This window comes from Bacillus coahuilensis m4-4, from assembly GCF_000171615.1.
Classification (GTDB): domain Bacteria; phylum Bacillota; class Bacilli; order Bacillales; family Bacillaceae_K; genus Bacillus_T; species Bacillus_T coahuilensis.
This window is the reverse complement of record NZ_ABFU01000009.1, coordinates 1-44,625: the sequence shown is the minus strand read 5'-3', so window position 1 is coordinate 44,625 and position 44,625 is coordinate 1. Positions and strand designations below refer to the sequence as shown.

43 protein-coding genes and 2 pseudogenes are annotated in these 44,625 nt (G+C 39.7%); 18 read left to right on the top strand and 27 right to left on the bottom strand.

The genetic code is table 11. The annotated features are described in order from the left end of the window. Positions 1–201 precede the first annotated feature (201 nt). The 3 genes from bshB2 (at position 202) to M44_RS19660 (ending at position 3,014) form a co-directional block, all read left to right on the top strand. Positions 202–894, top strand: a complete 693-nt coding sequence (bshB2, locus tag M44_RS01725; RefSeq protein WP_010170333.1) for a bacillithiol biosynthesis deacetylase BshB2 — start codon at positions 202–204, stop codon at positions 892–894. A gap of 308 nt (positions 895–1,202) precedes the next feature. Further along, positions 1,203–1,778 (top strand): transglycosylase SLT domain-containing protein, encoded by a 576-nt coding sequence (locus tag M44_RS24550; protein WP_010170331.1) that lies wholly within the window; start codon positions 1,203–1,205, stop codon positions 1,776–1,778. Between the two features lie 69 nt (positions 1,779–1,847). After that, positions 1,848–3,014 carry a cell wall-binding repeat-containing protein gene (locus tag M44_RS19660; protein ID WP_010170330.1) on the top strand — a complete coding sequence of 389 codons (1,167 nt, stop codon included), beginning with the start codon at positions 1,848–1,850 and terminating at the stop codon, positions 3,012–3,014. A gap of 74 nt (positions 3,015–3,088) precedes the next feature. Here M44_RS19660 and M44_RS01710 read toward each other — a convergent pair whose 3' ends face one another. Genes M44_RS01710 through M44_RS01700 form a run of 3 tightly spaced genes read right to left on the bottom strand, consistent with a single transcriptional unit; the run spans position 3,089 to position 5,736 of the window. Further along, positions 3,089–3,271, bottom strand: a complete 183-nt coding sequence (locus M44_RS01710) for a hypothetical protein (RefSeq protein ID WP_010170328.1) — start codon at positions 3,269–3,271, stop codon at positions 3,089–3,091. 57 nt (positions 3,272–3,328) lie between these two features. After that, complete coding sequence (locus M44_RS01705; RefSeq protein ID WP_010170326.1) at positions 3,329–4,771, bottom strand: glycoside hydrolase family 32 protein; 1,443 nt, start codon at positions 4,769–4,771, stop codon at positions 3,329–3,331. Positions 4,772–4,782: 11 nt separating this feature from the next. Then, positions 4,783–5,736 carry an aminoimidazole riboside kinase gene (locus M44_RS01700; RefSeq protein WP_029326675.1) on the bottom strand — a complete coding sequence of 318 codons (954 nt, stop codon included), beginning with the start codon at positions 5,734–5,736 and terminating at the stop codon, positions 4,783–4,785. A gap of 331 nt (positions 5,737–6,067) precedes the next feature. Here M44_RS01700 and M44_RS01695 point away from each other — a divergent pair, with 331 nt between their 5' ends. The 3 genes from M44_RS01695 to M44_RS19655 are packed head-to-tail and all read left to right on the top strand — an operon-like array spanning position 6,068 to position 7,794. After that, on the top strand, positions 6,068–6,775 hold the full coding sequence (locus tag M44_RS01695; protein ID WP_010170321.1) for an ABC transporter ATP-binding protein: 708 nt from the start codon (positions 6,068–6,070) through the stop codon (positions 6,773–6,775). A 1-nt stretch (position 6,776) separates the two neighbouring features. Continuing rightward, entirely contained in the window at positions 6,777–6,896 is a 120-nt protein-coding gene (locus tag M44_RS29730) for a hypothetical protein (RefSeq protein WP_010170319.1), read from the top strand. Between the two features lie 55 nt (positions 6,897–6,951). Further along, entirely contained in the window at positions 6,952–7,794 is an 843-nt protein-coding gene (locus M44_RS19655; RefSeq protein WP_010170318.1) for an ABC transporter permease, read from the top strand. 91 nt (positions 7,795–7,885) lie between these two features. On the opposite strand, the gene tnpB is transcribed toward M44_RS19655, so the two are convergent. Continuing rightward, complete coding sequence (tnpB, locus tag M44_RS01685) at positions 7,886–9,058, bottom strand: IS200/IS605 family element RNA-guided endonuclease TnpB (RefSeq protein ID WP_010170316.1); 1,173 nt, start codon at positions 9,056–9,058, stop codon at positions 7,886–7,888. A gap of 63 nt (positions 9,059–9,121) precedes the next feature. On the opposite strand from tnpB, the gene M44_RS27460 reads away from it, so the two are divergent. Both M44_RS27460 and M44_RS01675 read left to right on the top strand, forming a co-directional pair. Further along, a complete protein-coding gene (locus M44_RS27460) occupies positions 9,122–9,274 on the top strand; it encodes a ribbon-helix-helix domain-containing protein (RefSeq protein WP_010170315.1) in 153 nt (50 codons plus the stop codon). 114 nt (positions 9,275–9,388) lie between these two features. Continuing rightward, positions 9,389–10,042 (top strand): TetR/AcrR family transcriptional regulator, encoded by a 654-nt coding sequence (locus M44_RS01675; RefSeq protein WP_010170313.1) that lies wholly within the window; start codon positions 9,389–9,391, stop codon positions 10,040–10,042. 307 nt (positions 10,043–10,349) lie between these two features. Here M44_RS01675 and M44_RS01665 read toward each other — a convergent pair whose 3' ends face one another. The 7 genes from M44_RS01665 to M44_RS01635 all read right to left on the bottom strand — a co-directional run bounded on the left by M44_RS01665 (position 10,350) and on the right by M44_RS01635 (position 14,458). Beyond that, entirely contained in the window at positions 10,350–11,219 is an 870-nt protein-coding gene (locus tag M44_RS01665; protein ID WP_010170311.1) for a Cof-type HAD-IIB family hydrolase, read from the bottom strand. Between the two features lie 74 nt (positions 11,220–11,293). Next, a complete protein-coding gene (locus M44_RS19650) occupies positions 11,294–11,959 on the bottom strand; it encodes an ABC transporter permease subunit (protein WP_010170309.1) in 666 nt (221 codons plus the stop codon). Continuing rightward, entirely contained in the window at positions 11,952–12,311 is a 360-nt protein-coding gene (locus M44_RS24545; protein ID WP_010170307.1) for a hypothetical protein, read from the bottom strand. The genes M44_RS19650 and M44_RS24545 overlap by 8 nt, the downstream gene beginning before the upstream one ends. Then, the gene (locus tag M44_RS01655; RefSeq protein WP_081447364.1) at positions 12,308–12,733 is read right to left on the bottom strand and encodes an ABC transporter permease subunit; all 426 of its coding nucleotides are present in this window, start codon (positions 12,731–12,733) and stop codon (positions 12,308–12,310) included. Before M44_RS01655 ends, M44_RS24545 begins: the two co-directional genes overlap by 4 nt. A 226-nt stretch (positions 12,734–12,959) precedes the next feature. Next, a complete protein-coding gene (locus tag M44_RS01645; RefSeq protein ID WP_010170301.1) occupies positions 12,960–13,193 on the bottom strand; it encodes a hypothetical protein in 234 nt (77 codons plus the stop codon). A 189-nt stretch (positions 13,194–13,382) separates the two neighbouring features. Further along, positions 13,383–13,997, bottom strand: coding sequence for a GGDEF domain-containing protein (locus tag M44_RS19645; RefSeq protein WP_272941166.1), 615 nt, complete (start codon positions 13,995–13,997; stop codon positions 13,383–13,385). Positions 13,998–14,092: 95 nt separating this feature from the next. Continuing rightward, positions 14,093–14,458: a hypothetical protein gene (locus M44_RS01635; RefSeq protein ID WP_010170297.1), complete on the bottom strand. Its 366-nt coding sequence runs from the start codon at positions 14,456–14,458 to the stop codon at positions 14,093–14,095. Between the two features lie 216 nt (positions 14,459–14,674). On the opposite strand from M44_RS01635, the gene M44_RS01630 reads away from it, so the two are divergent. Continuing rightward, positions 14,675–16,036, top strand: coding sequence for a YjiH family protein (locus M44_RS01630; protein WP_010170295.1), 1,362 nt, complete (start codon positions 14,675–14,677; stop codon positions 16,034–16,036). Positions 16,037–16,201: 165 nt separating this feature from the next. Here the strand turns inward: M44_RS01630 and M44_RS19640 are convergent, their stop codons facing one another. From M44_RS19640 to M44_RS01615, 4 genes are all read right to left on the bottom strand, one after another. Continuing rightward, positions 16,202–18,232: a sensor domain-containing protein gene (locus M44_RS19640; RefSeq protein ID WP_010170293.1), complete on the bottom strand. Its 2,031-nt coding sequence runs from the start codon at positions 18,230–18,232 to the stop codon at positions 16,202–16,204. 208 nt (positions 18,233–18,440) lie between these two features. Next, the gene (locus tag M44_RS26665; RefSeq protein WP_155814868.1) at positions 18,441–18,614 is read right to left on the bottom strand and encodes a hypothetical protein; all 174 of its coding nucleotides are present in this window, start codon (positions 18,612–18,614) and stop codon (positions 18,441–18,443) included. Between the two features lie 129 nt (positions 18,615–18,743). Then, positions 18,744–19,691 (bottom strand): L-threonine 3-dehydrogenase, encoded by a 948-nt coding sequence (locus M44_RS01620; RefSeq protein ID WP_010170292.1) that lies wholly within the window; start codon positions 19,689–19,691, stop codon positions 18,744–18,746. 28 nt (positions 19,692–19,719) lie between these two features. Further along, the gene (locus M44_RS01615) at positions 19,720–20,910 is read right to left on the bottom strand and encodes a glycine C-acetyltransferase (RefSeq protein ID WP_010170291.1); all 1,191 of its coding nucleotides are present in this window, start codon (positions 20,908–20,910) and stop codon (positions 19,720–19,722) included. Positions 20,911–21,156: 246 nt separating this feature from the next. Between M44_RS01615 and M44_RS19635 the strand changes: the two genes are divergently transcribed. Continuing rightward, positions 21,157–22,797 carry an L-lactate permease gene (locus M44_RS19635; protein ID WP_010170290.1) on the top strand — a complete coding sequence of 547 codons (1,641 nt, stop codon included), beginning with the start codon at positions 21,157–21,159 and terminating at the stop codon, positions 22,795–22,797. An 82-nt stretch (positions 22,798–22,879) separates the two neighbouring features. Here the strand turns inward: M44_RS19635 and M44_RS01605 are convergent, their stop codons facing one another. The 7 genes from M44_RS01605 to M44_RS01580 form a co-directional block, all read right to left on the bottom strand. Beyond that, positions 22,880–23,560: a DNA alkylation repair protein gene (locus M44_RS01605; protein ID WP_040365291.1), complete on the bottom strand. Its 681-nt coding sequence runs from the start codon at positions 23,558–23,560 to the stop codon at positions 22,880–22,882. A gap of 9 nt (positions 23,561–23,569) precedes the next feature. Continuing rightward, on the bottom strand, positions 23,570–24,868 hold the full coding sequence (locus tag M44_RS19630; protein WP_337444003.1) for a cation:proton antiporter: 1,299 nt from the start codon (positions 24,866–24,868) through the stop codon (positions 23,570–23,572). After that, complete coding sequence (locus M44_RS29225) at positions 24,783–25,418, bottom strand: cation:proton antiporter (protein ID WP_337444002.1); 636 nt, start codon at positions 25,416–25,418, stop codon at positions 24,783–24,785. Before M44_RS29225 ends, M44_RS19630 begins: the two co-directional genes overlap by 86 nt. Positions 25,419–25,741: 323 nt before the next feature. Then, a complete protein-coding gene (locus tag M44_RS01595; RefSeq protein WP_010170286.1) occupies positions 25,742–27,895 on the bottom strand; it encodes a DNA topoisomerase III in 2,154 nt (717 codons plus the stop codon). Between the two features lie 159 nt (positions 27,896–28,054). Continuing rightward, positions 28,055–28,999, bottom strand: coding sequence for an HD-GYP domain-containing protein (locus M44_RS01590; RefSeq protein WP_010170284.1), 945 nt, complete (start codon positions 28,997–28,999; stop codon positions 28,055–28,057). Between the two features lie 94 nt (positions 29,000–29,093). After that, positions 29,094–29,519 carry a hypothetical protein gene (locus M44_RS01585; protein WP_010170283.1) on the bottom strand — a complete coding sequence of 142 codons (426 nt, stop codon included), beginning with the start codon at positions 29,517–29,519 and terminating at the stop codon, positions 29,094–29,096. Positions 29,520–29,724: 205 nt separating this feature from the next. After that, positions 29,725–31,386, bottom strand: a complete 1,662-nt coding sequence (locus M44_RS01580; RefSeq protein ID WP_010170281.1) for a glycoside hydrolase family 13 protein — start codon at positions 31,384–31,386, stop codon at positions 29,725–29,727. A gap of 284 nt (positions 31,387–31,670) precedes the next feature. Between M44_RS01580 and M44_RS01575 the strand changes: the two genes are divergently transcribed. Beyond that, positions 31,671–32,264, top strand: coding sequence for a biotin transporter BioY (locus M44_RS01575; RefSeq protein WP_010170280.1), 594 nt, complete (start codon positions 31,671–31,673; stop codon positions 32,262–32,264). Between the two features lie 180 nt (positions 32,265–32,444). Here M44_RS01575 and pgmB read toward each other — a convergent pair whose 3' ends face one another. Continuing rightward, positions 32,445–33,107 carry a beta-phosphoglucomutase gene (gene pgmB, locus M44_RS01570; protein WP_010170278.1) on the bottom strand — a complete coding sequence of 221 codons (663 nt, stop codon included), beginning with the start codon at positions 33,105–33,107 and terminating at the stop codon, positions 32,445–32,447. An 85-nt stretch (positions 33,108–33,192) separates the two neighbouring features. On the opposite strand from pgmB, the pseudogene M44_RS19625 reads away from it, so the two are divergent. After that, positions 33,193–34,735 (top strand): annotated as a pseudogene (locus M44_RS19625) (FAD-dependent oxidoreductase). A 44-nt stretch (positions 34,736–34,779) separates the two neighbouring features. On the opposite strand, the gene M44_RS01560 reads toward M44_RS19625, so the two are convergent. Next, positions 34,780–35,451: a GDSL-type esterase/lipase family protein gene (locus tag M44_RS01560; protein ID WP_029326674.1), complete on the bottom strand. Its 672-nt coding sequence runs from the start codon at positions 35,449–35,451 to the stop codon at positions 34,780–34,782. A 120-nt stretch (positions 35,452–35,571) separates the two neighbouring features. Between M44_RS01560 and M44_RS01555 the strand changes: the two genes are divergently transcribed. The 3 genes from M44_RS01555 (at position 35,572) to M44_RS19620 (ending at position 37,326) form a co-directional block, all read left to right on the top strand. Next, complete coding sequence (locus tag M44_RS01555) at positions 35,572–36,216, top strand: glycoside hydrolase domain-containing protein (protein WP_010170274.1); 645 nt, start codon at positions 35,572–35,574, stop codon at positions 36,214–36,216. 132 nt (positions 36,217–36,348) lie between these two features. Next, the gene (locus M44_RS01550) at positions 36,349–36,843 is read left to right on the top strand and encodes a hypothetical protein (RefSeq protein ID WP_010170272.1); all 495 of its coding nucleotides are present in this window, start codon (positions 36,349–36,351) and stop codon (positions 36,841–36,843) included. A gap of 9 nt (positions 36,844–36,852) precedes the next feature. Then, positions 36,853–37,326, top strand: a complete 474-nt coding sequence (locus M44_RS19620; protein WP_010170270.1) for a hypothetical protein — start codon at positions 36,853–36,855, stop codon at positions 37,324–37,326. Positions 37,327–37,339: 13 nt separating this feature from the next. Here the strand turns inward: M44_RS19620 and M44_RS01540 are convergent, their stop codons facing one another. Further along, positions 37,340–37,789, bottom strand: coding sequence for a hypothetical protein (locus M44_RS01540; RefSeq protein WP_010170268.1), 450 nt, complete (start codon positions 37,787–37,789; stop codon positions 37,340–37,342). Between the two features lie 403 nt (positions 37,790–38,192). Here M44_RS01540 and M44_RS01530 point away from each other — a divergent pair, with 403 nt between their 5' ends. The 3 genes and pseudogenes from M44_RS01530 to M44_RS01520 all read left to right on the top strand — a co-directional run bounded on the left by M44_RS01530 (position 38,193) and on the right by M44_RS01520 (position 41,504). After that, entirely contained in the window at positions 38,193–38,573 is a 381-nt protein-coding gene (locus M44_RS01530; RefSeq protein WP_010170266.1) for a GntR family transcriptional regulator, read from the top strand. Next, a pseudogene (locus M44_RS19615) lies at positions 38,574–39,475 on the top strand (ABC transporter ATP-binding protein). Next, entirely contained in the window at positions 39,450–41,504 is a 2,055-nt protein-coding gene (locus M44_RS01520) for a hypothetical protein (RefSeq protein WP_010170260.1), read from the top strand. Before M44_RS19615 ends, M44_RS01520 begins: the two are co-directional and overlap by 26 nt. Before the next feature lie 48 nt (positions 41,505–41,552). On the opposite strand, the gene M44_RS01515 is transcribed toward M44_RS01520, so the two are convergent. Both M44_RS01515 and M44_RS01510 read right to left on the bottom strand, forming a co-directional pair. Beyond that, a complete protein-coding gene (locus M44_RS01515; protein ID WP_040365293.1) occupies positions 41,553–42,863 on the bottom strand; it encodes a TrkH family potassium uptake protein in 1,311 nt (436 codons plus the stop codon). A 100-nt stretch (positions 42,864–42,963) separates the two neighbouring features. After that, positions 42,964–43,938: an NAD-dependent epimerase/dehydratase family protein gene (locus tag M44_RS01510; RefSeq protein ID WP_029326672.1), complete on the bottom strand. Its 975-nt coding sequence runs from the start codon at positions 43,936–43,938 to the stop codon at positions 42,964–42,966. Positions 43,939–44,625 lie beyond the last annotated feature (687 nt).

Genomic DNA, 44,625 nt, shown 5'->3' with positions numbered 1-44,625 from the left:
TGATTATTAGAAAACCGCGGCCGACTGGTTAGGGACGGAGCTGGACATAGAGAAAACCGCAGCCGACTGGTTAGGGACGGAGCTGGACATAGAGAAAACCGCAGCCGACTGGTTAAGGTGTTCAATGTTGACTGGCATAAATTTCAACTTAAAAATTAAGAAAATATAGATTCATTTTATACAGAAAAGGAGCTTTACACTATGGAAAAAGAACGACAGGTATTGGTCATTTTCCCCCATCCTGATGATGAAGCGTTTGGGGTGTCTGGAACCATTGCAACGCATGTACAGAACGGGACCCCTGTAACGTATGCTTGCTTGACACTCGGACAAATGGGGAGAAATCTAGGGAATCCTCCGTTTGCTACACGTGAGTCACTTCCAGAAATCAGAAAAAAGGAATTAGTTGAAGCGGCGAAAGTAATGGGGATTCAAGATCTTCGTATGATGGGACTTCGAGATAAAACGATTGAGTTTGAAGATGATCGGGAAATGATGAAAATGATGCTGCATCTTATAGATGAACTTAATCCATCTCTTGTTATTACGTTCTATCCCGGCTATTCTGTTCACCCCGACCACGAAGCGACTGCTCGCGCGGTCGTTCGTGCTGTGCGTAGTTTGCCTAAAAATGAACGTCCTACGCTTCATTGTGTGGCTTTTGCTAATAACACGGAGGCTGAATTAGGAAAGGCTGATGTTCTTGTGGATATTCGTCCTGTGCAAAAGACAAAGCTTGCTGCCATGAGAGCACATATTTCTCAAACGGCATGGATGTTAAAAGATATTGAGGAGCAAATTGAAAAAGGCTCTCCTGAAGCATTAAAATGGGTAACATACGAACGTTTTTACACGTATGATTGGAATAAAGATCAAGTGAGTCCTCTAGCATAATGAGAAATGGGAGACCTTCCGTTAACGGAGGGTCTCTTTTGTGATGTTTTCAAAGGAGTAAAGGTGTCAATTTGATAGGCTAAAAAATTTACGGGCAAAGTTTGTTGGGTTATGGGCAATTTAGGATAAATACGGGCAGATTTTTTAAAATATGGGCAATTACCACATACTTACGGGCAAAATTTCCAATTTACGGGCAATTCATTATATTTTCCCAAAAAAGTCTATTCAACTCTTTTTATCATTTAACCTAGTTTACTATTTTTGGTATAGTGGTAGGTAGATAGATTTTATGAGGGAGTGAAAGGATGAATCAATTAGGGAAAATTGTTGTATCTGGGATTGCTGCATTGATGTTAGTTGTTTGGAGTGTGCCATTTAGTGCGGCTGCAAAAACAGATCAGAAGCAGATATCGTGTAAGGTTTCTACTGAAGCGGGTAAAAATCCTGAATATCAGGAGATCTCTTGTCTTTTGAGTGCAGCTGCTTTTAAATATGGAGTGCCTCCAGAAATTGTGAAAGCGGTCGCTACTACTGAAAATGGCGGTTGGGAACAATTTAATTCAAATGGGGATGCGGTGATTAGTCCAGATGGTGGTATTGGACTTATGCAAATCACGAACTATGACTCGAAGGATGAAAAGCGTTTAAAGGAAGATATTCTGTTTAACATTGAGACTGGGGTTAAAATGTTAGCCTATAACTTTTATAACAGAACCGATCTACCAACGATTAATGATGGAAAAAATAGTCCTATGATTCTAGAACATTGGTATTTTGCCGTGATGGCGTACAATGGAACAAAACCAGTCAATAGTCCAACCGTACAGGCAACAGGAAAAGAAACGAGGATGCCTATCAAGAAAAGGTATTCGACAAGATAGAAAGCGAGGCTTTCCAAGGTATTGATACACTCGTGGAGTCTCTTCCATTTGCTGCGAAGGATTTTGACTATGATCCAAATAAAAACCGAAAACATTAAGTTTAAAACCATGAATTTTAAAGTGAATACCTCATTAACTGAGTCTACGTATGTATGGGAAACCAATGATTATGTTGTGAGCAATGATGAGACGAGATTGCGTTCAACAAATTCAACGAGCGGTGCATATACAACCATCTATAACAATCAATTAATGAGGATTACAGAAAATTTTAAGCAAGATGCCGTTGAGTCTAGTACAAACCAATTTGTATGGTACCCTATGACTTCACTAGATGGACAAAGTGGTTATGCAACAAACAAGTATTTTGAATACGTCGGTACCCGCCTTGAAGGGGCAGGCCGATACAAAACAGCGGTCGAGGTTTCAAAAGAAGGATGGAATAAGGCAGAAACGGTTGTCATAGCGACAGGTGAAAATTTTGCGGATGCCTTAGCTGGGGTTCCTCTAGCCGTAAAACAGAACGCCCCCCTTCTTTTAACGAAAACGAACGAACTTCCTTCTGAAACGAAAAATGAAATTAAGCGACTAGGAGCTAAGAACGTGATTATTTTAGGTTCTGGTGCGGCTGTTTCTACTGAAGTGGAGAAGGAATTAAAAAGCGTTGTAGCGAGTGTGAAAAGAATTGGCGGGAAGGATCGGTACGACACTGCCGCCAAAATTATGACGGCGTTAGGTGGCTCTCCTACACAAGCAGTTATCGCCTATGGTGGGAACTTCCCTGATGCACTTTCTATCGCTTCGTACGCAGGAAGCAAAGGAATTCCAATTCTTTTAACGGATACAAAAAAACTTCCGTCCTCTACTAAAAACGCGTTAAAAGGATTGAAATCTAGTATCGTTGTGGGAAGTACGGCGGTAATCGATACGAGTGTAGTCAAAGAACTTCCTACTCCTACACGTTACGGGGGAAGCGATCGGTATAAAACGAATTCTATGATTATTGACGAACTAAATCTTCCAACAGAGCATGTGTATGTTGCAACGGGTACGAATTTCCCTGATGCTTTAGCTGGAGCCGTTCTTGCTGGTAAAGAAGGTGCGCCTATTGTGTTAGTAGACACTAATGTAAAGTCTAGTACATCCACCCTTTTAAAAGGAAATCTAGAAGAATTCACTCTTTTAGGTGGTAAAACGGTTGTTTCTGAACATATCGCTGAGCAACTTATGGAATAGTATGGAAAGAGGTTTTCATGCGGGCATGAAGACCTCTTTTTCTATTCAACCTAGCGTGTCGCATAGTCACGTACTTAAAAATTTGGATGACCGAGTGAAAGTTTGGTTCGATCTAGCTTAAATTTAGGTGTACCGAGCGCAAAGCCGCCTCGACCGAGCGGAAATTCATGCGCACCGATCGCAATGCCTCCTCGACCGAGCGGAAATTCATGCGCACCGATCGCTAAGCCGCTTCGACCGAGCGGATATTCAAGCATACTGAGCACTACGCCTCCTAAAAAGGCGAACTTACCATAAGTTCGCCCTCTTTTATCCTACTCTAACCCGTACTTCTCAAGCTTCCCTTTCACTTCACCGCGTGCCATAAAACGTACACTTTCATCTTCGGGGGACGGGAAGAAGCGGCAGGTGAATACCTCAGCTCCATCATTGATAAAAGCCTCCACAGAAGAATGATCCACGTACACTTGGAGTTTGGTTAACTGGTGTAACTCACATTGACGCTTCTCACGTGAGCCGTCGACGTAGCTTGTTCTTTCCATGGTGAATACGCCCTGTTTACGATTGAAGGAGAGGAGCACATCTCCGCCAATCCTTACCTGAAACTCTTCTTCAATGGCTAATTCTTCTACAATAAGCTCCATCGATTTTCCAGCGACTCCTTCCAATACGCGTTCTTCATCTAGTAGCGTCACATCATAGTACACGGCACTGCCTTTACGAAGCTGCTTTAACTCCTCCACTGGTTGCTGATAAATATGGCCGTTCATTAGCTTTAATTCTCGTGGAATCGTCATATTATGAATCCACTTATAGGGAATCGTTGGATGATCTTGCTCATTTTGATCTGGCACACTCATCCAGGCAACTAAAAGTCGTCGTCCCTTTTCATCTTCTGTTGTTTGCGGAGCATAAAAATCAAATCCGCGATCGAGCTCTACGAACTCACCGTGGGAGAGACTCCCTGTGCTATAATCCAACTCACCCATAAAATAGCCTGCTTGATACACGTTTTGATAGTTCATCCCCTTTGCCTCTAGACCTTGCGGAGATACGATTAACACATCATTTCCATCTAGTTCAAAAAGGTCAGGGCATTCCCACATATAACCGAAATCTTGAAGTCCACCTTGATAGGACCCAGCTGCATTGCCCATAAGCTCCCAGTCCTCTAAATCAGAAGATCGAAATAATGCTACTTTACCGGTTAACTCTTTGCTCTGAGCTCCCACCACCATATAGTACAGACCATCCTTCTTCCATACTTTCGGATCGCGGAAGTGAGCTGTATAGCCCTCTGGTAAGTACACCACAGGTCCTTTTTTATCAAAGTCTATCCCGTCTTCTGAAATCGCCACACATTGATAGGTTTCACGATTACCCGCTTCGTCTTTTACATTCCCTGTGTAAAAGAGATACAGTTTGTCATCATGATCAATGGCGCTTCCTGAATAACAACCATTCTTCTCAAACCACTCAGAAGGTGTTAAGGCAATGGGTTCATGCGTCCAGTCTACAAGGTCTGTAGAGGAATAGTGCCCCCAGAATTTAGCACCATGGTCCGTTTTAAATGGAAGCCACTGATAGAATAAATGATAGGTCCCCTTCCACTGGATGAAGCCATTTGGATCATTCAGTAATCCAACAGGTGGCATCAAGTGATAGCTTAGACGATACGGGTCTTGACTGACTAGCTCTTCGTTTTCTTCTACCATTTGAAGAGCATCATCACGTAATTGTTCATCTCGAGTTGTCATTGCATCCCCTCCTACTTCTCTAATCTCATCTTAACTTCTTCAAGCGTTGGTAACGCCGTCATAGCACCCTTCGTTGAAGCTGCAAGCGCACCCAATACGGACGCAAAACGTGCCATTTCCTTTGCTTCTTTTAACGTAAGCTCTTCTAATGAACCATTCCATTCATTTAGACGGTATAAAATACCTGAAACAAACGCATCTCCTGCGCCAGTTGTATCCAATGCCTCTACCTTCATGGCCGGCACATGAGTGCTTCCTTCTTTGGTAAACACATAGCTTCCCTCTCCGCCTAGTGTTATAAGGACAAGCTTGATATTGTAGGAAGAAAGGATGCTAGCACCTTTATCTATATCTTTTTCACCTGTAATGAACTCTAGCTCCTCTTCAGAAATCTTAAGCACATCGGCCATGCCTAGCATAGAGATGATTTCCTCTTTTGCCTTCGCTTCGCTATCCCATAGTACTAAGCGAAGATTAGGATCATACGAAACAATCATTCCGTTTTCTTTAGCTAATTGAACCGCTTTCTTTGTAGCACTTTTTGATGGTTCGCTAATTAGAGAAATACTTCCGAAGTGTAAAATTCGATGTTCCTGGAACCACACTTCTTCTAAGTCCCCAACTTCAAGGAACCGATCGGCGCTTGGGTTAATGTAAAAATCAAAGCTGCGCTCTCCGTTCTCAGCTAGCGTCACAAATACCACGCCTGTGCGAACATCCTTTGTAAAGGCTAGACCTTTAGTGCTTACACCATAATTCAATAATGTTCTCTCTAAAAATCTTCCTAAAACATCATCTCCGACCTTCCCTAAAAACATGCTTTTACTTCCTAAGCGAGCAAGTCCCACCGCTACATTAGCCGGCGCACCGCCGGGGCTTTTTTGGTACGATATATTTTCTTTATCTAATGGTATAAAGTCGATTAATACTTCCCCGAGAGAAATAATGCCTTTTTTCATCATCATCGTCCTCCTTATACGTTCATGTTCCCCAATTGTATCTATACATAAGCTATCTTATCAGATTAAGGAATCGATTCCATATCAGAAACATAAATATTTCATGACTTTTTATTCTTTTTTAGTACGACGCTAGACTTGAATAGTTCACATGCCGTTCTTCCCCAGAATTCGCCTATCCTATGTCAAAATGAGCATCATACCCCACTTTTTTGTTTCATCTCAACAAAAGTGAGTAATCACTCACATAACACTTGCATCCCACTCTTGGTTGGATTATTATATAAGTGAGTAATCACTCACTTACTTTTGTGCAAAGAAAGGAGATCGTATCATCATGCTAACCATTAATTCTGTATCAAAATCTTTTGGAGAACAGAAAGTATTAAATGATATCTCTATCACCTTGAAGAAAGGTGAAATATTTGCCTTACTTGGACCTTCTGGTTCGGGTAAAACAACGTTAATCAAAATGATGATTGGGTTAGAATTACCTACTGCTGGGACGGTATTATTTCAAGAAGAGCCTCTAAAAAGTAGAACACTTTATAAAAACATTGGGTACATGGCTCAGGGGGATGCTCTTTATAATGAACTTACAGCCAAGGAAAACCTCCACTTTTTTGCTGACCTGTACTCTCTGTCAAAAGAGGTGAGGAAGGTACGAATTCAGTCATTAATGGACATGGTTGATTTAACAGAGCACTTAAATAAGCCGGTTCACCAATATTCTGGGGGGATGAGACGTCGATTATCTCTCGTCATTGCCATGCTACACGATCCAGATATTTTAATCCTAGATGAGCCAACCGTTGGAATTGACCCTGTACTTCGTAAAAACATTTGGGAAGCGTTTCAGCAACTAAAACTAGATGGAAAAACGCTATTTGTGACCACCCATGTAATGGATGAAGCCGAACGATGTGATCGATTAGGTCTCATTCGAGGCGGAAAGTTAATTGCGTGCGACGCACCACAATTCATTAAACAAAGCTATGATGTTTCTAGTATTGAAGACGTATTCTTATCCATGGAGGGGATGTAACATGAGAGTATTGGGACTTGCAAAACGAATCATGCTTCAGCTTGCTCGAGATAAGCGAACACTTGCCCTTATATTTATTGCGCCATTATTTATTTTAACTTTACTTTCATTGATTTTTTGATGCAGACCCTTATGAACCAGTAACAGCCATTGTTGCTGAGGAAGAAATGCTGGGGATGCTCGAAGTCCCAGATGACATAGATTATCTGCTCATAGAGGAAGAAGCATTTTCCATGCTTGAAGATGGAGAGCTTGATGGCTTTTTAATTCTAGGTTCAACACCAGAATTTGTAGTAGAAGGTAGTGATCCTACTGTAAACGGTGCGGCAATGAAGGAGTTGCAAGGATTTATGAGCACTCTCAACCAAAGTGATGTTCCTGCCCCTACCACTCAGTACCTTTACGGGGACAGTGAAATGGCCATGTTCGACTCCTTTGGACCTGTGTTACTAGGCTTTTTCGTCTTTTTCTTTGTGTTTTTAATCAGCGGGATCTCCTTTTTACGAGAACGAACAAGCGGGACATTAGAAAGACTTCTTGCTAGTCCTATGAAGATATGGGAGTTGGTTGTTGGGTATGTGATAGGTTTTGGTGTGGTCACCATTTTACAAGCTACGTTTATCGCTTGGTTTGGTATATACGTTCTAGATTTGTATATGACTGGTGACTTTTTCAACGTATTGCTGATCATATTATTGCTTTCGTTCTCTGCCTTAACACTCGGGATTTTGTTATCAGCCTTTGCTCAAACGGAGCTACAGATGATGCAATTTATCCCACTCATTGTTATTCCGCAAATCTTTTTCTCAGGATTATTTAATCTTGAAACTGTTTCAGAATGGTTGCAAGGAATCGGACTTGTGACTCCTTTATATTATGCAGCAGATGCTCTTCGTGGTGTGATGATCAAAGGGTTAAGTATCACAGATATTGGACTAGAGCTATTCCTTTTATTCTGTTTCTCTTTCGTTTTTATCCTTCTAAACATTGCAGCTTTGAGAAAATATCGTAGAATATAGGTAGGTTTTGAACTACCCACCACTTATCGACCTTACGGTCTGATTGAAGTGGGGGATTCCTAAGAACACCAACCTATCGGTTAGTTATGGATTAGGCTATCCCCGCGGTTCCTGCGGTTAATCGTAGTGCTTCGTTACGAAGATTCAAACTTGCGTTAATATCTCTTTGGTGATGCGTTTTGCATGTAGGACACTCCCACTCACGCAAAGCAAGATTTTTAACGTCTTTATTTTTGTGACCACACGTTGAACAAAGCTGACTGGAAGGGAAGTTTTTTGCTACGGTTACAACCTGTTTTCCGTACCAATTTGCTTTATATTCCAACATTGTGCGAAATTGTGACCATGAGACTTCACTAATCGCTTTAGCAAGGTTATGATTTTTTAACATATTCGTAATAGACAAATCTTCGATACCAATGATGTCGTGGTTTTTGACAATAGCGGTAGAGATTTTATCTAACATATCTTTTCTTGCGTTCGCAATCGTTTCGTGAAGCCGAGCCACTTTTACTTTTTGTTTATTCCAATTAGAAGAACCTATTTGTCGTCTTGAAAGGATACGTTGTTCTTTTGCTAATTTTTCTTCTAATGTACGAAAGAATGTTGGGTTAGCATACACCGTTCCATCTGAAAGAGTGGCGAAGTCTTTCAATCCTACATCAATACCAACTGCTGAACCTGTCTTTTTAAAGTGTTCAATTTCTGTTTCGACTAAGATTGAAATGAAATATTTGCCCGAAGGATTACGTCTAATCGTTGCGTTCATGATTCTGCCTTCTACTTCACGACTTTTCGCAAAACGAACAAGACCTAATTTCGGTAGTTTAACATGTTTATCCAAAACAGAAATATTCCCGTTTACACATTTGGTTGTGTACGATTGAACAGGATTCTTTTTTGATTTAAAACGAGGTTCACCATTTTGTTTCTTGTAATAGCGAGTGTAAGAATCATTTACAATTTCAACGGATTTTTGAAGGGCGATACTATCGACTTCTTTCAAGAATGGATAGTGTTTTTTCAGTTCACGAACCGCTTTAATGGATTGGTTCTTGTTAAAGAATTCACCCTTCCAATTGTTTTCTGTAAGTTGACCGTTTTGTACCATTTCGTTGACAATATACCAATACGCATCTTTATCTTTTTGCTTGCCGACAAAAAAGTTATATACAAAGCGAGAACATCCAATGGTTTTGTTAATCAGTTCAATTTGCTTTTGATTTGGATATAGTCGGAATTTGTACGCTTTTTTCACTAACATTGATTTTCACCTCCTTTTAATATATGATATACATAGTGTATCATTTTTCGGGAGGAAAGAACAATGGAAAAGCAATCAGTTATGTTACGATTTCCAAAAACATTGTTAGACAAAGTGGATGAATACAAAGAGAAAAAAGGTTTCGGCACTCGTACTCAAACAATATTTCATCTTATTCAAGTAGCACTCGAACAGTCGGACAATCGAGATAGCTAAAGCTATCCCTTGTCCGAAGGCGATTCATCCCCCACTTACTCATTGGGCTTCACCCTTCACATTCCTTGAAGATGGGGGTTTTCTCGCCTATTTTCGATAAAAAGGAGCGTTAGCATGGACGAATTCTCTACGATTTTAGATACACTCATTGACGAGCAAGAATCTCTAACGCAGAAACAACGAAATATATTAGAAGCCGCTGTAGAGATTTTCTCTGAAAAGGGCTTTGCGGCAACATCCACAAGTGAAATTGCCAAAAAAGCCGGCGTCGCAGAAGGAACCATCTTCAGACACTATCGCACGAAGCAAGATTTACTTCTAGCCATTGTCGCGCCCACCATGGCGAAGCTGATTGGTCCCTTCGTGTTAAAAGATGTGTTTAACATCATGGATAATCCAAATCATTCTTACGAATCTTTAGTTCGAGCTATTTTGGTGAACCGACTTGAATTTTTACGTAAAAATAGGATTTTAGCCAAAATCTTAATTCTAGAAATGCCTTACCAAGAAGAATTAAAGCGTCAATTCATGGAGCATATTATTGAAAAAGCTCGAGTACGACTGGAAAAAGCTATTGGGCATTACAAACAAGAGGGTGAAATTGTTGAAATGCCAAGCCAGTCTCTTATGCGCTTTACCCTTTCCACCGTGATTGGCCATGTTGTCTTTCATGAGTTCCTTTTCAGAGACCCTTCATTAAATGAGGAGGAAGAGGTTGACCGCACCATGAGTCTTCTAATGTATGGGGTAAAGGGAAAAAGGGAGTAAGGATGGATAAGTAGGCGGAAAACCAAGTGCGGTATGTGCTTGGTTTTTTTGTTGGTTTGGTGGTGAGGATTGAAGGTGTGAAGGTGGTAAGGTCGTGGTACTTCGAGCGAGTCTGATGTAGATGGTGCGGGTGACACGCTTTCTCGGGCGGCTACTCCCCTTTTGGTGCGGCTTTCCACTCATCCTGTGCGGCCCCACCCATCTCGTGCAGCCACCAAATTCATTCCCTTCATATATAAAGGATCCCTCCGTCCTAAAAATACCACAAAAAAAGCCTCCCTTTTAAAAGGAGACTCTTCATCCTACACTATTGATGTACCTTCAATACTATGCTTTCGATTGCTCTTCCTACTCCGTCCTCACGATTGGTAAGGGTAGTGTACTCGCAAAGAGCAAGAACGTCCTTATGAGCATTGCCCATTGCCACTGGATACCCTACCACCGACAGCATCGAAACATCATTTAAATTATCTCCTAGTGCTAATGTATCTTCTAATGAAATGCCCTGCTCTGCTACAAAATGAGATAAGGCGATGCCTTTTTGAGCATCACTGCTATTGATTTCAAGGTTTTCTTCTCCAGAGGAGCTAATCGCAATATCTTCAATCTCCACTAATACTTCATAGGCTTCTTTTAGTACTTCTTTTTGTTTAGAGAATACGAGGAATTTATACACGTCATATTCACTCGATGAAAAAATGGTTTCATAATCAGAGATTTCTTCAAATACTCCAACTTCGAGGCGCTCCACTGCTCGCTTTCTGATCAGTTCTTCAGGAATTTCTGGATTGGCTGTATGGAAGATATCGACAATCACATCGACTCCTAGCTGATAATTTTCAGAGAACGACCCTTTATTCGTATAAATTTCGAAGTAAATGTCTCGTTTTTTAAGCTCTTTGGCTATAAAGGATGCTCTTTCTTTCTTCATTCCTTTGCTGTATACAACTTCTCCCGCTGTGTTTCGAATTTCAGCTCCGTTTACACAGATAATTGGAAGAGAAAGGTTTGCTTCCTTTAACACGGTAGCCGCTTCAGGGTACGATCTGCCTGTTGCTACGACGACTTTTACCCCTTGCTGAATAGCCGTTTCAATCGCTAGTTTGTTTCGCTCACTAATTCGCTGTTCATGATTTAATAATGTTCCATCCATATCTGTAGCGATACATTTTACCACTCTTTGCACCTTCTCTCTCTGACTTCCCCTCCATTGTAAAAAATACAAAAAGGAAAACTCAACCAATACGGTAGCTAGCCAACTTTTTTATATCGCTTTAAAGAATCCTCGTCTATCTCTTTTGGCTCTACCTGTCCTGATTTTTCATAAGATGCTTTGAACTTCTTATAGTAGTGTGACTTTCCTGAAGTAGCACGAACATACCCCTCAATCATAAAGGCCACCGCAAGCATCGTGATGGAAAAACAAGCAATGGGTGCAAGTGGAATCCAAGGGGCTGTTTCTATCCATCTAAAGGAATTTCCAATTAGACCAGACCAGTCATTAGAAAAGCTTTTAGGAGGATCCTGCATCATTCCAAAGCTCATGATGGTTCCACCAAGGAAGATTTGAACAACCCCAAGGTGAATAAGTAAGATAAGGGTTTGCATGACTTGCTGACCGAAGATGACGAAGAACTTTTCTCGTAGCTCTGGATAAATATGCTTCCTCATAATGCGTAAAGGCCTAGCACCTAACGTTTTGGCACTTGCTATATATTCCTTTTTATTCACTTGTCCTACTTCATTACTGATTAAAATGCTTAGAGTTGGTATTGCTAGAATAGTCATGATGATAATTTGTAGTAGGATTCTTTCCCACAGAGAATTCTCAAAGCCTTCGGGTGTGCTAAACACCACAGGTCTCATTAAATAAATCGCGAGGATGGATAATGGAATAAAGTAAAAAGGGTCAAACATGCCATTCACATATTTTTTTTGTCTTTGTGAACACTGTCCCAAGCACCATCCCTATCGGAATTGAGACAAGCATTCTTAATCCAGCAACCACGATTGTCACTAAAATGGTATATTTGGCTCCTACAAGAATAGCTCCTAGCATACTGTAGCCTAATGCATTTGATCCTAGTGGCATTTCACTAAAAGGGGCTAGAGGAGCAGCTGCGATGAGCGTCCCGCTTGAATCTCGTAGGTATTGAATTTGTTTAATTTCATCATTATAAAGTGCCCAATAAACAAAGCTTGCTGTAACAAAGCCCACCAATACGAAAAAACCAAGGAGAAAGAATGGTTGCTTAAACGCTTTTCTCATGTCAGGACCTCCCCTCTATTGGCTTTACGTTCTACTATAAGTTCTAACAAGCTATACACAATGAACACAGGTACAAAGAGACATAATAACGCCATGGCGAAGGATGACGGCGACATATAGCTAACTAGCAGACTGGTCACCCCGTTAATATTAAACAACAATTCTAAGATAAATAGATTGGATAGCATAAACCAAAGTATCTTCTTAGATTGAAAGAATACCGATAATACGGCATTTCTGAAAATATGCATAGTTTGCACATACCATTTACCAAATCCTAAAGACCTAGCCAATTCCACATAATTTAGAGTCTCTTCGCGTTCAAAATTTAACATGTTTAAGCGATAGAATTGAACCATCGGAAGAATGGCTAGACATAGGATAGGGATAAAATAGGCTCGGTTTTCTCCTAAAGTTGCGATAGGGAATAGAAGAATCTCCGTTTTTTTGTAAAAAAGACAATAAAGAGTTGAAATCCAAGGATGATGAGGATATCTGGGATGGATTCGAACAGGAAGAATAAGAATTTAAACCGCTGCCTTCCTTTTAAGGACATATTCATCGTTAATAGCGTTAATAAAATAGCTAGAACACTTGCTATCAGTAGCGCTCCCACAAGAATAGTTAACGAGTAAATGACAGCATCCATTAGAAATGGAAATAGAGGCCTTTCCTCAAACATTTTATACTAAAATAGGTAAGTTCATTAGGATTTTGTAAACTGGAGAATACATTCTTCGTCTCACTCCAATATGCTTTCCACTCCAAGTTCCAATGACCAATATCCTGCAAAAGGATGGGAATACCTGCTACAAAAATAATACCTATGCAACCTAAAGCAAGCTGCACTCCTTTGTCTAAAAGTCTCTTTATCATGTTCATCTTTTATCCCCCATTTATTTCGTTAATCGTAATTTTAACACATTACCAATATTTTGTTAATTTAGATTTTTTCGTTATTTTAAGATGAATTGGTATACGTTTATGATGCTAAAAACGAATCCTCGTTAAAAACCACAAAGAGAAAAGGCTCTTTGTGGTTTGGTTATGACTGTCTATACTCTTGTCTCCTTAAACATAAAGCAATTCTTCTTCCTGTTCGCCAAATGAACAATTTCGACCATTTCGCTTGGCACGATAAAGGAATTTGTCTGCGCAGGAAAGTACATCCGATAGTTCATCCGTTGTTTCTGGATAGGAAGCGACGCCTAAAGAGATTGTTAAGTGAATTTCTTTCTTAGCTGGTATGTAAAAATTGGCGGTTTCAACTAATTCACGAATTTTTTCTGCCACTCGTTTTGCTTCTTTGTGAGGAACGCTCTTCATAACGATACAGAATTCTTCCCCTCCGTATCGGTATAGTGTTATATGCTCTTGGTCTTCCAAGTGATTCTCAACTAACCTACTCATTTGCCATAGTATTTCATCTCCGCTTATATGACCATACGTATCATTAAACTGTTTAAAATAATCTACATCAAACAGGATGACACTATACATCGTTTCATCACCATTTTGAATATCTGCAATAATCTGATAAATCATTCGATCAAGACTCCTACGATTTTGTAACCCGGTTAAATGGTCTGTAACAGACTCTGCTTCCTTGCGCTCTAAATCTACCAACGTTTTAATATGGGTTTCACTAACGAAAAATAGGATATACCCAATAGTAAGGAAGATCATACTAAAGAAGATCAAGCTGGTCATTTGCTGTGTTGAAGCGAGATAACTACTAGCTATACTAAATAGCCAGGTAGAAAGAATAGATAGATGAAAGACTATTTTTTTGAACGTACATACTGAAGAAGAAGACTAGGAACCAGACTTGAGAACAGAATGATCATTCCATTTAATAGATCTACTAGCATGAGGAGGTGTAATCCTAGAAGTAAAAAGGTAGCGAAAAGACTAATCGTCCTACCAATAAATAGACTTGAAAGTAGAAATACAAGCGGGGCTAAAGATAACATCTGTAACTCATCTACCGAAACGGATAGTATATGTAATTCAAGAGCAACAAAGCTTGTGGTCATGGTAAGCAGAAGCTTAAAAATAAAAGACTTCTCTTTATTTCTCATTAAGAACTGAACGACGAAAACGTAAAATACTAACACTGACACATTTAAGAAAATAGTTTGAAGCATGTTTACAACCTTCTATTCAATTTTAATAGTTCGTTAGACATAGGAACAAAGAAATAATTACATAGATTATTTTACCTTCATATCCATTTTCTTTCAATCTATTTCCTGCTCTCTTTTAATGAAAATTTCAATATAGTCTAGCTTATTATATCAAAATGAATTAATATTAAATGTATTGTATATTTATTTCACTATAATTTATTGGGGTGTATTTTTATGAAGAATGATACAACGAAGCATTCAGTTAAACATATTATTCTATTTCTTATTCCTTCCTTACTAGGTGTGTTCTTTTTTATGACACCTATTCCAACAGAAACCGGTTTTACTATACCGGTGGCCGTTCTGTCAAACTTTGTACAAGATCTTATGGGGAATAGTATTCCAGCTATTATGACAGGGTTAATTAGTATAACGGCATTGTTATCCTTGTATACTAAATTCACTCAGAATAAAGCTATTATGCAGAATGATTTTCTCCGTAATCTCTTTAATGTTCAGTGGATTTGGGTATTCATAAGAGTACTGGGAGCAGTTTTTGCCCTATTAACATACTTTCAATTAGGACCAGAGGCGATATGGAGTGAATATACGGGCGGGTTATTGTTAGAAGCCGGTGGATTACTATCCATTCTGTTCTCTATTTTTCTATTTGCAGGCCTACTATTGCCACTTTTATTAAATTTTGGATTACTAGAGTTTTTTAGTGCTCTTCTAACAAAAATTATGCGTCCTCTATTTAAGCTACCAGGTCGTTCTTCAATTGATACTCTAGCTTCATGGTTAGGGGACGGAACGATTGGGGTTTTATTAACAAGTAAGCAGTATGAGGATGGGTATTACACCAAGAAGGAGTCTGCCATTATTGGAACTACTTTCTCTGTTGTATCCATAACATTCAGTCTTGTTGTTATCCAGGAGATAGGGTTAGAAGATTACTTTGTTCCTTTCTATGCTACGGTTGCTCTTGCTGGTTTCTTGTGTGCGATTATCATGCCGCGTATCCCGCCATTATCTAGAAAACCGCGCACGTTCATTGATGGGACCACACAACCAGAAGAAGATCGCATCCCACCAAAAGGGCAAGTGGTGAAGGCTGGCTTTGACGCAGCGATATCACAGGCAAAGCAAAATAAAAGTGCCGTCGGATTTTTCCGAGATGGGGTTAAAAATATTTTAGACATGTGGCTCGGAGTGGCACCAGTTGTTATGGCCATCGGAACGACTGGACTAATTCTTGCTGAGTATACTAGCTTATTTGTATTCTTAGGGACTCCGTTCGTTCCAATTCTGGAGTTATTCCAGCTTCCAGAAGCCGAGGCAGCTGCCCAAACGATGGTTGTAGGATTTGCTGATATGTTCTTACCTGCAATAATCGGAAGCGGAATTGAGAGCGAATTAACACGATTCGTTATTGCTACGGTTTCTGTTACACAGTTAATCTACTTATCTGAGATTGGTGGATTGCTACTTGGTTCTAAGATCCCCGTAAACTTTATTGATTTATTATCTATTTTTATACTACGTACGTTAATTGCTCTACCTGTAATTGCACTTGTTGGGCATATAATATTTTAAGTTATGAAAGGCTCTCATCACTGTGATGAGAGCCTATTTTTTAGTTATCTTCCTGTCTTAACAAATTGGAATGACGATTGAGATTGAATGGAAAAAGGGATAATCACCCCCAATGGATTGATTATCCCTTTACTATGAAACACGTTCTATTGCTGTCTAGTAAAGTTAGCTTGATGCAAGATTATGAAGTGTGAGAAATTGCTTTTCAAATTCTTCACAAGGAATGGGACGACTAAAATAGTAGCCTTGTACATACTGACATCCATTCATTTGAAGCCACTTGAGTTGTTCTTCTGTCTCTACACCCTCTGCGACAAGATCTAATTGTAGATGCGTTGCCATCACGATTATCGCCCTCACGATCGCTTGGTTCGATTCGTTGGTTAGCAACTCACGAATAAAGCTTTTATCTACTTTAAGTGTATCTACGGCAAATTTCTTCAAATAATTTAATGAACTATATTCAATACCAAAATCATCAATTGTAATCGTAATGCCTAATTCCGATAGTTCCTTTAGGATTCTTTCCGCTCTGTACACCTGCTCCATTGCAGTGGACTCGGTAATTTCTAATTCTATCTGCCTGGGATTTACACCGGTTTCGATTAGAATGTCTCGAACTGTTTGGAGGAAGTGGTCATCATGAAACTGTCTAGATGAGACGTTTACTGAAACAATTATATCCTTATGCCCTCTGCTTTCCCACTCTTTCAGCTTTAAGCAAACCTTTCTAAGAACATGTGCTCCAAGAGGGATAATCAGCCCTGTTTCTTCTGCTAAAGGAATAAAATGGCCTGGTGAGATAATCCCTTTATGTCGATGCTTCCACCGAACTAATGCTTCCACACCTATCATCCGCCCATTTATAGTAGAAAATTTCGGTTGGTAGTAAATGAGAAAATCCTCATGTTTAATGGCAGAGCGAATGTCCTCTTCCAATTGTATCGGGTTGATTTCCTTGGCATGTAAAGAATTTGAATAAAAGAAGGTCTGAGCCGCCCCTTTCTTTTTGGCCGTATACATTGCGACATCTGCTGTTTTTAGTAAGGTGGTTAAATCTTCACCATGATCCGGATACATAGCCACACCTATGGAAGTAGATGTGATAATTTCGTGGTCATTAATGAGAATGGGTTGCTCTAAGCTTTTATGGATATGGTTAGCGATATGGAAGACATCTGCTTTTCCTCTTATTGTCGGAAGAAGAAGAATAAACTCATCTCCGCTCATACGAGCTACATGATCTTGTACTCCAATCTTATCATCTATCCTCCTAGCTATTTCTATTAAAAGCTGATCACCAGCGGCATGACCAAGCGTGTCATTTACCACTTTGAAACGATTTAAATCCAGCAACAAAATAGCCATTTTCATAGGTTGTCGTTTTATAATTTCGGCCGTAATTTGTTCGAAATACCTTCTGTTCGGTAAACCGGTTAGATCATCATGATAGGCCATATGGTGAATTTTCTTTTCTGCCTCTTTTGAAGTGGTAATATCCGTTACTAAACAATGCACTCCAACCACTTTATTTTCAATCAGAACTGGAACCATGACAATCATCGTTTGGAGAATCCTACCATCTTGATGGATCAATCGAAGTTCAAAGTTACTACCTACTCCCACTAATGCTTTTTTAAATTCTTTGTAGATGATTGGGTGGTCCTTATGGTGTACATAGGGCTTAAAAGAATGTTCTACAACGTAGTCTTCTTGGTAGCCCGTTAATTCAAATATTTTTGGGTTCGTGTGCTTGATATTTCCCCTATGGTCGAACGTAATCACCGCTACCGGATTATTCTCAAAGAGCGAATGATACCAGATTTCTCTTTCCTTTAATTGATCATACTGTTTTTGTAGGGTTTCTTCTGATAAGATGTCAGGAATAAACCACGATAAAAGCATAAAACAAAGTTGAACGAAAAACGGAAGAATCATACCTATCTTATTCTCGGTATAAAATGAAAAAGCCACCTGCACATCAGGAACTACGGATAACAACGAGAGTAGAGGAAGGATGGAAAAGGAAAGTCCGTTTACAAGACTACCAGTTATATATTGTTTACCTTGCCTATAGGTTGTGTAGTCTCTTTTGTACTGAGCTATGTATCGAAAGAAAGGAAAGCAAGCTCCCATAATAAATAGAATGGTACCTGCAAATTTAAGTGGATGAAATTGAGGTTGACCTAAAGCCAACTGATAGCCCCCAATATAGATAAATAGGAGAAGAAGAGTAAAGACTATACCGTTACTAACAAAAGAAAATGCACGAGCCGCCTGATATTGAGAATAACGAAATACTCCCTTCACAATAAAAAAGAAGGTCATACCGATGACAAAGAAACTGATACATAAACGGCTAATCGTTATAGATGGAACTAGTAAGTAGAGAGTTAAACTCCAATTAAAAGTCAGAAATACCGCTAGGTATAATGATTTCAGGGAGGGGGGCTGAACTAGTAGCACCTTTTGATTGAATAGGTGAAATCATTGAAAACGCTAAAAAACTAGCTGAGATAGTGGTAATTAAGGATACCATAAATTGTAGGAAATAGAATGATAGCATAGAATTAGACATAGGAAAGCCTCACTTTATATTCTTAAAAAAATTATACCATATGGAATAGAGATTGGAACAAAAGGTATAAAATGAACAAATTTCACCTTAAAAAACCTGATGAGAAGAATCTTCCCATCAGGTTATTATTTATCCTAACTTTACCTTCAGCTTTTCAAGCATATCTTCTGTCATTTTATCTAAATCGTACGTCGCGTGGAAGCCCCATTCTTCTTTCGCTGCTGTGGCATCAATGGAGTTCGGCCAGCTGTTGGCAATTGTCTGTCTGACAGGGTCCACATGATAATCCATTTCAAACTCAGGTATCACCTTTTTAATAGAAGCTGCTATTTGCTCCGGTTCGAAGCTCATTGCCGTCACGTTAAACGCATTGCGGTGCTTTAGCTTGGTTGGATCTGCTTCCATCAAATCTACAATGGCTTGCAAGGCGTCTGGCATATACATCATATCCATATACGTACCTTCAGCAATATAAGAAGTATAACGACCGTTCTTCCATGCTTCATAGTAAATCTCCACTGCATAATCCGTTGTTCCCCCGCCCGGAGGTGCCACATACGAAATCAAACCAGGGAAACGTACTCCACGGGTGTCTACTCCAAATTTCTCGTAATAGTAATCACATAGCAATTCGCCAGCTACTTTATTCACACCATACATCGTGGTTGGGCGTTGAATGGTGTCTTGTGGTGTTTGATCCTTTGGTGTAGATGGACCAAACGCTCCGATTGAACTCGGTGTGAAGAACTGTAGGTTACATTCTCTCGCTACTTCAAGAGCGTTCACTAGCCCTCCCATATTTAAGTTCCATGCAAGGAGTGGTTTCGCTTCTGCTGTTGCTGATAATAGAGCAGCTAGATGCATAATCGTATCTACTTCATACTTCTTCGCAAGCTCGAGCATTTTCTCATAATCCATCACATTTAATAGTTCAAAGATTCCTTCGGTGACCACTGGGCTATCGGTTTCACGAATATCTGTAGCAATGACATTGTCTATTCCATATTCTTGTCGTAATTTTACGACAAGCTCCGATCCAATTTGACCAAGCGCACCTGTTATTAATATTTTTTTCACGTTACTTTCCCCCTGATGCTCTCTTAAATTAAGAAAGAATTCCTAGTTCTTTTCCTACTTTTTCATATATTAAAATGGCTTCATCTAGCATTTCTTTTGTGTGCGCTGCTGTTGGCATATTACGAACTCGTCCTGTTCCTTTTGGTACCGTTGGGAATACGATCGATTTTGCGTAGACACCCTCTTCGATTAGACGCTTACTAAAAGTTTGGGTAAGCTTTTCGTCTCCAACGATACATGGAGTAATTGGCGTTTCACTTTCTCCAATATTAAAGCCTAGCTTCTTAAGTCCGGCTTTTAAATAATCTCCGTTTTCCCAAAGCTTGTCATGTAGTTCCGTTGATTCCATTAAAATTTCGATTGCCCGTGTACACGCTGTTACATCAGCTGGCGTTAGGGCCGTTGAGAATAGGAACGGACGTGAACGTACCTTTAGCCAGTCGATTAAATCATGCTTACCGGCTACATATCCACCAACTACACCGATGGCTTTTGAAAGTGTTCCAATTTGGAAATCAACTCGATCAGATAATCCAAAGTGCTTAACCGTTCCAGCACCCTTTCCAAGGACACCTGAACCATGTGCATCGTCTACATACGTGATTAAATTAAATTCTTCAGCGATGTCAACAATTTCCGGAAGCTTCGCAATATCTCCGTCCATGGAGAAGACTCCATCTGTAATGACCATCACTTTATTATAAAGACCAGATTCCGTTGCTTCTTTCGCTTTAGAACGAAGATCTTCCATATCTGAGTGGTTAAAACGAATGACTTTCGCTTTAGACAATCGACAGCCATCAATAATGGAAGCATGGTTTAATTCATCTGATAAAATAGCATCATGTTTGTCCATAACAGCTGAGATGGCTGCCATATTACAGTTAAACCCTGATTGATAGGCAATAGCTGCCTCTGTACCTTTGAACGTTGCAATGGTTTCTTCTAATTTGATATGTATGTCTAGCGTACCGTTAATGGTACGAACAGCACCTGCTCCCACACCGTAATGATCCACTGCGGCTTTGGCCACTTCCTTTAGACGAGAGTCTGTCGCTAGCCCTAAGTAGTTGTTTGAAGATAAGTTAATATGTTTTTTTCCACCAATCGTAATAAGGGGACCATTTGGACCTTCTACTGGATCAATCTCATTATAAAGTCCTTGGTCTTTTAATGAAGACAAATTTTCATTTAAAAATTGCTCAAGAGTTGTTGTCATTTTGTTATCCTCCCATTCATTTTTGCAAACAATTGTATTTCTCAGACGCACACTATTGGTTTATTTTCACTAGTTTCTTTTACTAATACTATAACATGTTTACTCATCATGGACAAAACATCCTCTTCCTATTTTTAGTATACTCAGTGTGGTTAATTGTAAAACTTTTGTCACTATTTGTTTGTGAATTAGTGAGCATAATAATTTATACTATAGGTACATATCCTATAACAAGGTGATGATATCATGAATATTTTAGAATTGTTAACCGCTTCAACTCCCATCTTGGCCGTGTTTGTTTTTTTAGTTATTTTACGAATGCCTGCTACTCGAGCAATGCCTATCAGTTTGCTTGCAACCATCGTTCTCGCTTTGCTTGTATGGAAAGTTCCTTTTATACAGGTGGCAGCAGCCTCTATTGAAGGAATTATTATCAGTATCTCCATCTTATGGATTGTCTTTGGAGCCATTCTTCTCCTGAATACGTTAACAAATAGTGGTGCCCTTGATAGCATTCGTGCCGGTTTCTCTTCTATTTCGGAGGACAGACGCGTTCAACTATTAATTATCGCATGGTTGTTTGGTGCATTCATTGAAGGAGCCGCTGGTTTTGGTACACCGGCAGCCATTGGTGCTCCCTTATTAGTTGCTCTAGGATTTCCACCCCTTGCTGCTGTTTCTCTCGCTCTTATTGCTGATAGCTCTCCTGTATCATTTGGTGCTGTTGGTACACCGATGATTGTTGGAGTAAAAGAAGGACTCAATGAAGGTTCTGCATTAGCACCTAGTGTTCAGCAAGCTCTTGGGGATCAATCCATTTTAGATTATATTCAAAGTATTGCAAGTACTGCGGTGTTTATTGATCTATTTATTGGTACGTTTATGCCGGTTATTTTAGTCGCGATGCTTACACGATTCTTCGGTGAAAACAAATCGTGGAAGGAAGGACTTCAAATCACACCGTTTGCTATCTTTGCGGGGCTAAGCTTTACCATTCCTGCGTTTTTAGTGGCAAATCTTCTCGGACCTGAATTCCCGTCCATCATTGGTGGACTCGTCGGACTTGCTATTGTCGTTCCGGCTGCAAAAAAAGGATTCCTTTTACCGAAAGAAGCTTGGGATTTCACTAGCTCTCCTAAGAAAACCGTACGAAATGCAGAAGTATTAAAAGCAGGAATGCCTCTTTGGAAAGCATGGCTTCCTTATATTCTAGTTGCTCTGTTCCTTGTGCTCACAAGATTAAATGTACTTCCTCTAAAAGAATGGCTTCGCTCTGTTAAGGTTGGATGGAGCAACATTCTTGGTACGAACATCAGTACATCATTTGAGCCGTTCTATTTACCAGGAACGATCTTTATTGTTGTTATTCTTTTAACGATCCTGATTCATAAAATGAAAAGGGAACTCGTTGTGAAGACGGTGAAAGAATCTGCCATGACAATGGTAGGGAGCGCCATAGCACTTGGAACCGCTGTTCCGATGGTACGAATCTTTATCAACTCTGGTATCAACGAAAGTGGCCTGATGAGTATGCCGATGGAGCTTGCTGGTCTTGTCTCTCATACGGTAGGAGACGGATGGCCATTTGTTGCTCCGTTAATAGGGGCTCTTGGTTCTTTCATATCCGGTAGTGCAACCTTTAGTAATATGATGTTCTCCTTATTTCAGTTCAGTGTCGCTGACCAGATTGCTGCTAATCCACAGGTTATTTTAGCACTCCAAGTGTTAGGGGCCAACTCAGGGAATATGATTTGTGTACTCAACGTTGTGGCCGCTGCTTCTGTCGTGAACATGGTAGGAAAGGAAGGCACGATTATTCGAATGACCCTTGTGCCGATGGTTTTCTATGCGGGATTAGCTGGTGTGATTGGGTTTCTATTGCTTTAGATCAGAATAAATGTGCATATCAAGAATCAAGATATGCACCTTTTTTTACTTCTACAAAAACGAACTGCCCCTACTGGACAGTTCATTTTTGTATAATCTTTAGCCCTTCTCGTCTACTTAAAGGAGCTAAGTCCGTTTGTTCAATGAAATCCTTTACACTTTCTGGGTTCGTCTTACTATATTCTCTTAATGCCCACCCTATTGCTTTTTGGATGAAGAATTCAGAGGAATCCTTATGCTGATTGATAAACTCATATAGCTTCGTTTCATCTGTATTCTCCTTGTATTTGAGTTGATACAAAATAGCTATTCGGTTATACCATATATTTTCAGAAACGATCCACTTTTGAATATATCGTTCCGTTTCCTCTGGATATAATGTATACATAACCCCTACTGTATTGGAAGCTAAATGATCAATCGTATCCCACCATGATTTTGTGCCAATTAATTCTTCGATCACTTGTAGAAAATTGGGTGAGGCTTGTTTAATTAGCTTATCCATGAAGGTAAGAGCGATATATTGAAATTCTCGTTCGGGTTGACTCCATAGAGTGGTCACCAATTCTTCTAAATCCTCTTGCTGCGGTTTTCCTTTCATTTGGATATATTCTCGTAATAGTTGCTTTCGCTCTGGTGTTTTGATCCCCAAAAATGGAAAGTGGTTTCTCATGTACGCTTCCATTGGACCCGCAAGTTCTCGATTTTCGTGTTCCCTAAAAAACATCACTAAATCTGCAGCATAACGGCTCATTGCCTTCATTCCCCCAACTTACTCCCTATTATTATTTTGCTCGTCTACCTTCTCCTTTATTTTACGAAATTCCTTACTTGGCGCCATTAATGTCACGACCACATCACCCGCTTCACCAGACTGATCATAATCCGTCGTAAAGAATCGAATCTCACCCGTACTTTTCACGATATACAATAGAATCGACGTATCATCCCTATTGGTTAAATAATCATGAAACGTAAACTGTTCTGATAGCTTTGTTTTACGTAAAACATAACCACTATTAACGAGTTTGCGAAGATCATATAAGCATGTTGGTGGCTCAAATAAAATCCTTCCACCAATTGTATGAACAAGTTCTCCTACATCTTCTGATTGATGTTGATTTAAACTAATCTGATACTGATTGTTTCGTCCGATCGTAGGAACAAAATTCGTACACACGAGAGCATTGTATGAATCAAGTTCTGTTGCACATACCATATATTCGTATGGAGTCATATCTAAACTGTACTCTGTTTGTTCAGCAAGGATCTCTCCATGATAAAAAGGGATCCCTTGATTTCTCGCTAAAGATAATCGTTCCCACGAAGAATCAACGAGAAGAACGTGGATATTTTGTTGTTCAAAGCTCTTCGCTAATTCAATAGTGAATTCGTTCGAACCTACAATGAGAACACCCGGTTTGCTTTCTACTGCTAAATCCAGCTTATGAGCAACAAGTCGTAATGAAAATCCGTGAGCACATACGGTCGCGAATACTAACGCAAATGTAAGAGGCATTAACCTTTCCGCATCCCCGTATCCTTCTTCTGATAATAACGAAACAAAATAACTCGCAACTGTCAGGGCAACAATACCACGCGGAGCAATCCAGCCAATTAAGGTTTTCTCTTTCCATGACAAATCTGTACCAATAGTGGATAACCAAATAGATAACGGCCTAACCGCAAACATCATCAATAACACAAAACCAATTATATTTATATTTAATACGTTAATGAGTGTATCTAAGCTAAGAGAGGCGGTCAGCATGACGAATATGGTAGAGATCAATAATATACTAATATTCTCTTTGAAATGCCTCATATCCTCTATAGACGATAACTTCATGTTCGCAAGTGTAATCCCCATCGTTGTAACGGCTAAAAGACCTGTCTCGTGGGTGACTTCATCTGCAATCGTAAAACATAAAATCACGAGTGAAAACACAATCGGTGATTTTAAGAACTCAGGAACATGACCTTTTTCAAACATCCAGCCTACAAGCCATCCTATAAAAATTCCAAGCATGACAGCAAATAAGCTTGCCAGAATAAAGACTAAAAAAAACAACGGGTGTGTTTTCACCAGTAGAAAATGCCTTAATAAATTCAAACGCAAAAACGGCAAGCAAGGCACCAAGAGGATCTACAATGATTCCTTCCCATTTTAAAATCGTTGCCGGTCTTGGCTTTAACTTTCCTTGCCGTAAAAGAGGAAGAATAACCGTAGGTCCCGTTACAATGTAGAGTCCACCTATCACAAACGAAACAGCCCACGAAAGACCTGCTACATAATGAGCTGCGAGCGACCCAAGAATCCAGGCAATGAGTGCTCCAACTGTGCTAATTCGAAATACAGGCCGACTCAACCCACGTATCTCTTTGAAATTTAAATTTAAACTTCCCTCAAATAATATAATGGCAACCGCAATCGATATAATGGGCTTGTATATATCTCCAAAAACATCTTTAGGGACGATCAAACCTAAAAATGGACCAATTAACAACCCAGCAATCGACATGACCACGATAGCTGGAAGTTTAAATCTCCAGGCAATCCACTGCGAGGCTACTCCCAAAAAACCAATTACCATCAATTGAAATAATGTAGAATCTAGCATTCCTTCCCCCCCTTAATTTTCACTCATGAAAAGACGCAGACTATATTTTATATTCTTTACCCTCTTTTATTAAAATACATGCCAGTGAATTACTTATTAGAATTCCCTACTTTGATGGGATTAGCTCAGAATTAGAAAAATTCTTTTACTAGTGTGGATAAGTTGTGGGTAAACAAAAAAGAAGGCAGATCTTCACTACCGTTTAGATCTACCTTCTTCTTTACTTTGCTCTAGTCGACGATAGGTGTTTCACCGACTTACATTCCACACTGCTAGATTTCATCAGAAGACTTTTCTCTTCGTGGTACACTGCAGAGAGGGTCTTACTTATTGTCTAGCTTCAGTTTAGCTAAAGCATCCGCTAGCGCTGTGTTCACAGGCTCGCTATCTTGCTTTTTCATAAATTGATTGACGTCACGTTTGGTTGCTTTAGAGTTAGAGCTATTCTTCTTACGCTTTTGAAAGGCCGAAAGTTTTTCTCGGTGACCACATGTGCACACAAAGATTTGTCCGTCGCCTTCCCCGCGCAGTTCAAGCTTTTTCTTACACTGTGGACATCGTGCATTCGTTTTCTTGGCAATGTTTTTCTTATATCCACAATTTCGATCCTGACACACGTGAATCTTTCCGTTCTTGCCGTTAATTTCAAGAAGAAGGCTATTACACTCTGGACACTTTGATCCTGTCACGTTATCATGTTTAAATTTCTCGTTACTCTTCTTTATTTCTGCAACAGCTTCTTCTGTATATTCTTTGATTTCATTCATAAACTGTGATATTTTTAGCTTTCCTTTAGCAATCGCTTCAAGCTTTAATTCCCATTCAGCTGTAAGAACGGGAGACGTTAATTTTTCAGGAGCTAGCTGCAACAGCTGTTTCCCTTTAGAAGTTGGGAATATACTATTTCCTCGCTTTTCAATTAAAAACGAGTTGAAAAGCTTCTCAATAATGTCCGCTCTCGTTGCTACTGTTCCGAGTCCACCTGTTTTGGACAATGTCTCTTTTAATTCCTTATCCTCGATGTTTCCCGTTGGGTTCTCCATAGCGGTTAATAGAGTCCCCTCATTATAGGGGGCTGGAGGCTCCGTTTGCCCTTCTGTCATGTGTACGATGATGCTCTTAGCGCGGTCGCCTTCATTCCAAGTAAACGCTGAAGGAGTTTGAGTAGAGGTGGATGTTATAACCTTAAACCCTAATGAGATATCTTTCGTTTCCTTAGCGATAAAGGTTTCCCCGTCTATAGCAAGTGTAGCTTTCACTTCCTCATATCGGTACGGAGGCAGTAAAATACTTAAAAATCTAGTCACGACAAGATCGTAAATTTTGCGTTCCTTATCCGAAAGCTTGGACTCTATTGGGGTCACTTCTGTTGGGATAATTGCATGGTGATCTGACACAAGAGCATCGTTCACATATTGTTTTCCTAGCTTGAACGGTCCCTTAATTTTTGATGTGTATGGTCGATATTCTTTTATTCCAGAACAAGCGGAAACTCGTTCTCCTAACGTGTCCACTAAATCAGAAGTTAAATACGTTGAATCTGTTCTAGGATACGTCACGGCCTTATGTTGTTCATATAATCTTTGTAATGTGGATAACGTTTCTTTCGCAGAGAATCCAAATCGCTTGTGAGCATCTCGCTGAAGCTCTGTTAAGTCATAAAGATTTGGTGCATACTGTTTCTTCTCTTTGCGTTGGAGGGACTGTATGGTTGCTTCTTTTCCCTTCAATTTGGTTAAAAGAGCTTCTATCCGTTCTTTATGAAAGCTTCGAGTTGATTGATTTTTACCATCTTGCCATTTAAACGTCACTCCGTCTAGCACTACGGATAATTCGTAAAATGGAGTGGGATTAAACGAACGTATTTCCTGATCTCTTTGTGCAATCATCGCAAGGGTTGGCGTTTGTACACGTCCGCATGACAACTGAGCATTATGCTTCACGGTTAGGGCTCTTGTAGCATTTAGTCCCACGTACCAATCCGCTTCTGCTCTTGCCACAGCTGAATGATAGAGGTTCTGATAGTCGCGTCCATCTTTTAACTGCTCAAATCCCTTCTTAATCGCTTGATCTGTAACAGATGATATCCACAAACGTTTGACGGGCTTGGCTATTTTAACTTTATCTAGAATCCACCTGGCCACAAGCTCTCCTTCTCGCCCGGCATCTGTAGCAATAACGATGTCTTTCACATCCTTACGATGTAACTGTGCTTTGACCGTAGAGAATTGCTTGCCCGTCTTCTTAATCGTCACTAAGCGTAGTGACGAAGGCAGCATAGGTAAATCTTCTATATTCCAGGTTTTATATTTTTGATCGTAAGCTTCAGGGTCAGCTAAGGTAACTAAATGGCCAAGCGCCCATGTTACGATATAATTTGATCCTTCTAAAAATCCATTCCCGCCATTCGTGCATCCCAGTACCTTTGCAATGTCACGACCAACAGATGGCTTTTCGGCTAGTACTAATGTCTTCATGTGTCATCCTCACTTTCTATTAAAACTAGTATAACGTATTGGGGTGTATGACTGAAAGGATAGGATGAGTGTCATTAAGGATGGCAGATTTGTGGTTGAATGGTAAACAGTTCAAACTAAACGAAAGAGCTTCTCTTTTTGTGATAAAAAGAGAAGCTCTTATGTGGTTTCTTCATCCTTTTTAGGAGGTTTGACTGGAATAACTAGTTCTTCTTCGAGAAGTACTTGTTCGAAGGCTTTGGTGACTATAGAGTCAAAGTGGATATCTGTTAATGACATAATTTCTTCATATGCATATTGAGCCGTAAATGCTTTTCTGTATGCCCGATCATTCGTCATCGCATCGAATGTATCTGCTACTCCAATAATTTGCGCCTCTATTTCAATTGCGTTCCCTTTTAAACCAATAGGGTATCCTGAACCATCAAGACGTTCATGATGTTGAAGAATAATATCATATATATCTTCATAGTAAGTTGGCTCCACCATATCTGCACCGTCTTGAGGGTGTTTTTTAATGATATCAAATTCTTCTTTTGTTAATTTTCCTGGTTTTGTTAAAATTTCTGACGGAATATTTACCTTTCCAATATCGTGGAGTCCAGATGCCAGAAATATATTATGAAGTTGACCTTTTCGCAAGTCTAATTTGCGAGCGATTTTCATGCTCATATCTTGAACTCTTCTACTATGATTGAATGTATATTTATCCTTGTTCTCAATTTCTTTTGCAATACCTAGAAGTTCTTGTATATCTTTACTTATTTGATAAAAGATAGGATTATTGGTACACCATAGAAAAGTTGCTCTCTTTAAAACTTTAAAGATTACTGTTCCTTCAAACTTATACACAGAGAAATAATCATGCTCTCTTAAAACTCTAACATCATGGTCTTCTTCATATTGAATCTCTCCTTCTAATAGATAGAAAAATTCAAAAGTTTCATCGTCTTCAGCAGGGTAAATGAAGAAGCCCATCCCTTCTGCTACTTCTTGTTTCAAAAATTCTAACGGGCCTTTTCTTGAGAGAAGTGATAAAGAACCTTGTTCTTGAAAAATAATTTCAAGTGGTTTTTCTTTACTTCCAAGTGTAATTCCTTTCATTTCTCCTCTCCCCCTAATCAACAATAATCTGAAACATTTTATAATAAATTATACTCTAACAATACCATTAAAAAAAGTGCCCTAAGGACACTTTTTAAGCTATATCAATAATTCTCAAAGGATCAATTAAATACGTATTTCCGTAAATTTCAACTTCTATATATTCACATTCTGCAATAATACCATATTTAGCAGCTTCTTCAATGGCAACTTTTGTCATTTGTTCTGCTTTAACTTGCAGATTACCTACTAATTCAGCAATTTTTGTATCTAGTTCACTTTGAAGCTCAGCTTTTTTCGTCTCATCGAATTCTAAAGCAATCTTCTTTTCGTAATCAGCTACTAGAATCTCGCTTTTCTCTACTTCTTGTTGAATGTATTCGTAGATGTCCGTGTTAGCTTCTAATAGTTCCAACACAGCAGCCTCCTGCCTTGCATCATCTGTATCCGCTGTTGCAACCGCGTTGAAGCTAAATGATAAGAATAAAATAGAAATAATTACGGCAAATTTTTGCTTCATACTAACTCCTCCTTTTTTTATGACAAGAACTCACAAACTAATCGCCCTTATCCGACACTTACACTACTAAATATACTTTATTTAACAATAAAAGACTATTACTATTACGTAGTATTACTTGCTAGAATACTAAATATTACTAAAAATAGTAATAAAGACCTAAATAAAAAAGCCCCAACTATGAAAGCGGGGCGTGGTATTCTTATTAATTAACTCTATATACTTTTGCTTCAAATGGTTTTAGAGTCAATACGGAACCTAGTTGACCACCCTCTTCGCTGTAGTTAGAAAGTAGCAACTCAGCATTTTCTAGGCGTAATTCTTCTAATTCCACTTCTGCTTCTACGCCTTTTAAATTGGCTACTATTAGCATTTTTTCGTCTTCAAGTGTACGTGTATACGCGTATACTTGAGGATGCTCTGGTAGAAGAAGGTCGTATTGTCCATACGTAAAGATTAGGTTTTGTTTTCTTAACCCAATCATTTTTTTATAAAAAGATAAAACAGAATTCGGATCGTTCTTCTGTACCTCTACATTAATGTCTGTGTAGTTTGGGTTTACGCCAAGCCAAGGAGGAGACGTAGAAAATCCGCCAAACGCTTCACTTGACCACTGCATTGGGGTACGGCTGTTGTCACGAGCAGATGCCCAAATGATGGCCATGATGTCATCATGAGACATTCCTTCTTCTCTACGCAGACGATACATATTTTTCACTGCTACATCATCATACTCTTCAATGCTTTGAAATTGAACGTTCGTCATCCCAATTTCTTGACCTTGATAAATATATGGTGTTCCTTGCATAAAGAAATACATAACTGCCATACTCGTTGCACTTTCATGCCAGTACTCCTTGTCATTACCCCAAGTAGACACAACGCGAGGTTTGTCATGATTCTCTAGGAAAAGAGCGTTCCATCCATTTCCTTCTAATCCTTTTTGCCAACGAGTTAGGACTTCTTTTAGACCAACAACGTCTAACTCTGGGTTATCTTCCGCATCCCATAACCCTAAGTGTTCGAATTGGAATATCATATCCATTTTACCGTTTTCACCCACCCATAGGTCGGCTTCGTCCGCACTTACTCCGTTCGCTTCCCCAACCGTCATTACATCATAGTTACCATAGGTACGATCCTTAAACTCTTGTAGAAACTTATGGATGCCTTCTTGATTCATATGCATATCAAAGGATGGTACATATTTTAATCCTTTAGGGTTTGGCATATCTGGGAACCCAGGACGTTTTTTAATATGGCTGATGGCATCAATTCGGAAGCCGTCAATCCCTTTGTCTAACCACCAGTTTACCGTATCATACAGCGCGTTACGCACTTCTTCATTTTCCCAGTTTAAGTCAGGCTGTCTTGTAGAAAATACGTGTAAAAAGTATTGACCTGTTGCCTCATCATACTCCCATGCCGAACCACCAAAGATGCTTTCCCAGTTGTTTGGCTCTTTTCCATTGACTCCATCACACCAAATGTACCAGTCGCGTTTTGGGTCTTCTTTTGAAGAACGTGATTCAATGAACCACTGATGCTCATCTGATGTGTGGTTCGGTACAAGGTCAATGATTAGCTTCATACCGCGATGATGCACTTCTTTCAATAGTCGATCAAAATCTTCCATTGTTCCGAAATCTTCCATAATATCCTTATAGTCTGAAATATCATATCCATTGTCATCATTAGGAGATTTATACATTGGGCATATCCAGATTACGTCAATCCCTAACTCTTTAATATAATCTAGTCTACTTGTTAACCCGTTTAAATCACCTATCCCGTCCCCATTTGAATCTTGATAACTACGTGGATACACTTGATAGGCAACAGCCTCTTTCCACCATACTCTTTCCATTACGCCACCTCTTTATATTTTTCAACTCATATATTGTTGTTGTGGATGCAAACGATTGCACATTCCATTTAAATAAAAGGTTCCTTCAAATAATTAGAAACCTACAAACTGTAGTTTAACGCTTACATATGTAATATTCAATTATTTTTTCTCTATTAGATAAATTTGTGGATAGTAGCGTTGTTAAAAGAATATATGTTAACCTATTTTAAAATAATGTTGACATATATTCCACAAAACTATTAGTCTTATTTTAAGACGAATAGAATAAAAGGAGAAATAAAATGAAACTACGTCCAATTGATTTAACCTACGGTGCACTATTTGTTGCCTTTATGGCGATCGGAGCCAATATTAAAGCGATTGCTCCGTTTCTACAATTTAACGGAATTCCTATCACTCTCCAAACATTCTTTGCGGTATTAGCTGGTGTTGTTCTTGGGAAGAAATTAGGATCGTTCTCTATGGTGGTGTATATGTTAGTTGGTTTTGTTGGCGCACCTGTATTTGCTGATTTTACAGGTGGACCTTCTGCTCTACTAAAAAGTTCGTTTGGCTTTATTATTTCATATATTTTTGCCGCCTATATTGCAGGGTGGATTGCAGAAAAAAGCCAACATGTAGCAGCCTTTATTACCGCAGCCTTTGCAGGTACGATTGTAAACTATGCGTTTGGTACAACGTGGATGTACTTTGCTTTTAAGTTTTGGCTTGAGGCACCTGAAGGATTTTCTTATGGAATGGCATGGCTGTGGATGGTTCCATTTATGCCTAAGGACGCCATCCTCGCAGTGTTTGCAGGTGTTGTGGGACAACTATTATTTGTACGAGTGATCCAGCGAAGTGCCTATTATCAAGAGCGAAAGATTGCTTCATAAGGGAATGGGGATGTAAGCAAGACGAACTTATCGTCATCCACCCGCCATATTTTCTTAACCGAGCGATATTTGGCTTCAACCGAGCGCAAAACTCCCTTAACCGAGCGGTATTTGTACCCAACCGAGCGGTCCACTTAAAAATCAAAGAGCTGTCTACCAATCTAGACAGCTCTTTTAATTTCACTTTGTCCATTCCCTATACTTCTTTTTCATCAGCTCTACTGTTAACTGACGAGTGTCCTCTACATGTAAATTGGCCTTCTTTAAGTATTCGTAAGGTCCTACTCCCACTGAAAACATATTCGTTGCTAAGATGCCTGTTAAACCTGCAAGGCCATCCTCAATGGCCACACATTCTTCCTCTTTCGCTCCTACAAATTCTGCTGCTTTCAAGAAAATGTCTGGGGCTGGTTTGCCTTTTTCTAACGTAGCAGGATCTACTATATGAACAAAGTAGTGTTCTAGGTTCAGTTGCTTTAAAACTCGCCGACCATTTGAGGACGATGAGGCCAGGACCATAGGAATACCCTCACGACGAATGGCTTGTAATAAATCTTTCATTCCAGGTAGAATATGCTCCTCGTTTAAATCGTTTAAAAGTTCTTGATAATATCGATTCCGCTTATTCCCCCATTCTAATACTTCATGAGGAGTTAGGGATAACCCAATTCTAGAGGAGAGCTCTTCTACTAAACTCTTTCTGCTTCTCCCTTGAAAATATAGGTTATCTTCTTTCGAAAAGGGGGCTCCCATTTCATCTGCTACTTTCTTAGTGCTTGTATAGTAGAAATCCACAGTATCCACAATGACACCGTCTAAGTCGAATATGACCAATTTAACCATAATTTTACCTTCTTTCTGGATAATTTTCACAAGGTTAGGGAATAGTCCACTTTAAGTGAAACTTTTTTTAGTAGGAGGAAATATATTGACTCATTCATCTAGTCCAATCCCCAATTATCCCGAATCGTACTGGCTTCATGCTGAACGCGCATCGTATCCTTCATTACTTGAGAATCTTGAAGTGGATGTGGCCGTTGTAGGTGGAGGGATTGCCGGTATCACCTCTGCCTATCTTCTAGCGAAAGAAGGAAAAAGCGTCGTCCTTCTTGAAGCGGACCAGGTGCTTGGTGGGACTACTGGTCACACAACAGCAAAAATTTCAGCCCAGCACGGTCTGATTTATGAAGAACTTATTCAGCACATAGGCGAAGAGGATGCCAAATTGTATTATGAATCCAATCGTGATGCTCTTCATTTTATCAAAGAAGCTATTGAAACAGAAGGTATTGCCTGTGACTTTACTCATGAGGATGCTTATATTTATTCGGTCTCTGAAAAGAAAGCGCATGCCATTAAAAAAAGAATGGGAGGCTTATAAAAAGCTTGGGATAGACGGAGAAATTTTAGATAGAATTCCGTTCACTATAAGTACGACAAAAGCAATTAAAATGAGCAATCAGGCACAGTTTCATCCTGTGAACTATTTGCGTGGTTTGCTTGAAACCTTTACCCAGTTAGGTGGACAAGTATTCGAGCATACTGTCTGTATAGACGTAGAAGACGAGGAAACGGCTGTAAAAGTAATCACGAAAAAAGGCCCCACAGTAACGTGTCAGCATGTGGTGGCTGCGACCCATTTCCCTTTTTACGATGGCAATGGACTTTATTTTGCTCGGATGGAGCCTGAACGTTCGTATACATTAGCTGTGAAATCTAAAGAAACCTATCCTGGTGGCATGTATTTAAGTGCCGATGATCCGAAGAGGTCCCTCAGATCTACAGAGTACAACGGAGAAAAACTTATTCTTGTGGGTGGAGAAAATCACAAGACGGGAGAAGGAATCGAGACAAGTAAGCATTATGAACATCTTCTCGCATTTGCAGAAGAAACCGTAGGTGTTGATTCTATTCCATTTAGGTGGTCGGCACAAGATCTTCTCACATTAGATAAAATTCCTTATATCGGATATGTGACAAAGAAAAAAACAAGGGTTCTTGTCGCAACTGGATTTCAGAAATGGGGAATGACGCTTGGGACTGTTGCAGGGAAGCTAGTAACGGATATTATATGTGATCGTGCCAATCCGTACAAGGAGCTTTACGATCCTTCTAGGTTTCACGCTGATCCGAGCATAAAGAAATTTATGAAAATGAACTCAGATGTCGCTTATCGATTTTTTGAGGGCAAGCTAGATTTTCTTCAGCGTAAATCTGTGGATGATGTGGGGATAGACAAAGGCTCTCCCGTTCACTTCAGAGGAAGTCGAGCAGGGGCGTACCGAGATGTACACGGAGCTGTCCACATTGTGGATACAACTTGTACCCATTTAGGGTGTGAATGTGAGTGGAATGACGGGGAGCGAACATGGGACTGTCCTTGTCATGGATCCCGATTTTCGTATAAAGGAGACGTAGTAGAAGGACCTGCTGATCAGCCTCTTCATCTATTACAATCAGATGAAGAATAAACGATATAAGAGGGTGATTCAAATGAATGACCCTCTCCTTTTGATTAAGAGTGGATTTGTTGTTTAGAAAGTAAGCCATACCCAGTTTCATACACCGCCAGAGCCATCACTTCATAGCCCCTTTCATTTGGATGTATACCATCTAAAGATAAATACTCTTCTTCCTTTCCTTTGAACGCGCTGTACACATCTACTACTTCAATATACGGCTTCTTCGTAAATCCCTCTAGATGTTGATTAAATTTTCGAATACCGAGGTCTGCTAGCTCGATTTCTGGTAAGGGATTGTACACATTCACTACTCGAATAATATACGTATCATCTCTCGCATCCCTCTTATACTCCTCCAAAACATCAATCATTTTGTCTATATTCACAATGGCCTTTTTGACAACTTCTTTTAACTTTTCCTCATCCTTGTCCACAAGAAACGCTCTTGCCCCTTGAATCAAATCGTTCCCACCTGCTGTGATGCTAATGATTTCAGCTTTCTCTAGATGACTAGAGACATTAGGTAATGACATATTGTGTAAAATTTGATCTGTAGTAGCTCCAATTCGAGCAAACTTTTGAAGCGGTACCCGGCCATGAAAATACTTTTCCGTTTTGACTGCATATCGTTCAACAAAGCCGAAGTGAAACAATGGAATACCCACTCCTACCGTTAAAGAATCACCAACGGCTACATACGGTAAATACGTGTTCATACTCTTCATCCTCTCTCCCTTTTCTGGGCTACAGTCTATGGTATGGAATTCGCTCTTAAGTGGTTACGATATATTTCAAATTCAATCCTCATATACATAAATGAAGACCTTGAAAGGGGGAAGGAAAGTATGGCTTATTACTGGGGTGTGGACTCTGCAAGTGCTGTTACGAAAGAAAGATATAATTGTGTGTTGACGAACTACGGAAAGCCTCTATATTGGGGAAGGTATTTAACGACGGTACAGAATGCTTCTGATGGGTTAACAAAAGGAGAAATTGAGCTTTTACGAAATAGTGAAACAAAGGTATTACCAATCTACAATAACTTTCGAAAGGCAGTAGGCTATCGTGAAGGGCGAGTGGTCGCGCAAAATGCTTCTTTTCATGCGAAAAGGCTAGGATTTAGAAAAGGAACGCCATTATTTGCAAATGTGGAAAAGTTCTTTGAAGTAGATGCAGACTGGTTGCGGGGATATGTGGATTATTTGTATGGGAGTGATTATAAGCCGGGCTTCTATCATGATCCAGTTAACGGTGATTTCGCTGCAGCGTATTGTAAAGCAGCTGCTGAGGATCCCCGTGTTGCCGATCAAAGCATATTGTGGAGTGCTGAACCAGAACCAGGAGCAACAAAACGAAGGAATGCTCCGCGCTATAAGCCCGTTAAACCAAACTGCCGAGCGAATGTGTGGGGCTGGCAGTACGGGCGAGATGCAACCACCTGTCCAATCGATACGAATTTAATTGATGGTCGATTATATGAGATGCTGTAAGAGGTAAGGAATAGGTTTTACAAGGGCTTCCCTATGAGAGCAATACTCTCTAAGGAGTCCTTTTTATTTTGAGAGCATACTTTCTTCCATATCTCACATACTAATACGTATCTATATCATCAGGAGGAATATATGGGATTTGTCGTCATGTTTTGTTTATCTTGGGTTACGGTGTCTGTCCTTCTCATCTTGAAACCAACGATCACACGGACAAAGCTTGCAAGCCTATATTTTATTGTGTTAATCGTGAATATTAATGTGAACTGGATTGTTATTGAGGAGTTAAAATGGATAGAAGTGACGGAAAATGGTCTTTTATATACCGGGTACTTGATTAGCCGTTCGATCCTTACTCCTACCCTTATCCTACTTTTTGTTCACCTAGTGTCAAGAAACCCGATAATAGGAAATACTCTTGTTCTTTTATTATTATTTGCTGGAATTTTGTCCTTGATTGCATCATTAGCAAGCCCATTAGACATCACCACTTTCATAAAGTGGAATGTGGTATATCACTTTGTTTTTTATTTCTGCTTCTTGAAGGAATTGCTCTGTTTTTCCTACGCTTTTTACCAGAGTCAGATGATAGGGAGGGTCAGAATCTATGATCTTATGGGAGAAATTTGATAGCAATGAATGGTACCTACTCCTATTGCTCATCCTTGCCTACGTTCTTTTTTCGTTCTACCGAAACGACTACCTTCAGGTATGACTGTATTGTTTCTACTATGGGGGTTCGCTGGCTCTACTTTTTTTGACTTCACCATTGGTGGTGGGCTTCTTGATTACTACCGAGTCAATGATTCAGAGCGGTATGAACTGTTTGACTTGGTGTTATATTTTACTTTCGCACCCGTTAGCTACTTTTATGTTTATATATGGGACAGGCTTCAATTAGCAAGGCACTCATTTATCCCCTATGTCATCTTATGGACGACGATGGGGGCTCTGATGGAATGGATTTCTACCACTACTGGTGTTATATCCTATAAAGATGAATATCAGCCCTTCTATTCCATTCCTATTTTTCTCGTTGTGCAATCTTTTACGCTTCTCCTATATTTTTGGAGTAAAGAAGACACAGACAAAAATAAGAGTATCTATAACTAAGGATTATTCTTAGTTACGATACTCTTTCTTCTAGTTGGTCATAATATAATTGCAAAGAAATCCCTCGAATCACTGTCAACATACCTTCAAGTCTTCTAGGAATGATGGTTGCAGCAAAATCCCACGCATTCTCTTCAATTTTTAACTTTATCAATACTTTCTCTTTTTCTGATGTCGCTGTGTCAAGTTGATCAATTAAATCTAGCAGCTCCACGTCCTCTGCATGACCAATTTCATGAGCAGTCACGATTGTAATAAAATCTTGTAACGGCTCTTCGGACTGGAAAATTTGTAGGCATTGCTTACGAATTTCTTCAATAAAAACCGTAACCGTATGGCTACCTACATGATACTTCCCCCCAACTAGCTTATTCTCAGGAAAATAATCTTTAATGATTATATTTACATTGCTTTCGGCTCGAAGTCGTACGGACTGTATATTCTTTTGTATGTTGTCCACCACTCTATACACCCACCCCTATACTATATATATAGAAGAATAGTATAGAGGATAGAACTTCCTATGAGAAGTTACTAAGATCCGTAAACAGGTGTTATACCCAACTTTTTTGATGGTAAAACAGGAAGATATAGGAATTACTTTAAGATTCCTCTTTCACTTAGGACTCCATCTGTCGCTTGACGAAAATCTTTTATCGCCTTTTCTCTCCATTCCATTAGCATCAACCTATACTATTCGTTCATAAAAATTATTACAATAAGATGACAAAAACCTATTTACAAATTGTTGGAAAGCGAGTATGCTCTAAGTGTACTATAACAAATAATACAGTTAATACACATTACTACATGAAAAGTACCCTATCCTAATCGGTATGAATAAGAACGACGAAAGGAGGTTTCACATGTTTGAATTAGATATTCGCAGTCGGAAGCCAATCTATGAACAGCTTGTAGAGAAAGTAAAAGAACTCATTATTTCTGGGGCTTTACGTCCTGATGAAAAGCTCCCTTCCGTTCGAAGTTTATCGAAAGATTTAACCGTAAATCCTAATACCATCCAGAAAGCGTACCGCGAATTAGAGCATGAAGGATTTGTTTATTCACTCCCTGGAAAAGGGAGCTATGTGTCTCTACTTGAAGAAAAAGTTCAAGAAAGGAAGCTGGAACGCGTGAAAGAGGAATTAACAAAACTGATTAATGAAGCATTTTACCTTGGGTTAACAAAGGAAGAACTACTTAAATTGATAGAACAAGCAGAAGAAGACAAGGAAGGAGGAAACTAAATGATTACCGTTACGAATGTCACAAAACGCTTTGAATCGCAAGAAGCAGTAAAAGGCATTCACTTACACGTGAAAAAGGGAGTATTTACGGGTTACTTGGTTCGAATGGTGCCGGTAAAACGACCTTAATGAAAATGCTCGCAGGCATTTACAAGCCAGATGATGGATCCGTTGAAATTCAAGAAAAAGAAATCTATGAAAATATAGAAATGAAGCAACGTGTTATTTTTATACCAGATGCCCTATATTATCTTCCTCAATCTACGGTCGCACAGATGGCTGATTATTATCGCCACTTTTATGATCATTGGAATGAAGAACGCTTTAAAGAACTTCAGAAGGTATTTAATATTGACTTCAAGCATAAGGTGCACCGCATGTCCAAAGGGATGCAGCGCCAGGTAGCCTTTTGGTTAGCTCTTTCTGCTATGCCAGATTATCTTATTTTAGATGAGCCAATTGACGGGTTAGACCCTGTTATGAGACAAAAAATTAAGAACTTGTTGTTCCAAGAAGTGGCAGACCGAGATATGACGATTATTATCTCTTCCCACAACTTGCGTGAAATTGAAGACTTATGTGATCATGTTGGGATTATGCATAAAGGGAAGCTTGTTCTCGAGCGAGAACTAGATGACTTGAAATCAGATATTCATAAAATCCAAGTGGCTTTCAGATCAGAAGAACATTCTGTTCGTATGGAGGAGAAGCTCCAGGTTCTCTATCAAGAGCAGCGTGGTAGTGTTCACCTGTATATTGTAAGAGGGAACCGAAACGGTATTGAAAAAGACCTTCTAAAGCTTCAACCTTATGTACTCGATATGCTTCCATTAACATTAGAAGAAATCTTTATTTATGAGATGGAGGACCTCGGCTATGAAATTAAAAACGTCTTACTTTAATATGGGGATTGTTTTACAAGACTTAAAGCAGCATGGTTGGATTAGTCTTCTATACTTTGTTGGGCTATTATTAACCGTTCCTATCCTACTCTTAATGAGAGCAACGGATGATAACTTTGAAAGAAATTACCCCCCTACTTTATTAGATACTCTATTTACAGGAGATTATTTTTTACAGCTGTTTTTCCTATTTACCATTCCTATCTTAACGGGTATGTTTATCTTTCGCTATTTACACAAAAAAGATAGTACAGATTTCTCTCATAGCTTACCCATCCGAAGAGAGGGACACTATTTTAGTCATTTGGTCGGCGGTGCCACTATTTTACTCGTTCCTATCTGGGCAAACACCCTAATTGGAATAATTATTGCCTTGATTAACTCAACTACTGTCTTTATTCCAATGGGAGAGTTTATCATTTGGGCGCTATGCCTGTCCTTCTTTAGCCTATTCTTTTTCCTCCTTTCTAGCGCTGTTGGTTTAGGGGTTGGAAATACGATTGCGCAAGGAGTATTAACCTACATTCTAATTGGCTTGCCAATGGGGATTACGTTGTTAGGGTCGTTTCATTTATCGTTCTTTCTGTATGGATTCCCAGAATACAATCCTACACGATATCACTTATTTCCTTTTTATCACATCGGTGAGTTTCTATTGGATTCATCCGGTATAGATCCTGTTTTCACAGTTTCATCATGGATGACGTATTCCATTTTAATGATCCTATTCTTTGTGGTGGGACTTCTATTTTATCGCTATCGTTCACTTGAGATGACCAATCAAATCATCTCGTTCAAGTTTTTACGCCCTATTTTTAAATACGGTGTCACACTATGTGCCATGCTTGTCGGAGGGATTTACTTTCACGTTAGTCAAGACTCTGCTGGATGGCTGTATTTTGGATACGTCATTGGCGCACTAATTGGGTATGTTGTGGCTCAGATGCTTTTGGATAAAACGTGGAGACTGTCCTTGAAAAAACTTGTCATTGGGTATGGTGCCTATGCGATTGTTATATTCCTAATCGGACTATCACTTCACTTTGATATTTATGGATACGAAACTCGTATTCCTAGTGAAAATGAAATTGACGAAGTGTATGTGGAGGTACCAGAGTATGGTAATCAAGTATACTATTACGATAGTTATTACGATAGTTATGAAGAAAGATATACCTTCAGCTCGGACCGCAATTTAATTAGCAACACAGCGCTCGTTCATGAAATCGTCGCACAAAATCCATATAAAACGTATTCTCGTCAGTGGAATGAGGAGTTAAGAACGGTTAATTTCCAATACAAACTAGAGAACGGTTCAACATTTTCACGTGCTTATACAGTTGATTTGAGTGATGAGAAGATTAAAAATGCTCTAAGATTGTTAGTCGAAACGCCTGAATTTAAAAAGGACCGGTATGGATTTGACTCTATCGATAAAGAAACAGATAAAATTACGTTACATTCAGAATGGCTATATGATAAAACCATCGCTATTTTAGATCCAGAAGAAGTTAAGCAGTTTAAAGCGTTGTTAAAGCAAGATATTCTTGAAATGACATTTGATCAAGAGGAAAAAATATATCAGGCTTCTAACTATCGTGCTGAGCTATCTCAAAAGAATGATAGATATCATCCGTTCTTGGATTACCATATCTTAGACTCTTATGTACATGTCAACGAATGGTTAAGAGAGAAAGGGTATTTAGAAGAGCTTGAAGTCACAGCCGATGACTTCGAAAGAATGGAACTGGTTGAGTTCACAGCAGAATTAAGAAATACTCTACCCTATCCAGAAATCGTTTTTCAACCGGGAGAATTAGAAATGCAAGGAATTGAACAGGACATTACCATTTTAGAATACACAGACAAAAAAGAGATTCAACAGGTGCTTGATCTTAATAGTAAAGATTATTATGATTACCAAGAAGACATCTTGTATATAGGTCTACTTTCAGATTCAAATGGGAATCAAACCTATCTTTTTTCACGGAAGACAACATTCCTCCGTTTCTACAATAAAAAAAGCTGACTCTACGTTCGCATTCTGCGAATCTACGAGTCAGCTTTTTTGGCCTCATCATCCAGTTAATACTTCCTCTTCTGGATAGGAAATTTTGACTTGTGATGTTCTGGTTAGTGTAAAAGCTAATGTAAGAGGTCCAAGCTTTCCAATAACCATGACGATCATAATAATCCACTTCCCTACTATAGACAAACTACCGGTAATCCCCATGGATAAACCAACGGTCCCAAACGCTGACACGACTTCAAATGCGATGGGAAAGAAGGCCATGGTATCTGTGATATTTAAGAGAAAGATAGCTAGGCCTGCAAATAATACACCCATTGTCGTGATAGAAAGAGCGCGGTACACTTGCATAGTTGGAATGGTCTTCCGCCATATCACGACTTCTCGTTTTCCTTTTATAAAGGTGATGACGGCTAACGCGATAATGATAAAGGTCGTAAGCTTAATCCCACCAGCTGTCGACGCACTTCCTCCTCCAATAAACATGAGAAACATCATAAAAAACAAGCTAGATTCATCCATGCTTCCAATATCAATCGTGTTAAATCCTGCTGTTCTTGGTGATACGCCTTGGAAAAAGGCTGCCTGTAGTTTATCAAAAAAGGAAAGAGAACCCAGTGTTGCTGGGTTTTGATATTCTAATAGGAGAATGGTTAAGGTGGCCACCACGTTGAGCACAAGAGTCCCGACAATCATTAGCTTTGTATGCAGGCTAAGCTTACGAATTTTATCCTTACTCCATAAGTCTACGAGGACCGTAAACCCAATTCCTCCGACAATAAATAAAAAAGGAATAATCACGTTTATAACAGGATCAAAAGCGTATTGACTTAAGCTATCAGACCATACGGAAAAGCCAGCGTTATTAAAGGCGGATACACTATGAAAGAAACTTACATACATTCCCTCTGCCCAACCGTATTGAGGCACCCAGCGAATACTAAGTAGCCCAGTTGCGAGTAGCTCAATCACAATGGAATAAATAAACAACTTGCGAACAAGTGCAATGACGCCACCTAAATGAATATGGTTCAATGCCTGCTGTACGAGCATTCTTTCCTTTAGTCCAATCTTTCGACCAAGAAGAATATATATAAGTACGGCAAATGTCATGATTCCAAGTCCACCAAGCTGAATAAGAGCTAATATGACAAGTTCTCCAAAAAGAGTAAACGTCGTCCCCGTATCTACTGAAGCAAGACCCGTTACTGTCATGGCTGAAGTGGCCGTGAAGAATGCATCTGTAATCGTGATCCCATCTGTTGTCGCAAAGGGAAGTCTAAGGAAAAACGCACCAAACGTTATACCCGCTAAGAATACTAAGACAAGTAGCTGAGAAGGATTTAACGCAATCACCATTCTCTTTAATTTTTTCACGATACTTCCTCCAATGGTTCAGTTGGTTTTGTTTTAATGAACAGTATCATACTCCTCCTATCCATCCTCTGTAAATACCTATTTACCCTTTACCCGTATATTCTGTGAACCATCCTATGAAATCTTTCATCCCCTGTCGAAAAGAAGTGGTTGGTTTATAGTTAACACGTTCCAACAGCTTCTCTACATCTGCAAACGTATGAGTCACATCACCTTTTTGAAAGGGGGCATAGTGGATGTGAGCCTTTTTATTTAATCCAAGCTCCAATTCTTCTATTAAGCTGGTTAACCTGACTGGAGAGGAACTACCAATGTTATAGACTTGGTATGGCACACGTTCCTCTGAAGGATTATGTAAAAGACGCCAAACGGATTCTATCGCATCATCAATATAGGTATAATCTCTAGACATCTCTCCGTTGTGAAAAACCGTAATCGATTCACCCTGAACCATTTTTTGGGCAAATGAATAATAAGCCATATCAGGTCGCCCCCATGGTCCATACACTGTAAAAAATCTCAATCCCGTCACAGGGATAGAAAATAACTGACTATATGAATAGCTCATCATTTCATTTGATTTCTTCGTTGCCGCATACAAGCTTGCCGGTGTATCCGTTCGATCCTCTTCGTTAAAAGGCTTGTCTTTTTGATGTTGTCGATCGCCATACACAGAGCTTGAAGAAGCAAATAAAAAATGCTGAATGCTATACTCCTTACTTAACTCCATCATTTGATAAAACCCTACAAGATTTCCGTTGATGTAGGCTTCAGGATTTTCCAAGCTATATCGAACCCCCGCTTGTCCTGCGAAATGGATGACATGAGTTGGCCGTTCCTTATGGAATATGGTGTCCATAGCAGCCCTGTTTTCTACACTCTCTTGATAAAAGGTAAAACCTTGTTGGTTTAGCTGATGTAAACGAGCTTCTTTTAACCTCACATCATAATAATCATTTAAGTTGTCTACCCCTACCACTTCTACCCCTTCTTGTAAAAGTCTCTTACTAATGGAATAGCCAATAAATCCTGCTGCGCCTGTTACTAACACTTTCATCTTTTTCACTCCGTATCCTTGAATAGTACTCATTTTACACTATGGGTTAGGGCAGGGGCAAAGGCTTGGAGTAGGAAGTGCGTGGGGGGGCGGAAGGGGCTCTTTTCTGTATTATCTTCGTTGGGGGGGGGGGCGCTGTCGCAAGCGCGTGTCTCTTCTCTCTTTTTTCTCCTTCTTGGGGGGCGCGCTTACCCTAGCGCGTGTCTCTTCTCCCTTTTTTCTTTCTCTTGGGAGGCGCGCTGTCGCAAGCGCGGGGCTCTTCTCCCTTTTTTCTTCTTCTTGGGGGGCGCGCTGTCGCAAGCGCGTGTCTCTTCACCCTTTTTTCTTCTTCTTGGGGGGCGCGCTGTCCCAAGCGCGTGTCTCTTCTCTCTTTTTTCTTCTTCTTGGGAGGCCCGCTTACCCTAACGCGGGGCTCTTCTCTATTTTTCTCCTTCTTGGGAGGGGCGCTGTCCCAAGCGCGTGTCTCTTCTCCCCTTTTTCTTCTTTTTGGGAGGGGCGCTGTCCAAAGCGCGGGGCTCTTTTCTCTTTTTTCTTCTTCTTGGGAGAGGCGCCTACCCTAACGCGGGGCCCTTCTCTCTTTTTTCTCCTTCCTGGGGGGCGCGGTTAACCCAACGCGGGTCTCTTTCTCCTTTTTTTTCCTTCTTGGGGGGGGCGCTTTCCCTAACGCGGGGCTCTTTCCCCCTTTTT

What these genes read in the sequence shown, in the direction of transcription:
- M44_RS01515 (WP_040365293.1), bottom strand. Translation starts at nt 42,863, where the DNA reads ATGGTGATTGCGTTAAATCCTTCTCAGCTACTTGTCTTAGTATTCTTA.
- M44_RS01520 (WP_010170260.1), top strand. Translation starts at nt 39,450, where the DNA reads ATGAAATTAAAAACGTCTTACTTTAATATGGGGATTGTTTTACAAGAC.
- M44_RS26665 (WP_155814868.1), bottom strand. Translation starts at nt 18,614, where the DNA reads ATGTCTAATTCTATGCTATCATTCTATTTCCTACAATTTATGGTATCC.
- M44_RS19650 (WP_010170309.1), bottom strand. Translation starts at nt 11,959, where the DNA reads ATGTTTGACCCTTTTTACTTTATTCCATTATCCATCCTCGCGATTTAT.
- bshB2 (WP_010170333.1), top strand. Translation starts at nt 202, where the DNA reads ATGGAAAAAGAACGACAGGTATTGGTCATTTTCCCCCATCCTGATGAT.
- M44_RS01560 (WP_029326674.1), bottom strand. Translation starts at nt 35,451, where the DNA reads ATGAAGAGTATGAACACGTATTTACCGTATGTAGCCGTTGGTGATTCT.
- M44_RS24550 (WP_010170331.1), top strand. Translation starts at nt 1,203, where the DNA reads ATGAATCAATTAGGGAAAATTGTTGTATCTGGGATTGCTGCATTGATG.
- M44_RS01605 (WP_040365291.1), bottom strand. Translation starts at nt 23,560, where the DNA reads ATGAAGGCAATGAGCCGTTATGCTGCAGATTTAGTGATGTTTTTTAGG.
- M44_RS01550 (WP_010170272.1), top strand. Translation starts at nt 36,349, where the DNA reads ATGGGATTTGTCGTCATGTTTTGTTTATCTTGGGTTACGGTGTCTGTC.
- M44_RS01615 (WP_010170291.1), bottom strand. Translation starts at nt 20,910, where the DNA reads ATGACAACAACTCTTGAGCAATTTTTAAATGAAAATTTGTCTTCATTA.
- M44_RS19645 (WP_272941166.1), bottom strand. Translation starts at nt 13,997, where the DNA reads ATGATCTTCCTTACTATTGGGTATATCCTATTTTTCGTTAGTGAAACC.
- M44_RS01705 (WP_010170326.1), bottom strand. Translation starts at nt 4,771, where the DNA reads ATGACAACTCGAGATGAACAATTACGTGATGATGCTCTTCAAATGGTA.
- M44_RS01700 (WP_029326675.1), bottom strand. Translation starts at nt 5,736, where the DNA reads ATGATGATGAAAAAAGGCATTATTTCTCTCGGGGAAGTATTAATCGAC.
- M44_RS01530 (WP_010170266.1), top strand. Translation starts at nt 38,193, where the DNA reads ATGTTTGAATTAGATATTCGCAGTCGGAAGCCAATCTATGAACAGCTT.
- M44_RS19635 (WP_010170290.1), top strand. Translation starts at nt 21,157, where the DNA reads ATGAATATTTTAGAATTGTTAACCGCTTCAACTCCCATCTTGGCCGTG.
- M44_RS01630 (WP_010170295.1), top strand. Translation starts at nt 14,675, where the DNA reads ATGAAGAATGATACAACGAAGCATTCAGTTAAACATATTATTCTATTT.
- M44_RS01635 (WP_010170297.1), bottom strand. Translation starts at nt 14,458, where the DNA reads ATGCTTCAAACTATTTTCTTAAATGTGTCAGTGTTAGTATTTTACGTT.
- M44_RS29225 (WP_337444002.1), bottom strand. Translation starts at nt 25,418, where the DNA reads ATGCTAGATTCTACATTATTTCAATTGATGGTAATTGGTTTTTTGGGA.
- M44_RS24545 (WP_010170307.1), bottom strand. Translation starts at nt 12,311, where the DNA reads ATGAGAAAAGCGTTTAAGCAACCATTCTTTCTCCTTGGTTTTTTCGTA.
- M44_RS01555 (WP_010170274.1), top strand. Translation starts at nt 35,572, where the DNA reads ATGGCTTATTACTGGGGTGTGGACTCTGCAAGTGCTGTTACGAAAGAA.
- M44_RS01585 (WP_010170283.1), bottom strand. Translation starts at nt 29,519, where the DNA reads ATGAAGCAAAAATTTGCCGTAATTATTTCTATTTTATTCTTATCATTT.
- M44_RS01575 (WP_010170280.1), top strand. Translation starts at nt 31,671, where the DNA reads ATGAAACTACGTCCAATTGATTTAACCTACGGTGCACTATTTGTTGCC.
- M44_RS01695 (WP_010170321.1), top strand. Translation starts at nt 6,068, where the DNA reads ATGCTAACCATTAATTCTGTATCAAAATCTTTTGGAGAACAGAAAGTA.
- M44_RS29730 (WP_010170319.1), top strand. Translation starts at nt 6,777, where the DNA reads ATGAGAGTATTGGGACTTGCAAAACGAATCATGCTTCAGCTTGCTCGA.
- M44_RS19620 (WP_010170270.1), top strand. Translation starts at nt 36,853, where the DNA reads ATGGTACCTACTCCTATTGCTCATCCTTGCCTACGTTCTTTTTTCGTT.
- tnpB (WP_010170316.1), bottom strand. Translation starts at nt 9,058, where the DNA reads ATGTTAGTGAAAAAAGCGTACAAATTCCGACTATATCCAAATCAAAAG.
- M44_RS01580 (WP_010170281.1), bottom strand. Translation starts at nt 31,386, where the DNA reads ATGGAAAGAGTATGGTGGAAAGAGGCTGTTGCCTATCAAGTGTATCCA.
- M44_RS01645 (WP_010170301.1), bottom strand. Translation starts at nt 13,193, where the DNA reads ATGAACATGATAAAGAGACTTTTAGACAAAGGAGTGCAGCTTGCTTTA.
- pgmB (WP_010170278.1), bottom strand. Translation starts at nt 33,107, where the DNA reads ATGGTTAAATTGGTCATATTCGACTTAGACGGTGTCATTGTGGATACT.
- M44_RS01675 (WP_010170313.1), top strand. Translation starts at nt 9,389, where the DNA reads ATGGACGAATTCTCTACGATTTTAGATACACTCATTGACGAGCAAGAA.
- M44_RS01590 (WP_010170284.1), bottom strand. Translation starts at nt 28,999, where the DNA reads ATGAAAGGAATTACACTTGGAAGTAAAGAAAAACCACTTGAAATTATT.
- M44_RS01510 (WP_029326672.1), bottom strand. Translation starts at nt 43,938, where the DNA reads ATGAAAGTGTTAGTAACAGGCGCAGCAGGATTTATTGGCTATTCCATT.
- M44_RS19660 (WP_010170330.1), top strand. Translation starts at nt 1,848, where the DNA reads ATGATCCAAATAAAAACCGAAAACATTAAGTTTAAAACCATGAATTTT.
- M44_RS01710 (WP_010170328.1), bottom strand. Translation starts at nt 3,271, where the DNA reads ATGCTTGAATATCCGCTCGGTCGAAGCGGCTTAGCGATCGGTGCGCAT.
- M44_RS27460 (WP_010170315.1), top strand. Translation starts at nt 9,122, where the DNA reads ATGGAAAAGCAATCAGTTATGTTACGATTTCCAAAAACATTGTTAGAC.
- M44_RS19655 (WP_010170318.1), top strand. Translation starts at nt 6,952, where the DNA reads ATGCTCGAAGTCCCAGATGACATAGATTATCTGCTCATAGAGGAAGAA.
- M44_RS01595 (WP_010170286.1), bottom strand. Translation starts at nt 27,895, where the DNA reads ATGAAGACATTAGTACTAGCCGAAAAGCCATCTGTTGGTCGTGACATT.